General features: G+C 36.0%; 55 protein-coding genes, 4 pseudogenes and 1 other annotated feature (1 of these 60 running past the window's edge). Of the genes and pseudogenes, 15 read left to right on the plus strand and 44 right to left on the minus strand.

Annotated features, from left to right (window positions below; all coding sequences use genetic code 11):
* Nucleotides 1-226: 226 nt before the first annotated feature.
* The 4 genes and pseudogenes from ACIQ2D_RS07350 to ACIQ2D_RS07365 form a co-directional block, all read right to left on the minus strand.
* A pseudogene (locus ACIQ2D_RS07350) lies at nucleotides 227-988 on the minus strand (helix-turn-helix domain-containing protein).
* A gap of 23 nt (nucleotides 989-1,011) precedes the next feature.
* The gene (locus ACIQ2D_RS07355) at nucleotides 1,012-1,587 is read right to left on the minus strand and encodes a LysE family translocator (protein ID WP_402861695.1); all 576 of its coding nucleotides are present in this window, start codon (nucleotides 1,585-1,587) and stop codon (nucleotides 1,012-1,014) included.
* A 93-nt stretch (nucleotides 1,588-1,680) separates the two neighbouring features.
* A pseudogene (locus ACIQ2D_RS07360) lies at nucleotides 1,681-2,000 on the minus strand (hotdog family protein).
* A 21-nt stretch (nucleotides 2,001-2,021) separates the two neighbouring features.
* Nucleotides 2,022-3,005: an MBL fold metallo-hydrolase gene (locus tag ACIQ2D_RS07365; protein WP_402861698.1), complete on the minus strand. Its 984-nt coding sequence runs from the start codon at nucleotides 3,003-3,005 to the stop codon at nucleotides 2,022-2,024.
* A 500-nt stretch (nucleotides 3,006-3,505) separates the two neighbouring features.
* Between ACIQ2D_RS07365 and ACIQ2D_RS07370 the strand changes: the two genes are divergently transcribed.
* The gene (locus tag ACIQ2D_RS07370) at nucleotides 3,506-3,907 is read left to right on the plus strand and encodes a hypothetical protein (protein WP_402861701.1); all 402 of its coding nucleotides are present in this window, start codon (nucleotides 3,506-3,508) and stop codon (nucleotides 3,905-3,907) included.
* A 117-nt stretch (nucleotides 3,908-4,024) separates the two neighbouring features.
* Complete coding sequence (locus ACIQ2D_RS07375; RefSeq protein WP_402861704.1) at nucleotides 4,025-4,651, plus strand: hypothetical protein; 627 nt, start codon at nucleotides 4,025-4,027, stop codon at nucleotides 4,649-4,651.
* 66 nt (nucleotides 4,652-4,717) lie between these two features.
* On the opposite strand, the gene ACIQ2D_RS07380 is transcribed toward ACIQ2D_RS07375, so the two are convergent.
* The 3 genes from ACIQ2D_RS07380 to ACIQ2D_RS07390 form a co-directional block, all read right to left on the minus strand.
* On the minus strand, nucleotides 4,718-5,017 hold the full coding sequence (locus tag ACIQ2D_RS07380) for a hypothetical protein (RefSeq protein WP_402861707.1): 300 nt from the start codon (nucleotides 5,015-5,017) through the stop codon (nucleotides 4,718-4,720).
* A 157-nt stretch (nucleotides 5,018-5,174) separates the two neighbouring features.
* Nucleotides 5,175-6,122 carry a PD-(D/E)XK nuclease family protein gene (locus tag ACIQ2D_RS07385; protein ID WP_402861710.1) on the minus strand — a complete coding sequence of 316 codons (948 nt, stop codon included), beginning with the start codon at nucleotides 6,120-6,122 and terminating at the stop codon, nucleotides 5,175-5,177.
* A gap of 10 nt (nucleotides 6,123-6,132) precedes the next feature.
* A complete protein-coding gene (locus ACIQ2D_RS07390; RefSeq protein WP_402861713.1) occupies nucleotides 6,133-6,873 on the minus strand; it encodes a sulfite exporter TauE/SafE family protein in 741 nt (246 codons plus the stop codon).
* A 96-nt stretch (nucleotides 6,874-6,969) separates the two neighbouring features.
* Here ACIQ2D_RS07390 and ACIQ2D_RS07395 point away from each other — a divergent pair, with 96 nt between their 5' ends.
* Nucleotides 6,970-7,482: a DUF1648 domain-containing protein gene (locus tag ACIQ2D_RS07395; RefSeq protein WP_402861716.1), complete on the plus strand. Its 513-nt coding sequence runs from the start codon at nucleotides 6,970-6,972 to the stop codon at nucleotides 7,480-7,482.
* A 15-nt stretch (nucleotides 7,483-7,497) separates the two neighbouring features.
* Here the strand turns inward: ACIQ2D_RS07395 and ACIQ2D_RS07400 are convergent, their stop codons facing one another.
* The 4 genes from ACIQ2D_RS07400 to ACIQ2D_RS07415 are packed head-to-tail and all read right to left on the minus strand — an operon-like array spanning nucleotide 7,498 to nucleotide 8,694.
* On the minus strand, nucleotides 7,498-8,130 hold the full coding sequence (locus ACIQ2D_RS07400) for a hypothetical protein (RefSeq protein ID WP_402861719.1): 633 nt from the start codon (nucleotides 8,128-8,130) through the stop codon (nucleotides 7,498-7,500).
* Nucleotides 8,131-8,138: 8 nt separating this feature from the next.
* Nucleotides 8,139-8,306 (minus strand): hypothetical protein, encoded by a 168-nt coding sequence (locus ACIQ2D_RS07405; protein ID WP_402861722.1) that lies wholly within the window; start codon nucleotides 8,304-8,306, stop codon nucleotides 8,139-8,141.
* Complete coding sequence (locus ACIQ2D_RS07410; protein WP_402861725.1) at nucleotides 8,299-8,484, minus strand: helix-hairpin-helix domain-containing protein; 186 nt, start codon at nucleotides 8,482-8,484, stop codon at nucleotides 8,299-8,301. Before ACIQ2D_RS07410 ends, ACIQ2D_RS07405 begins: the two co-directional genes overlap by 8 nt.
* Nucleotides 8,485-8,694 carry a hypothetical protein gene (locus ACIQ2D_RS07415; protein ID WP_402861728.1) on the minus strand — a complete coding sequence of 70 codons (210 nt, stop codon included), beginning with the start codon at nucleotides 8,692-8,694 and terminating at the stop codon, nucleotides 8,485-8,487.
* 137 nt (nucleotides 8,695-8,831) lie between these two features.
* On the opposite strand from ACIQ2D_RS07415, the gene ACIQ2D_RS07420 reads away from it, so the two are divergent.
* A complete protein-coding gene (locus ACIQ2D_RS07420; RefSeq protein WP_402861731.1) occupies nucleotides 8,832-10,094 on the plus strand; it encodes a hypothetical protein in 1,263 nt (420 codons plus the stop codon).
* A gap of 295 nt (nucleotides 10,095-10,389) precedes the next feature.
* Here the strand turns inward: ACIQ2D_RS07420 and ACIQ2D_RS07425 are convergent, their stop codons facing one another.
* Both ACIQ2D_RS07425 and ACIQ2D_RS07430 read right to left on the minus strand, forming a co-directional pair.
* Entirely contained in the window at nucleotides 10,390-10,989 is a 600-nt protein-coding gene (locus tag ACIQ2D_RS07425) for a GNAT family N-acetyltransferase (RefSeq protein ID WP_402861734.1), read from the minus strand.
* Between the two features lie 38 nt (nucleotides 10,990-11,027).
* Entirely contained in the window at nucleotides 11,028-11,468 is a 441-nt protein-coding gene (locus tag ACIQ2D_RS07430) for a GNAT family N-acetyltransferase (protein ID WP_402861737.1), read from the minus strand.
* Nucleotides 11,469-11,576: 108 nt separating this feature from the next.
* On the opposite strand from ACIQ2D_RS07430, the gene pdxR reads away from it, so the two are divergent.
* A complete protein-coding gene (pdxR, locus tag ACIQ2D_RS07435) occupies nucleotides 11,577-12,953 on the plus strand; it encodes a MocR-like pyridoxine biosynthesis transcription factor PdxR (RefSeq protein ID WP_402861740.1) in 1,377 nt (458 codons plus the stop codon).
* Nucleotides 12,954-13,142: 189 nt separating this feature from the next.
* Entirely contained in the window at nucleotides 13,143-13,370 is a 228-nt protein-coding gene (locus ACIQ2D_RS07440) for a hypothetical protein (protein WP_402862603.1), read from the plus strand.
* Between the two features lie 77 nt (nucleotides 13,371-13,447).
* Here ACIQ2D_RS07440 and ACIQ2D_RS07445 read toward each other — a convergent pair whose 3' ends face one another.
* From ACIQ2D_RS07445 to ACIQ2D_RS07510, 14 genes are all read right to left on the minus strand, one after another.
* Nucleotides 13,448-13,762 (minus strand): TIGR04104 family putative zinc finger protein, encoded by a 315-nt coding sequence (locus tag ACIQ2D_RS07445; RefSeq protein ID WP_402861743.1) that lies wholly within the window; start codon nucleotides 13,760-13,762, stop codon nucleotides 13,448-13,450.
* A 60-nt stretch (nucleotides 13,763-13,822) separates the two neighbouring features.
* Nucleotides 13,823-15,046 (minus strand): GNAT family N-acetyltransferase, encoded by a 1,224-nt coding sequence (locus tag ACIQ2D_RS07450; RefSeq protein WP_402861746.1) that lies wholly within the window; start codon nucleotides 15,044-15,046, stop codon nucleotides 13,823-13,825.
* Entirely contained in the window at nucleotides 15,043-15,771 is a 729-nt protein-coding gene (locus ACIQ2D_RS07455; protein ID WP_402861748.1) for an AAA family ATPase, read from the minus strand. The genes ACIQ2D_RS07450 and ACIQ2D_RS07455 overlap by 4 nt, the downstream gene beginning before the upstream one ends.
* 44 nt (nucleotides 15,772-15,815) lie before the next feature.
* Nucleotides 15,816-16,730, minus strand: a complete 915-nt coding sequence (locus tag ACIQ2D_RS07460; RefSeq protein ID WP_402861750.1) for a DMT family transporter — start codon at nucleotides 16,728-16,730, stop codon at nucleotides 15,816-15,818.
* A gap of 469 nt (nucleotides 16,731-17,199) precedes the next feature.
* Nucleotides 17,200-17,402: a binding site (T-box leader), on the minus strand.
* 134 nt (nucleotides 17,403-17,536) lie between these two features.
* A complete protein-coding gene (locus ACIQ2D_RS07465) occupies nucleotides 17,537-18,430 on the minus strand; it encodes a M23 family metallopeptidase (RefSeq protein ID WP_402861753.1) in 894 nt (297 codons plus the stop codon).
* 316 nt (nucleotides 18,431-18,746) lie between these two features.
* A complete protein-coding gene (locus tag ACIQ2D_RS07470; protein ID WP_402861756.1) occupies nucleotides 18,747-19,541 on the minus strand; it encodes an enoyl-CoA hydratase-related protein in 795 nt (264 codons plus the stop codon).
* Nucleotides 19,542-19,753: 212 nt separating this feature from the next.
* Nucleotides 19,754-20,206, minus strand: coding sequence for a hypothetical protein (locus ACIQ2D_RS07475; protein WP_402861759.1), 453 nt, complete (start codon nucleotides 20,204-20,206; stop codon nucleotides 19,754-19,756).
* Between the two features lie 233 nt (nucleotides 20,207-20,439).
* Nucleotides 20,440-21,960, minus strand: a complete 1,521-nt coding sequence (locus tag ACIQ2D_RS07480; RefSeq protein WP_402861762.1) for an MFS transporter — start codon at nucleotides 21,958-21,960, stop codon at nucleotides 20,440-20,442.
* 392 nt (nucleotides 21,961-22,352) lie between these two features.
* Nucleotides 22,353-23,123, minus strand: coding sequence for an SDR family oxidoreductase (locus tag ACIQ2D_RS07485; protein WP_402861765.1), 771 nt, complete (start codon nucleotides 23,121-23,123; stop codon nucleotides 22,353-22,355).
* A 226-nt stretch (nucleotides 23,124-23,349) separates the two neighbouring features.
* A complete protein-coding gene (locus ACIQ2D_RS07490; RefSeq protein ID WP_402861768.1) occupies nucleotides 23,350-24,423 on the minus strand; it encodes a Gfo/Idh/MocA family protein in 1,074 nt (357 codons plus the stop codon).
* A gap of 32 nt (nucleotides 24,424-24,455) precedes the next feature.
* Nucleotides 24,456-25,316: a sugar phosphate isomerase/epimerase family protein gene (locus tag ACIQ2D_RS07495; RefSeq protein WP_402861771.1), complete on the minus strand. Its 861-nt coding sequence runs from the start codon at nucleotides 25,314-25,316 to the stop codon at nucleotides 24,456-24,458.
* A complete protein-coding gene (locus ACIQ2D_RS07500; protein ID WP_402861774.1) occupies nucleotides 25,303-26,322 on the minus strand; it encodes a Gfo/Idh/MocA family protein in 1,020 nt (339 codons plus the stop codon). The genes ACIQ2D_RS07495 and ACIQ2D_RS07500 overlap by 14 nt, the downstream gene beginning before the upstream one ends.
* A gap of 61 nt (nucleotides 26,323-26,383) precedes the next feature.
* Nucleotides 26,384-27,547, minus strand: coding sequence for a Gfo/Idh/MocA family protein (locus ACIQ2D_RS07505; protein WP_402861777.1), 1,164 nt, complete (start codon nucleotides 27,545-27,547; stop codon nucleotides 26,384-26,386).
* On the minus strand, nucleotides 27,547-28,407 hold the full coding sequence (locus tag ACIQ2D_RS07510; RefSeq protein ID WP_402861780.1) for an AraC family transcriptional regulator: 861 nt from the start codon (nucleotides 28,405-28,407) through the stop codon (nucleotides 27,547-27,549). Before ACIQ2D_RS07510 ends, ACIQ2D_RS07505 begins: the two co-directional genes overlap by 1 nt.
* A gap of 344 nt (nucleotides 28,408-28,751) precedes the next feature.
* On the opposite strand from ACIQ2D_RS07510, the gene ACIQ2D_RS07515 reads away from it, so the two are divergent.
* Entirely contained in the window at nucleotides 28,752-29,912 is a 1,161-nt protein-coding gene (locus ACIQ2D_RS07515) for an ROK family transcriptional regulator (protein WP_402861783.1), read from the plus strand.
* A gap of 125 nt (nucleotides 29,913-30,037) precedes the next feature.
* On the opposite strand, the gene uxaC is transcribed toward ACIQ2D_RS07515, so the two are convergent.
* The 5 genes from uxaC to ACIQ2D_RS07540 form a co-directional block, all read right to left on the minus strand.
* Nucleotides 30,038-31,435 carry a glucuronate isomerase gene (uxaC, locus tag ACIQ2D_RS07520; RefSeq protein ID WP_402861786.1) on the minus strand — a complete coding sequence of 466 codons (1,398 nt, stop codon included), beginning with the start codon at nucleotides 31,433-31,435 and terminating at the stop codon, nucleotides 30,038-30,040.
* A 150-nt stretch (nucleotides 31,436-31,585) separates the two neighbouring features.
* Nucleotides 31,586-32,647 (minus strand): mannonate dehydratase, encoded by a 1,062-nt coding sequence (gene uxuA / locus ACIQ2D_RS07525; protein WP_402861789.1) that lies wholly within the window; start codon nucleotides 32,645-32,647, stop codon nucleotides 31,586-31,588.
* A gap of 2 nt (nucleotides 32,648-32,649) precedes the next feature.
* A complete protein-coding gene (locus ACIQ2D_RS07530; RefSeq protein ID WP_402861792.1) occupies nucleotides 32,650-33,282 on the minus strand; it encodes a bifunctional 2-keto-4-hydroxyglutarate aldolase/2-keto-3-deoxy-6-phosphogluconate aldolase in 633 nt (210 codons plus the stop codon).
* Nucleotides 33,283-33,315: 33 nt separating this feature from the next.
* Nucleotides 33,316-34,263, minus strand: a complete 948-nt coding sequence (locus ACIQ2D_RS07535) for a sugar kinase (protein ID WP_402861795.1) — start codon at nucleotides 34,261-34,263, stop codon at nucleotides 33,316-33,318.
* A gap of 31 nt (nucleotides 34,264-34,294) precedes the next feature.
* The gene (locus tag ACIQ2D_RS07540) at nucleotides 34,295-35,296 is read right to left on the minus strand and encodes a LacI family DNA-binding transcriptional regulator (protein WP_402861797.1); all 1,002 of its coding nucleotides are present in this window, start codon (nucleotides 35,294-35,296) and stop codon (nucleotides 34,295-34,297) included.
* A 366-nt stretch (nucleotides 35,297-35,662) separates the two neighbouring features.
* On the opposite strand from ACIQ2D_RS07540, the pseudogene ACIQ2D_RS07545 reads away from it, so the two are divergent.
* The 3 genes and pseudogenes from ACIQ2D_RS07545 to ACIQ2D_RS07555 all read left to right on the plus strand — a co-directional run.
* A pseudogene (locus ACIQ2D_RS07545) lies at nucleotides 35,663-35,731 on the plus strand (hypothetical protein); the annotation flags it as partial.
* A 412-nt stretch (nucleotides 35,732-36,143) separates the two neighbouring features.
* Nucleotides 36,144-37,127, plus strand: coding sequence for a C40 family peptidase (locus tag ACIQ2D_RS07550; protein WP_402861800.1), 984 nt, complete (start codon nucleotides 36,144-36,146; stop codon nucleotides 37,125-37,127).
* A gap of 273 nt (nucleotides 37,128-37,400) precedes the next feature.
* Nucleotides 37,401-38,393, plus strand: a complete 993-nt coding sequence (locus ACIQ2D_RS07555; RefSeq protein WP_402861803.1) for an LLM class flavin-dependent oxidoreductase — start codon at nucleotides 37,401-37,403, stop codon at nucleotides 38,391-38,393.
* Nucleotides 38,394-38,712: 319 nt separating this feature from the next.
* Here the strand turns inward: ACIQ2D_RS07555 and ACIQ2D_RS07560 are convergent, their stop codons facing one another.
* From ACIQ2D_RS07560 to ACIQ2D_RS07605, 10 genes are all read right to left on the minus strand, one after another.
* The gene (locus ACIQ2D_RS07560; protein ID WP_402861806.1) at nucleotides 38,713-40,176 is read right to left on the minus strand and encodes an aldehyde dehydrogenase family protein; all 1,464 of its coding nucleotides are present in this window, start codon (nucleotides 40,174-40,176) and stop codon (nucleotides 38,713-38,715) included.
* Nucleotides 40,173-40,745, minus strand: a complete 573-nt coding sequence (locus ACIQ2D_RS07565) for a DUF3156 family protein (protein WP_402861809.1) — start codon at nucleotides 40,743-40,745, stop codon at nucleotides 40,173-40,175. The genes ACIQ2D_RS07560 and ACIQ2D_RS07565 overlap by 4 nt, the downstream gene beginning before the upstream one ends.
* Nucleotides 40,746-40,747: 2 nt before the next feature.
* Nucleotides 40,748-42,181 carry an APC family permease gene (locus tag ACIQ2D_RS07570; protein ID WP_402861812.1) on the minus strand — a complete coding sequence of 478 codons (1,434 nt, stop codon included), beginning with the start codon at nucleotides 42,179-42,181 and terminating at the stop codon, nucleotides 40,748-40,750.
* Nucleotides 42,182-42,193: 12 nt separating this feature from the next.
* On the minus strand, nucleotides 42,194-43,357 hold the full coding sequence (locus tag ACIQ2D_RS07575; protein WP_402861815.1) for an iron-containing alcohol dehydrogenase: 1,164 nt from the start codon (nucleotides 43,355-43,357) through the stop codon (nucleotides 42,194-42,196).
* 474 nt (nucleotides 43,358-43,831) lie between these two features.
* A complete protein-coding gene (locus tag ACIQ2D_RS07580; protein ID WP_402861818.1) occupies nucleotides 43,832-44,113 on the minus strand; it encodes a YkgJ family cysteine cluster protein in 282 nt (93 codons plus the stop codon).
* On the minus strand, nucleotides 44,110-45,468 hold the full coding sequence (locus ACIQ2D_RS07585; RefSeq protein WP_402861821.1) for a hypothetical protein: 1,359 nt from the start codon (nucleotides 45,466-45,468) through the stop codon (nucleotides 44,110-44,112). The genes ACIQ2D_RS07580 and ACIQ2D_RS07585 overlap by 4 nt, the downstream gene beginning before the upstream one ends.
* Before the next feature lies 1 nt (nucleotide 45,469).
* A complete protein-coding gene (locus ACIQ2D_RS07590) occupies nucleotides 45,470-46,489 on the minus strand; it encodes a hypothetical protein (protein ID WP_402861824.1) in 1,020 nt (339 codons plus the stop codon).
* 434 nt (nucleotides 46,490-46,923) lie between these two features.
* The gene (locus ACIQ2D_RS07595) at nucleotides 46,924-47,940 is read right to left on the minus strand and encodes a zinc-dependent alcohol dehydrogenase (protein WP_402861827.1); all 1,017 of its coding nucleotides are present in this window, start codon (nucleotides 47,938-47,940) and stop codon (nucleotides 46,924-46,926) included.
* A gap of 126 nt (nucleotides 47,941-48,066) precedes the next feature.
* Nucleotides 48,067-48,672, minus strand: coding sequence for a TetR/AcrR family transcriptional regulator (locus tag ACIQ2D_RS07600; RefSeq protein WP_402861829.1), 606 nt, complete (start codon nucleotides 48,670-48,672; stop codon nucleotides 48,067-48,069).
* Between the two features lie 297 nt (nucleotides 48,673-48,969).
* Entirely contained in the window at nucleotides 48,970-50,127 is a 1,158-nt protein-coding gene (locus ACIQ2D_RS07605; protein WP_402861832.1) for an iron-containing alcohol dehydrogenase, read from the minus strand.
* A gap of 981 nt (nucleotides 50,128-51,108) precedes the next feature.
* Between ACIQ2D_RS07605 and ACIQ2D_RS07610 the strand changes: the two genes are divergently transcribed.
* A complete protein-coding gene (locus ACIQ2D_RS07610) occupies nucleotides 51,109-52,734 on the plus strand; it encodes an ABC1 kinase family protein (RefSeq protein WP_402861835.1) in 1,626 nt (541 codons plus the stop codon).
* Nucleotides 52,735-52,744: 10 nt separating this feature from the next.
* Here ACIQ2D_RS07610 and ACIQ2D_RS07615 read toward each other — a convergent pair whose 3' ends face one another.
* Nucleotides 52,745-53,299, minus strand: coding sequence for a TVP38/TMEM64 family protein (locus tag ACIQ2D_RS07615; RefSeq protein ID WP_402861838.1), 555 nt, complete (start codon nucleotides 53,297-53,299; stop codon nucleotides 52,745-52,747).
* Between the two features lie 530 nt (nucleotides 53,300-53,829).
* Between ACIQ2D_RS07615 and ACIQ2D_RS07620 the strand changes: the two genes are divergently transcribed.
* A complete protein-coding gene (locus tag ACIQ2D_RS07620) occupies nucleotides 53,830-54,948 on the plus strand; it encodes a PD-(D/E)XK nuclease family protein (RefSeq protein ID WP_402861841.1) in 1,119 nt (372 codons plus the stop codon).
* A 281-nt stretch (nucleotides 54,949-55,229) separates the two neighbouring features.
* Complete coding sequence (locus ACIQ2D_RS07625) at nucleotides 55,230-55,448, plus strand: hypothetical protein (RefSeq protein WP_402861844.1); 219 nt, start codon at nucleotides 55,230-55,232, stop codon at nucleotides 55,446-55,448.
* Between the two features lie 96 nt (nucleotides 55,449-55,544).
* On the opposite strand, the gene ACIQ2D_RS07630 is transcribed toward ACIQ2D_RS07625, so the two are convergent.
* Complete coding sequence (locus ACIQ2D_RS07630) at nucleotides 55,545-56,255, minus strand: cytochrome c biogenesis CcdA family protein (RefSeq protein WP_402861847.1); 711 nt, start codon at nucleotides 56,253-56,255, stop codon at nucleotides 55,545-55,547.
* A 414-nt stretch (nucleotides 56,256-56,669) separates the two neighbouring features.
* On the opposite strand from ACIQ2D_RS07630, the pseudogene ACIQ2D_RS07635 reads away from it, so the two are divergent.
* Nucleotides 56,670-56,828: pseudogene (locus ACIQ2D_RS07635) on the plus strand (class II fumarate hydratase); the annotation flags it as partial.
* Between the two features lie 83 nt (nucleotides 56,829-56,911).
* A protein-coding gene (gene fumC, locus ACIQ2D_RS07640; RefSeq protein WP_402861850.1) for a class II fumarate hydratase crosses the window boundary here: on the plus strand, nucleotides 56,912-57,671 show its 5' portion. It continues 632 nt past the right edge of the window; the window shows 760 of its 1,392 coding nt (coding positions 1-760); the start codon lies at nucleotides 56,912-56,914; the stop codon falls past the right edge of the window.

The following is a 57,671-nucleotide window of genomic DNA, read 5'->3' on the forward strand; positions in this document are numbered from 1 at the left end:
ATAGAAAAACACCTCCACATTGATTATTTCAGGTTTAAATACCCGTTATTCAATGAAAGGTGTTTTTATTTGTCTCATGTTATTAGGTCAGTCCCTAAATTAAACTTTGTCAGTGAGATGATGTTTTTTTGCTTAAAGCGTGCCTCTCAATAATTGCTATACTTTTCAAAAGGATACTTTTTGGAGTATAGGCTAACTTATATATCAACTAATTTTATAATGTTCCTTATTTTAAATGTGACATATATTCAAATGCTGTTGTTCCATATACGCCTTTAAAGTGTTTATTTAAATGGATTAAATCAACAAAACCACATTCGGCTACCGCTGAATAAATATCTCCATTGGTTTCTATTAACTGCTTTGCTCGTTCAATCTTACAGTTAAGAAAATATTGATTTGGTGTAATTCCAGTATGCGCTTTGAACTATCTAATAAATTGAAATTTTGATAAATTAAGCTCTTTACATATCTCTTCAAGTTTAAGTACACTTTGTAAGTTTGAATGGAGCATAGCCTTTGCTTTTCTAATTGAAGCATTATCTTTCTTATAGTCTATAGAAAGGTTATTTTGAATTAGGCTGTCTGTAAGGGATAAGAGTAATTCACTGCACAAAGCCACATCTTTTTCACTTAATATTGCAGTAGTAAGTCTTAATATTCTTTGTTCAAGTTGATGATCATACACAATAGGAGAAGAAAAACGTACTATATCCTTTTTCTCACTAACCTCTAAAAGTAATTGTGGCTCAATATATAGCATTACATAATCAAGACCAGCCTCATCATGTGCCTGTTCTGGATTAAATAACATTACTCCATTTTTATATGATAATTGTAAACTGCCATCCAAATTGTAATGTTGAATACCACGCAATGTTACTCCTATTGCATACTCCTCGTAACAGTGCTTTTTATACTTAAAATCTGTAATACTTGCTGATAACGCAGTAATACCTGCCGATTTTTTATAAATAAATTTGTCCATCTAATTCACCTCTATTCAGCCTATTACATCCAAATCATGATAGCAGCATACACTAAAAATAGTGCCATTATGACATTAACAATCTTTTCATGTTTCTGCAAAAAACTTTTAAAGATCGCACCGAAAAGAACCCATGTAGTAAATGCTAAAAATCCAATAATAGTTATTACTAGAGTACTTATTGTCAACGCAATCACTGTGGTATAGTAGGGCAAAATAAAATTAGGAATAACAGTCATTGTAAATAGGACTACTTTAGGATTTAAAAACTGCATAAGAAAACCTGAAATAAAGCTACCCGCTTTATTTCCAGTTGAATCTGATGAATCCATTTTATAAATTTGATAAGCAAGATAGAGCATATAAATACTTCCGATAATCTGCATAACCATTAAAGTTTTCGGTATAACCGTTATCAGCGCTGTATTCAACATAGCAGAAATAGTAAGTAAAGCACCAAAAGCAACAGTCGCACCATATGTATAATCCATCGCTTTCTTTACACCGAAATTATGTACGGTGGATAGTATAACAATATTAGTAGGTCCTGGTGTAAAAGTAACAATAAAACAGTAAATGATAAAAGATGCTAAATTCATACTAAAAACTCCTTTGAAGGTATTATCATGTAATTATTACACCTTCAAATTAATTACATATAGTATATTATTGCAGGACCTTATAAAGATTTTCTAAAAATTAACATAAAAAAACACATTGGTTAAATGCGATCCAATGTATTTTTCAATTTTAACTTCACAAAGTATGCTATCACCTGTAAACACAGGTCTTAAAAAAACTCAAAATGCGTACTACGAGCCAGTACATTATTATCTCCAGCTATTTTTGTTGGCAGAGTTGCCGTAAATCACCCTTGAATTACAAGTCTCCCTTGTTCATCTGGAGTTATATGATGAATCCCTTCATCACCTTAAATCTCAATAAATAATTCAACATCCCTGACTGTAAAAGTCCGTTCATACGTAATGATATCTCCTACTTTTAAATGCATATAAATTTTCACCCCTTTCAATCATTTTACAAAATCTTGAATCTTCCATTCTTTCGGCTTTATATTCATATTCATCCATTTCTTTTGAGGTGCTTTATATGGAGTGGTAGCGATTAATTGATTATTGTGCCAGGTTGCTGCTCCGGAACGAATCATTTCATCGAGCAAGATTTGAATAAATTCTTCTGGCTGAAATTGAAAAGAATGGCGTGCAAAATCTTGGAACCAACTACACTTTAGTAGGTAGTTATCGATTTCTTCTTTTGCCAATCCGTTTTTAATAATTAATGTGAATGAAAAAATCCTCTTGCAAGCATGCCATGCAACTTTTTCTGGTGTCTTAAGCCACTTTTCAAAGCGCTCCCTTGCAGCATCAATGGCAGCCAGTGGATTGTCTATTTGAGGTCCATGCCCTGAATATGCATGCCCGATCTTGAGCAAGGACAAGTGATCCAAACTTTCCAGTGATCGTTGGACAGATGAGACTCCCTCTCGAAAAATATTTATCCAACCGATATCATTTTTGTGAAAGAGGTCTCCGCAAATTAATATCTCTTCTTCAGGTTCATATAAAGAAATATGCCCTAACGTATGGCCCGGTGTATGCAGGACTTTCAAGGTTCTACTTCCTGTATAAATCTCATCGTTATCCGACAGCTTAGTGTCAACACGATAAGGTTCTACAGGCTGATCTAACCATTCTGCACTACAAGTTTCAGGGTCACTAGAATTAATTAAATCGGCGTCCCATTTATGAGCAGCAATCTTAACACCATAATTTTTTTGGAGATGAAAATTACCTCCTACATGGTCACTATGATAGTGCGTGTTCACAATAAGGTGTAATTCTTCTGGTGTAACTCCTACATCTTTAATTAAATCCTCTGTCTCATGCACATCACTCCCAAAACCAGTATCAATTAGAATGGGTAGTTGATCTTTAATAAGAATCATGTTTGCACTTGGAAATTTTCTTTCAAAGAAAATAATACTAGATTTCTTCATAAGCTATTCCTCCTTAATTTAATGTACTAAACAATAATTATTGAGCGTTTGATCAATTAAACTTTTTGCATGTACAGAATAATTTAACTTTGGTTAAGGGTTATTGGTAATAACTTCTACATCTTTAGAGATTCACCTTCTAATTCAACTAACCTCCGTTAGCTGAAAAGCAACAATCTTTTAGAAAACATTCGTATATTTTATCTTCCCTCCCTCAGCTCAATAATACCTTATATTTCCATAACCTAAAACAGACAAAAATTAATGTTATCTTTTTTCACCATGTACTTTCCTGCTTTTTTCCAATAAAATGTTAGTACGTTGGAATATAATCACTAAACATGGTTTTGACAAATAATCTATACTGCTGCGTCATTTTACATTGTATATTAAGGTGAAATAATCAGAATCACTTTGAATTTGTATCATAGCTTTTGCAGCAAGTTTGTGGAAGTAAGGTATTAAAGATAATTACGCTGAAACCAATTAATTATGAGGGTGTGAGTTCTATCAAAAAACTATCTCTACCAATTATATTTTTTGTAATCCTATTATTGGTCGCTTGCCAAGCAGATGAGAACGACTTAATGTTTGTTGGCGAGGGAGAAAATTGGTCCGCCAAAGTAATTGCTATACAGATGAACGGTGAAGAAAAATATCAAATCCAGCTTAATTACAAAGGACATAACATACAGGAGATTGAAAATTTTAGTTACTTTGTTGAAACAAAAAATATTGGCGTAATAAATTTCGAAGTGAAAAATGCTTCGTTCAATCAAGAAGGCATACATCAAAAAGATTTATTGATCTCTAATAGCCCCTCTTCAAGTGTAGAAGATGAGTTAGTGATAAAAGTAGAATGGAATGGCAATAGCGAAAGTTTTAATTTAATAAACAAATGATTATATATTAACGGTACAGACACTAATTTATTTAGAAAGACATCGAAATGGTAAATATAAGTGGCGTTATATACGTAACGATGCCAAATAATCTATTTTAATTTTGGGGGATGTTCTTTGAAAAAAACTAATTTCATTTTTAGTGCGATGCTCATTTTCATCCTTTTAGTAAGTTCTGGTTGTACCAAGCCAGCTAAACAAACTAAACTTGATGATACAATTGCTACTATTTCACCTAATCAAGATTCTGAATATGCGAAAACCTTCGAAGATTTACATTTGGGAATATTGTTTAATTTTGATTTCAGATTGCCTGAAGCAGATCAACGTTGGGTTACAATTTGGGTTGAAAGTTATAAAGACGGAGAAAAACAGCCTCAACCTCTAGCTGAGCTATCCTATGGAAGAAGCCCTAAACAAGTTGAAGAAGGTAAATTAGGATTTGGAATCATCAATCCAAATACAGATGCCCCACTGCTTTTTCTATATGCACCAGGTATAACTCAAGCACCGAAAATAATCGAAAATAATAATTCGACTTATGTAACTAGTGGATGGCATTACGCCATAGGGGATGAAAAAGTAGAGTTAAAATTAGGGGAAACTAAAATATTAGCAGCATTTAGACAATCATCTAAAAGTTCGATGAGGACATATGGTTTCCTAGAGGAAGCCACAGTGGAAAAAATGGTAAAAGAAGACAACAGTGTACTTTTACTTAAGATTAAAATTGATGAAAGTTAATTAAATTTAATAAATTCCTCACAAAAACAGCCTTCCACACTTAAATATGGAAGACTTAAAACACTCTTATTTTACTTGAGTCGAATTCACTTTAAATTCAAAGTTATATTTTTTGTTAATTTTCGTTGCAATTGCCTCCAAAAAAGATGCAACAGTCATCTTTTCAACTTCTTGTGTATACCAAGCAAGTTTTGCACCATAATTCTTTTTATTATAATTGACTTCTAGCGGCCAAAAATTGCCAGTGGCATAGGTATAGTCAAACTTAACATACAATTCTTTTCCATCTGGACATTCCATAACAACATTATACAAAGGATTTTTTCTTTCCTTCTCAAACTTTACTTTTCTAATTTTGGTTAGCACGAATACTCATCCCCTTTATCTACAATATTCGACAAAAGATAGGGTTTCCCTTTAATTATTTAAAAATATACAGAACTAAAGTAATGACGCATCCCTAAAATACACAAATTTTTAAAGTAGTTTAGTTTATTTTCGTATAATGAATCGCGTTAATTAGTTATTCTTTACCTTTCCCACGAACACACAATTCTTTATAATTACATCTCAAACATTGCCATTCCTCGGAGGTTTGTTCAAAATCCTCAAAGTCAACAGGCTCATTCGAAAAAATGTCTGCTTGGTATTTCTTCATTTCTAGTACACTACGTTTAAATGTATGCATGATGTTTTCAATATCAAACTGGGTAAGTACATATGTTTTCCGCTGCCCGGTTTTCAAATATTCATTGTAAACTTCAATGTTCTCAAGTGGGACACGATATTTTTGTTGCACATAATACGCATACAGAGCTAATTGCTGACGGTCATCGTCAGACTCTCCGCCCGTTTTCCAGTCTATAATGATCCACTTGTCAGCAACTTCATCGAAATAATGAAAATCCATCACGACAAATACTTGCGTCTCGTCTATTTTCATAGTGCGAAATTGCTCTGGTTCGCCAATTTGTAGTGACCCTTTACTAGCAGTAATTTGCTGAAAGGTTTCACTATGTAGGAAGTTTTCAAAGATTGTATGCATTCTTTCCTTGTAGTCTGCCACTATTATTGGATCAAGTTTACCGTCATAGTAAATCTCCTGCATCATATAATATTTATTTGGCTTTTGCATCCATGAATCTCGATGTCGTGTGGAATCTATAAATGCTGCATTGAGCTGTCCACGAGCCCTATTCACCATCTCTGCCACAGTAGGTACTTCCCTTGTTTGCAAATAATGGACAATCGATTGCTCAATAATATTATGGACAATTTGCCCGAACAAAATGGGCATTGATTGGAGCTTTTTTAAACGATAGACATGTTGATGAAAAGGTTCCACATTATAACTAAGCCAGCCATTATGTGAAAAATAATAGTCATAGCCGTATTTCCTTGCACAGCTAGCTAATGTTTTTTGACGCGAAAAAGACCAAGAAAACGCTGGATATGGTGTTATTTCAAACATAAAACCCCTCCTAAAGTTGCGAGATGAAATCATAGATTAATTGTAGCATTAGCACAATCGTAACAATACGTAATAGGATCTTCACCTGGGTTGCATTTACTTTTCGAGCGAGTACTATGCCAATTTGTGCTCCAATAATTGAGCCTGCCATTAATGCAAGCGTCATTGGCCACTGAATTTTCCCCGTCGCAATATACGTCACAGCAGCCCCGGAGCACATAGCAAATACGCCTACTCGTGATAAGCCAACTGCCTTGATGTACGATATTTTCTCATATGCATACATATAAAGTGCAAGCGTACTACTGCCTGGACCAAACATACCATCATAAATACCAACACCCAGCAAAATCGAGCCGTTTTTTTTGTTGATCATAAACGATTGCTGATCACCAAAATCAGCCCCACCTATATAGGACATGACGAGTGCAAAACCAAGTAGGAGTATCGCAAGCAATGTTAAAGTTTGACTGCTCATAAACGAGGCAAGTAAGCCGCCAAGTGTTCCCCCTATAAGGGAAACGAAAAACACCGACCGTAACTCAATCCAAGAGATTTCCTTACGTCTAAAAATCGAGTAAAAACTTGAAAATGCACTCACCATATTGGAAACTTTATTGGCACCAATCGCGGAATGCACAGGTACTCCCATGAGCATCATTGTTGGTAGCGTAATCAGTCCTCCACCTCCAACTAATGTGCCTATCAGGTTTCCAACTACCCCTATGAATAAAAAAAGTAATAATTCCATCGAATCCTTCTTCCTATAAAACACATTCTCTATATCTTATGGTACAGTATAACAGAATACGATATATGAAAGTCTTCTAAGTTATGAGGTGATTCTATGAATAAACTACAAAAAACACCAACGCCACTTTTTTGCAAGCGACTGACAATGATTGTCGCTACTATTTTTGTAGCAGCAATTTCAGCGACTGTGATCCAGTATAGTAAGCTTCCCACTTCCATCCCTGTACTGCAAAGTTTTAATAGCGAAAACGCACAGTTTGGACCCAAAATCGCGATATTCTATCTACCATTTGTCGCACTCATGATTTTTTTAATGTTGCACTATTTGGAGATAAAAGCAGGTTATCCGATTCCACGAAAAAATAAAGAAACGCAATCAAATGCACAACGCCAAAATGCGATTATGACATTTTGTTTCATCAAGAATGCAATCTTGCTTTATTTTACATATTCATTATGGAACGACCTTGCTGTGGCTTTAGGACGTGAGCGTATATTACAGCAATGGCATGCATACCTTTTTCTGTTTGTTTTATTCCTCATTTTTGTACAAGGTGTACTCCGTGGTGTTTTACTTGCCAGGAATGAAAAACTCAAAAAAAGCTAGTAGCACAATTGTGCTCTAGCTTTTTTCCATTTCATTTTTCATTTGTTCAAAGCTATGTATTAGTTGGTACTTTTGTACACCGCGAGCAGCATCAATGCTTTCTTTTGTAAAACGATCGAATGCTATTTTGTCCTTCATGCTGTGCGCGTATACGGCTTCAATTGCGGGCTGCATCCACGGTTGTTTTAGCTTGTCGCTACGCATGTCAGCTGTTCGCCCTTCAAGTGCCGCAATATAGCAAAACGCATAGCTTGTAAGTGGTTCCTTCTGTATCTTTTCAGCCGCTTCCTTAGCCGCCATTAAATTTTGCTCAAGAATTGCTTTATAGAACACATAATTATTCTTAATCGCAGGTTGCTTGTACTTTACGATAAGATCGTCAAGCACTTGGAGCTGTTCTTCTTTCGTCCCGTATGTATTTGCATAAAGAAAAGCAAAGAAAGGTTGCTTTTTTTCCTTTTTCACAAGTCGATCAACCTGCTGCATGTTATTTGTTCGATATAGTATATGTATATGACGATAGATTACTACTATCACAATGAGCGCAAAAACACCAAGAGCCACAGACATGCGCACGCCTGCAAGTGATAATGCCAAAGCCAAAATCATTATCATCAAATAAAAAAATGTAAGCTTAAGTATTTTCATAAATCCTCCTACTGCAATTTCTTAGTCATTCTTCTTGAGTAAATAAAGCCCGCCCCAATAAAGAAAAGCAGTGCCATAAATTTCATAAAAGGAATGACAAATAGTTTACTAATAACCACAACGACAATGATATAATACACCATCATCGCAAGTAAAAATAATTTGTACTTATTCAACTGATTTCTTTCCCTCTTTCAACGCCGCTTCGATGGCAGCAAGCGCTTTTGGCCCCATGCCATGCAAATCTTTTAGAGTTGTTAAATCCACCTGCTCTAATTGCTTCAATTCTGTGTAACCAGCAGCATTTAAAGCACGAACAGCTGGTTTCGCCACACCTTTCGGCCACTCTGTCATTTACCTTCTCCCCTTCTTTTTTTGATAATTTCTACTCTCGGTTCCAATAATGCCAATTATTAAAATTAGTAGTGATACCAAATGATAATCTGTAAAAAACGTAGTAAAGGCAAAATCGTAATGGCGACAAATCGCCGTAATAATGCGTCCTACTAGCATCACTAAACCTATAATTAGGAAACCTCTAAAAGCCTTATCAATACTGCTCAAACATAAACACCTCTGCACTTATTATGCAAGCGAATTAAATGAAATGCAAATTCCGCCTAGTGCACTTGAATATTTGTGATATTTTGGTATACATATCTTACAAAACACTATGTTACTATTAATTGGGAGGGATTTTTATGAAAACGAAGAGATTTTGGCAATGTATTATCTGTATGACCACTCTTTTTTTAATTAGCACGACTGCCCAAGCAGCTGTTATTTGGGACGGAGCAGAAGTTGTCAAAGGACAAGTCGGTAAAATGACATTCACCAAAGATGTGAAAGTCTACAAAAAGAACGCAAATGGTAGCTTTACATCACTTGTTGTGAAAAAAGGTGAGTTTTATCGTGTTTACAGTGTGGAAAATTCCTCTGTTGGCAAAGTCTATAATATGAGTGGAAACTATCGTGTGCAGGCCACACCTCTTGTTGTTTATCGAGAAGTACCACTTTCTATTCAACAGCAAGTTTCAGGTGAAGCTACTGCTCTAACACCAGGTACAAAACTATACACAAGCTCTGCGGGTGGCGTATCCGTGAAGGTAAAACCAGATGTCGCTAGTACAACCATTGAGAGGCTTCCAAACGGTATTGTGCTCGAATATATCCAACAGGTAAATGGCTATTACGAGGTGCTTTTTGAATATGAAAAAAGAAAAGTACAAGGTTATGTCCCAGTAGATTATGTTTCACCATTGCAAGCAAAGAAAAAAATGGTCTTGCGTTACAATACAGAGTTGCTCCCAAACTATTGGAACTACTTTACTGACCCTGCGCATTTTCCAAATGACGAAAAACACGGCTCATATGCTCAAGGTACAGTAGTAGATGTTTATTTTTTTGCTAAAAATGGCAGTGCCTATGTCTCAAAAGACGAGTATTTTGGCTATGTAGAAGCAGGTGCTTTAGCGGATAAGCTCATCGCTGAACCTATTGTTAAAGGCGGTTTCACACCAACAGCCAATCAAGATTTACAGTTTGAATATGGAGTCAATGACACATCTGCTTCTGGTAAACTAAAACCACAAAACGGTTTGCTTTGGACGGGAACATTGCACTATTCTGTTGTAGAGGATGTTGTCACGGTGAACTCAACGTATCAATTTAAAGAAAGTTCTTCACACTTTTCTTTAACACATACACAAGTTAACACAGGTTCTAAATCATTTTTTACACTTAAAGAGTCACTATCGTTTGATTTACCTGTTACCGTTAATGACATAGTCACATACACATATGGTGACGAGACAACATTTTTCCGTGTTAAAAAGATTCATCCGACTTATACGTATAAGGGACAAACCTTTTATAATGTCATCGAAACCAGTAAGGGACTCATCGGACACAACTTATATGTATTCGACTTCCATTCTAGCGATTTATATAACCCGAAAAAATAACCCACACACCGACCTGAAAGTATAAGGTCGGTGTTTTCTATTTTATATTCATTCTAGCTTGTCTCCCATTTCAAAATAGAAAATCCATTGTTCCAGTTTTGATCAAAGACATGACGATTAATCCCCAACATCTGACTTATCCCATTGTAATCGTATTCGATATGACCTGTCCTTCCTCATCCCTAACCTGCTCCTGAACAATTTTATTGGCGTAAGCAATAGGTAAAAATACAAACTGAATATGCACAAGAGAAACAATTTTTTTAATCCCAATTCCACATCAGGTGGGGTTATGTTAATTGTTTTGACATTCACTAAATAGTTTACTTTTAATATCCGGCCAATCCTCTGCAATAATACTTAAATATACGTCGTCTCTTTTATTCCCATCCTGATCTAAATAATTATGACGGAAAATCCCCTCCTGTTTCGCCCCCAGCTTTATAATGGCTTTTTGGGATCTACTATTATCGATATCCGCACTAAATTGCACACGATTAAATTGCATCTCCTCGAAAATATACTTTAACAATTCATATTTACAAGCTTTATTGATGCCAGTTCCTTGATATTTTGTTCCATACCAAGTCCAACCTATTTCCAATCTCTTATTTTGAAAATTAATGTTCCCTAGCCTGGTACTGCCAACAACACGCTTACTTTCCTTGTCTAGAATAATAAATGGATAAGACTTACCTTCTATCTTTTCAAGAACCGTTGATTGTATATATTCTTCTAAATCTGCATCTGTTCGAATAGTAAAACCCTTGTATGTCCAAATGGATTCATCAAATGCAATTTCTCGTATAGCTTCTTGATACATTGATGAAAAGGACACTAATGCTATTCTCGCGTTTTCCAGATAGATCTCTTGCTGAAAAAATGAATGCAACACTCTATACCTCCTCTACAAATTTTGCACTAGCAAAAAAATTACCAATACTTACTGTAATGAAGCACTTCATCTTCCACATTCATGCCAACCTTTTCATATAGTCTCTGTGCCTGAATATTATTTATCGAAGTTTCTAAAGTAATGTAACGCGCATCAAACTGTTTGCAGTATTCATAGCAATGTTCAATTAACCCCTGCGCCACCCCTTGCTTTCGCGCTTGTTCCACCACATATAAGTCGTTTAAAATGAATGCTTTTTTCATCGCAACAGATGAGAACATAGGATACAGTTGCACGAATCCAACTGGCACTGTTTCGTGATACGCTAAAAATACGATGGATTCCTTTTTGGTTAAACGGTCTGTTAAAAAGCGTTCAGCTTCCTTTAAATTTGTTTGTTGACCATAAAATTGACGGTATGCATTAAATAATGTCGTTGCGTCAATTATCGTTTCTTTTGTTAATGTACAAATCTTCATTGTAAACTCTCCCTTTCTTTATATGTTCTTCCAGTACTATAATAAAAAAGAAACTGACATATAAAAAGAAACAATTTTAAACTTTTCAACATGTCAAAGGGGTGTATTATGAACAATCTTATTTTTCCATTGTCTAACGATGAACCAAAGTACAAACAAATCTACCAGCAAATCAAGATGTTTATTGAGCAAGGAAACTTACAATTTAATGATCCCCTCCCCTCAATTCGAAGGTTGGCTGATACATTACATGTGAGTCGGAATACCACTTTGACTGCTTATGAACAGCTAGTGGCTGAGGGTTATATTCGCGGAGAAAGACGGAAAGGTTTTTATGTTAATGCCTTAGAACAGGTCTTTTTACAAGCAGAAGTCATCACCTCTCAACAAATAAAAAAACGAAATGAATCCATAAGAGTTGATTTTCGATCAGGAACGGTCAACCAGCAGCATTTCCCCCTCAAAATTTGGCGACAGTTTGCCAATCAAACATTACAGATGAAAAGTAGTTTTGTTTACGGGGATCCTTTTGGCGAACCTCTATTACAAGAACAGATTGCGCAATACCTATTCCAAGCACGCGGAGTAAAAGTAAACGAAGAAAACATTATTATCGGAAGTAGCACGCAGCAAATGTTGGTATATCTAGGGTTCTTATTAAAACAGGATTTTAACAGCATCATTGTGGAAGAGCCAGGCTACAACGGCGCGAGGGAAGCTTTTCATCTACACCATTTCCAACAGGAGACACTCCCCGTTTCTGAAAACGGAGCACAGCTTGACCTATTAGCTCACTTACAATCACGGTTAATATATGTCACGCCTTCTCATCATTTCCCTTATGGGGTCTCTATGTCGATCCAACAGCGTCAGACTTTAATCCATTGGGCTAAACAAGTTGATGGATTTGTAATTGAAGATGATTACGATAGCGAGTTCCGCTACTCGCAGCAACCGTTTCCTGCCCTTGCTTCTCTTGACCAAACAAGGGTCATTTATGTAGGGACATTTTCAAAATCATTTTTGCCGGGAATTCGATTAAGCTACATGGTGCTACCAAAAGCACTCATTTATCGATACAAACAGCACTTTGCTCATTTTGAACAAAATGCCTCATCCCTTCATCAGTTAACAATGGCAAAATTCATGGAGAAAGGTGAATGCACCCGCCACATTAAAAGAATGAGGATTATCTATAAACAAAAAATGCAGTATCTCGTTGCGGAGCTTAACAAGCAATTCCATGAAAAAATAACAATTATAGGCGAACAATCTGGCCTTTATGTATTGGTAAAATTCCATACACATCATTCAGAAGAATGGCTCATACAAGCAGCTGAAGCATATGGCGTAAAAGTTTATCCTACAAGCCCATACTTTATAAACGAGTCACGTAGTGAAGCTATTTTGCAGTTTGGGTTTAGTAACTTAAACAAGCATGAAATTCAACTTGGCTTGCAGCTTTTACAAAAGGCTTGGTTTTAACAAAGCCCATAAAGCCTGTATACAGAAATCAGATTATTAGGCATTATTTAAAACTAATAGTGTACACCTTTATTCTTTCAAAAATAAATTCTTCTGAACAAGGATATTTCTCTTATCAGTTTGCTATAAAACAAATATGCCAGTATATCTAATCAAGACAGCTCATATCCTCTAAATGAGAGGGTGATTATTTTGAAAAGCTTGCTAGCAAATATAAACCTGTTAGAAAACATATTTGAGATTTCTATTGCCGTCCTACTCTTATGTTCAGCTTTTACTATTAGACTTCTAAAGAAATTAAAGCGCGAAAGAAAACTTTCTTCCTTTGAATTTGCAATGTATATAATAATTAGAATTGCATTTTTCTTATGGTTAGCTAGTTTCCTCCTAATTCAATATGGAAAATATCTAGTTTGATTCCTATTATCTTACTAAAAGAGAAAGCCATAAATAAAAAGCTTCCACCAATAAATCAGTGGAAGCTTTCGTATGTATTACTTCTGTGCGTATTTTTGCATATGCTTTGGTATTACCCGCAAATTCATTAAATACGGCATCATCATGAGTAGCGCAAATAAATAAATCGCCACACCAATCGCTACCGCCGAATTTTTCACATCCTCATCTACTAGATAGCCCATAGCGACGTATGGCACAAACACCAGTAGTAAGATCGAAATACGTGTCATTGAAGTTAACATTTGTTTTTGCTCACAGTGTGGACATTCGTGAAAACGCGAAAATGATACGATTGTTCGCATCGACTGTTTCCACGTCCATTTTTCCTTGCATTCAATACATTTTGGCATAAAATTCCCCTCCGCTATAAAGTATGCCATACTTTACAGCGAAGGGTCACCGCCTTTTTCTTAAAAATAGTCAATAAACGTAGGAATACCTACTGGAAGTATCTCTTCTAACAGTACAATCGCTAATGGATCTCCTTGCAATCGTTCAATCTTCTCTAAATAATTTGGTCGTTTATAACCTAAAAGCATCGTAGCAAGTGTCTGTACCGTTAACTGCACGGCATTTTCTTCTAACTCCTCGCTCACTTTTTCAACGACAACTTGTCCGTCTAACACTGAAATATCAAATGTGCCATGATTCCATTTTACAATGCGATCAGTAACTGCTATGCGAATATTAAAGGTATTTCGTGCAAATGGATAACGTAGTAAAAATTCCTTTACATCCACGATACGCGCCATGAAATACGGTGACACCTTTTGAATAATTTCACTATCTTCAAGTAAAAATGCTACAGCTTCATTCCCCGTTGTTTTTCCGTACACATTGTATACCATTGAACTATGAGCAGAAACGAAATTCCATAAACCTTTACGTGCCTCTTCTTGCATATAAACAATTTCATCAATATAATAATTTTCTTCCATTATGCGATAGAACAAATAGCCTTGTGGGACATCTTCTTCATCATAATACACAGCAGCCTGTAGCTTAACATCGCTATCAATGAATTTTTCTTCCCAGAAGTCCTCTTGGAATTTTTCATTCCATGCAATACTATTTCGCACCATCACACCATGTGTTTTTTTTGCATAACGCGCATAAATATCCATTACATCATGATGTTTCGGATTGACACGACGTATTTTCCCATTCAAGCCAGCATGGTGTGGTAACTGCGTATCCTTCACTTGGAACTCCACAATGTCGCTCATGATTTCCCATCCCTTTTTACGATAATACGGAATTGAATATGGGAATAAATACGAAATAAAACGCTTCTCAGCGCGCATACGCTGTAAACACTCCAAAATAAGGCTTTCCATTAAGCCATGCCTTGAATACTCTGGGTAAGTACCGACTGCTGTAATTCCACCCATTTCATATACTTTGCCATGGACATTAACTTGGAATGGTAAGTTCAAAATTTGAGACACAAGCTGATTGCCATCAAACCAACCTATTGCATGTCCCTCATCAAACTGCCTACTTTTGGAATTAACAAAGTGCCTATCTTTATTCATAGACAAAGATATTTGAAAAACATAATTAAGTAAATCAATCGATTGCGCCATTTCTTCTTGCTTAATATCACGCATGACTAATCCTTTTCGTTGATTCATCGTTCTCTCTCCTCGTCAAATAACTCTGTAAAAATTGTTTCTGGTGCATTTAAAAACCTTTTCGTTACTATATAATGAATCGTGTCCTCATATCGAATTGATTCAATATTACCCTCATCAAAATTATAAATCGTAGCATTCGGATAACCAAGCAATATGGGTGAATGCGTGGCAATAATAAACTGAGCCTCATGTTCTAGATCCTTCATGATTTTCAGTAAACTCAGCTGCCTTGTAGGTGATAATGCGGCCTCAGGCTCATCCAGTAAGTAAATTGCTTTGTCTTTGAATCGATTCATAAACAATGATAAAAAGGATTCACCATGTGACTGCTGGTGTAAAGACTTACCACCATATGCCGCATACTTATTAGGATGTTCTAACAAGTCAATATGGCTGGCAAACTGATAAAACGTCTCTGCACGTAGGAAAAAGCCACTTGATATTTTTGGTAACCAAGATAATCGAATATATTCTCCTAGCGCTGATTCTGCTTTATGTACATCATACGTATTTTGTCTGCCACCACCTGCTGTATTAAAATCACAGCGATCTGCAATAGCCTCTAGCAAAGTAGATTTTCCAGAGCCATTTTCACCCACGAAGAACGTAACATTCGTTGGAAACTCTATTTCTTCTAAATCCCGCAAGCTTGGAATATCAAATGGATATTCGAGCTTATCTACGATCTCTTCTTGTAACACCTTACATGATTTCAAATACACCCTGTGCATCTCCTTCACCAACAGCATTCTCTTTTACAACTATATCATTCCACGTGAACGGCCCTTTTTTCAACTAATAAACTCCAAACACCCAAAATAAATAAGAGCAGAATACCGATAAACGAAATGGGCGACCAAGATAGCCTTGGATCGAATAGTTGAAAGAAGAATGTAAAAACTGGCACAAAGCATAAACTCATCATTACCATTAAGGTTGAGCAATGCTGAATACCTAGTTGTAATAAGTACATCGGAAGCATGACACCCCCCACCGTTACTGCGATTATCCACATAATATTTCCTGAGAAATAATTGAAGAAAATTTCAAAAGTTGCCATAAAAGATAATAAAATTATGCCATAATAACGATGCGTTAAAATCATAGATGACGTCCATCCTGCCTCACTTAATTTCTTTGAATATCTCGTACAAAGTACTGCCCCAATACCGCATCCGACACTTGCTACTAAGCTAATAATGACTGGCAATGTCACATCCATTTGTACGGCAGAATTCCCACTCAAAACAGCCAATATTAAAATTATACATGCAAATAATGTACCAATTGCAATCACCCACTGCACTTTTGGAATATATTCTTTCGCAAAAACAGCGAGCAATAAAACGAAAAGTGGCCCAATTCCCATTTCAAGTGCACTAACTATTGCTGATTCTACATATTTTAAAGCGAAATAAAAGCCCATAAACGCCAATACCGATGCAATATTCAATTTCACGATATGTCCGATATTTCCCTGCCACTGGTTTTCTCGCTTATGTTTTCGTGCAAAAAACGAGAAATAAAAAGCCGTTAGGAAAAAACTAATGCCCGTAAATAAAAACGTCGGCACCTGTTGCACTGGCTTCGCGTAAAACACCTGACTCATTGCAGTTAGAAGTGCTGATAACACGAGTGCTATCAACCCTATTGTCCCTGCTCGTTTTTTCGTGATTTCCATTATAGTCTCCCCCTTCTCCATAAAAACTCTCTCACTCGTACCAGGCGAACGTTGCTATTGCTTACCTGAGCGATAGGACAGCCGATCCGAGCGGTGATATCACCTACCTGAGCGTTTTCACTCTGTGCCCGAGCGGTGCTATCACCCACCTGAGCGTTTTCACTCTGTACACGAGCGGTGCTGCCACCCGCCTGAGCGTTTTCACTTTGTACCCGAGCGGTACTACCACTCACCTGAGCGTTTTCACTCTGTACACGAGCGGTGCTGCCACCTACCTGAGCGTTTTCACACAGAACCTGAGCGAAACTACCACCCACCTGAGCGTTTTCACTCTGTGCACGAGCGTTGCTACCGCCTACCTGAGCGTTTTCACACAGAACCTGAGCGAAACTACCACCCACCTGAGCGTTTTCACCACCCACCTGAGCGATACATATTTCCCCAACAAAAAAACTCCGTCTCTAAAAAATATAGAGACGAAGTTATCCGCGGTACCACTCTGTTTAGCATGTGAGCTCACTTAGACTATAACGGTAGCTGCCGTTCATGCTTACTATTTTCAGCACAAAAACTCCTGGACGAGTTCACGAATCGTTTGCGATGATTTTCACCAACCATCATCTCTCTGCAAGACAAACGTTATTCATTACTACTCCCAATCATTGTTAAATATTTCTATATACACTAAATCAATTCGCCCTTCACGTCAAGACCTTTTTAGAAGTACAATACGGTATTTTAGTTGTACAGTAGAAAAATACATAAAGTTAGGATACGAGGCAGTATTAGCCCTTTAAAGTAGTATTTTAACTAGATGCTATTTTTGTTGGACTTACTAAATCTCCTTGAATAGGTTCAAGATCATTCGAAAAACGGATTCGAATAGATTGACCATTCAAGTAGTCAGAGGTATTCATTACTTGAAAATGTAAATGTGGTTCTGATGAATTCCCTGAATTTCCACATAAGCCAATCAATTGTCCTTGTTTTACAACTTGTCCTACATTCACAACAATGGAATTTTGTTTTAAATGAGCAAGCAAGCTATATTCATTATTTTCGTGCTCAATAATGACGCAATTGCCCTCAGGTTGACTTGGATTCATTTCGCCAGGTACGTTATCTTCAATTCCCTCTAATACTTTCATGACCTTACCATCGGCTGGTGCTACAATATCTCGATTAAAAGCATAATAATTTTCATTTTTGTTTGTCGAGTCCTTGTAAAATTGACCTTCTTTTATCATGACTAAATCATACGCATATCTTTGACTTTCATGTACATAATGATAATTTAAAAATTCATTTATTCCTCCCCATACCACAATCCATTCGTCTTTTATTGGCATAGTATAAGTATTTTTTGTATAATTCCGATCACTTTCTGGATATGAAACAAACATGCCAAGGAATAAACTCAAGATTGTATCATTCGCATCAAAAGAAACCCGAATTTCTTTTTCTCGTCTATCATCCAACCATAAATACTGTGTTACATAATCAGTTAGCGAGGTACGACTTTCTAGTTGATAGCACTCAACCCCACTATTAAAGGACGTGGCCATCTCAGTGAATTGTTCAAGCGTTACTAGCTTTTGAAAGTCTTTTGTTGTTTGTCCATAAATCACCGTGAACGCACGATTTTTAAACTCGCATCCAAAATTGTCAGGTTTGATATAATTCTTCTTTCTTGCCTCCATTTTATACACCTCAACATTAATAATTTGTAATAATAACTATATTTACGATTTTTATGTAAAAAAGTTTCATTTCGGCAGATTTTTTATCCGGAAATCTTACTAATCGGAGTCTCTCCCATTTTCGTTACACTTGGCTCGGCACTCTCCTATGCCAGCGTGCTAAACTTACTTTTTCTAACAGCAAAAAATCCGAGAAACATGAAGATTCTCGGATTTTATCGTTATTCAATTCCAACCTCACTATCACATAACAAATGAGTTTAGTATATTTGATAACCTATTGGATTCTAGTGGAATTTCACATTATTATCTACGATTATGATTCATTTACAAACTGCTTGTCTTTATCATTCCATACAGGTGGTCTTTTTTCAAAAAAGGCTTTAATCCCTTCTTGAGCATCAGGATGTTTACTGTTAAGCGCGATTACTTCTGTAGCATAATTGAGTGCTTGGAAATCTTCCATATTGAGTTGTTGATAAAATTGTCGTTTCCCTAATTCAATAATAGCTAAACTTTGCTTTGCTACATCTTTCGCTAAGTTTTCAACTGCTTCATCTAAAAGTTCAGAAGATACCACTTTATTAACTAATCCATGGTGTAATGCTTCCTCTGCAGACATAAAGTTCCCCGTGAATAATAATTCTACCGCCTTTTTGCGCCCAATATTTCTACTTAAAAAAACGGCTGGTGTGCTACAAAATAAACCACTATTAATGCCCGGCGTAGCAAATCTCGCATCTTCACTTGCAATAGCCATATCACTAGCTGCAACTAATTGGCATCCTGCCGCAACAGCAGCTTTTCGTACTTTTGAAATAACAAGCTGCGGAATGTCTCTCATTGTACGCATTAAAACCTGACAAGTTTGAAATAGTTGTAACACTTCATTTTCCGTTTTAGAATCTATTTCTCTTAGACTATGCCCCGCACAAAATACTTTATCTGATCCTTCAATTACCACTACCTTTACCTCTCTGTTGGCACCAATTTGTTTTAAGAGTACATCTAATTCCTGAAGTAGTGTCATTGTTAAAGTATTATATTCAATTGGATTTTCTAAGGTAACAAAAGCAATATCCTCTGTTTGTCTAAAAGATAAAAATTCCATATTCTCACTCCTCACTAATTTTATTATCAACAATTATAGTTTGAATGTTCTGTCTATTTTGGTCAAGTGTAAAATATCCATTTCGTGAATAATGTACCTAAAATAATTAAGCAATCTACTCTATTTCTCTTTATCTCTGCCATTGGGATAAACAGATTCATGTCCGTTTTTCACATACAATTCTAACACCACTCCATCATTCAGTCCTTTTGTTATTTTACTTTTACTGAGAAAACATAATTTCCGTCCCCTTGTTTCCAATTAGCTCTTACAAAATAAATGTACTTACCTTTTTCATCTGGAGCTATAATTTTGTCATTCTTAACGTCAATGTTCTTACTATTACTTTCATCACTTAATAGCTCTACTTCGAACGTTCCTTGTAGAGGTACTTTCTTAAAAGCAATTTTTATTTCCTGCAACGGAGAGACTACTGTTGGTGTGTGTTCCTTTGCCATCTCTAATGGAGAGCTATAAATTTTATCCACACATTGCGCAGATATTAGACCTTTCCAACAATATGACCCTTGTGTAGTGGGGATGACAGCTTCTCCATTTGTTATTTTAGGTGTATACGGTTCTATACGTAACGGTTCGAAAACATATATCGCAATAACAATCAATCCAATAATAATTAAAGCGGCAATCTTTATAATTTTAATCACCCTTTAGTAACAACAGACGGTCTTACTAGAAAAAAGTTACAATTTATTATTGACCTATGCTATTCAATAAGTCTGTTTTAAGGGGAGATGTTTATCAATAATCGCCTACTTTCTTATGGACGGCATTTACATGTATATAATTTCTGCTTATCATTTTTTTAACGAATAATATAAAATGCTGCCTCAAATTTAATGAGGCAGCATTCAACTTCTAAAACTACTACTATTGAATTTTATAGTGCTGGCATTTCTTTTCTAGTTTCTTCATTGAATACTGGAACAGGTTCTTGAGATTGTTCATTTCCAGCTTGTTCTTTGATCGCTGCAATAGCTGTCTGAATTTCTTCCATCTTTTTACCATCCAATGCATAGAATTTCATCGCTATCAGTGAAGCTATAAATCCAATAATAGGAGCTCCGAATTTCAGTCCTAATGTTAACAAAAGTAAAGTAGTTGTCAATGTTTCATCCATTTGCGGGAGTGAATCTTTAAATCCAATTATTGCTAAACAAAAACCAACTATTGCTGGTGCTAATGATGAAATTAATTTATCTACAAATGAGAAAATCGTTCCTATCATCCCCGGAACATAACGTCCTGTTGTATATGTCTCATAATCAGAAACATCAGCGATCATTGGGATGACAATGCCACTTGTTAAGCTTTGGAAGCCCATGGCAAGTGAGTATACAACTAAGAAAATAATCGTAGTTACCCCTATGTTTTGTAACGATATTTTTGTAGGATCGATTATTAAGAAAAAGACCAATAAAAAAGCAAATAAACCGAGCACCGACCAAGTTCCCATTACAAAAGCTCTTTTCAAACCAATTTTTCTTGCTTTGTGGATACCGTAGTATGTTATTAACAAACCAGGTATTAAAGTAATAAATCCAATGGTACCACTTAGCGCATAGTTCCCTAGAATAATTCCAAAGAACAAAACTACTATTGCAGGCTGTCTAACAAGTTGTCCAGCCAGTTTATCAGTAGATGCAGCAATTATAAGCATTTGTAACGGTCTATTTTTCTTTAAAATTGGCCAGTAGTCACGGAACTTCGTTTCTACCGTTCCTTCAGCTAGACCAAAGTATTCTTTACGATCTTTCTCCTTGATTCCGATTACGGCTAATACAGTACAAATTCCCGAAAGAATTAATGCATACGCATTTAGTTCCGTGAATAATGGCAATGTAAAACCACCGTGTTTAGCTACAAGATATGATGCGACAAATATTTGCCCACCAGTAAAGATTATGATTGTGAATGTTGAGTCAAAGACCGAAAATAATGGTCGTTGCTTTGGATTATTCGTCAATACAGTTTGAGCAGCTTTTGTAACTGCAGTCTGAAACGTATAACCAATGACGTACACTGCGTAAACAATAACAAAGAAAATGAATTGGAATGACTTTGGCAATTGGTGTGTAAAACTGTACATAGCTAGGATCGAAATCGCCATAATAACATTCCCCAATATCATTGATGGCCGAAATTTCCCGAATTTAGTTTCTGTTTTGTCAATCACAAACCCAATGATTGGATCAGTAATGCCATCAAATACGCGCATTGCTGTTAAAATCGTACTGATTACGACAACCGATAACCCACCAATGCCTGTTGCATAGTAAGAAACAAACCCTAAAGCAAACATATACAAATTTGTTGCAGTGTTATTTAGAGCAAAAAAACCTATTTGCCATAACTTAGCCGAATTATATTGATTATTAGTCCCCATTGTTGTACTCGACATGATTCTCCCCCAATTTGTATAACCTTTTATTTATACAGGCTTTTGCAAATACCCCCTAAAAAAACTTAAAAACTTATCACTCCTCATTTCATTTTTTTGTAAAATCCCCGAAATATAAATGCATTATCAGTTTGTTTGACTCCCATACAAACTAAGTACTTTTATAATAAATGTAAGCGCTTTATAAATCAAGAGAATTTTCTGAATTTTCAACGAAAAATTTCGGTAAGTTGATTACATGAATACTTTTCCATTTATATATCCATTACACGCTTTCAAAAAAGACTTTAGAAGCTTTAATATGCCCTAAAGTCTCTATACTTTTTTTATAAGTATTTCGAAAATTCCTTCAGCGTTTACGGCTTTTCCGTTCTTATTTGACTTTTTGCATTTTAAATTGTCATACTTCCAAACCCACCGTCAACACGTAGTAACGAACCAGTCACAAATCCTGATGCTTTATTTGATGCAAGATAGATAGCTGCACCTTGTAATTCTTCAGGTTCACCAAAGCGATTCATTGGTGTATGTTTCATAATCGAATCAATTCGATCTTCACTAAGAATTTTACGATTTTGCTCTGCCGGGAAAAAACCTGGAATAATAGCATTCACTCTAATTCCATGTGGAGCAAATTCTTTTGCCAAAAACTGTGTAACGCTATTAACGCCTGCTTTTGAAGCAGAATACGTAAACACTTTTGATAATGGTGTTGTCGATGAAACAGAAGAAATATTTATAATACTGCCTTTTCTCTTTTGTTCTATCATGCGTTTAGCAAGTATTTGTGTTGAAAAGACAAGACCTTTTAGATTTACATCCATAATATCATCCCATTCTGCAGGATCTAATTCTAAAAATGGAGTTGAACTATTTTTACCAGGTGCATTTAGGACGATATCCCATCCCCCTGACCAAGCTTCAATTTCCCTTGCCACTCTCTCAATTGATTGAAGGTCGCTCACGTCACCTTGAAATGACTTCGCCACACCACCATTTGCTTCAATTTCTTTCGTTACTTCTTCCGCCTTGTCCATGTTGCGTCCAACAATTGCAAGTCTTGCTCCCTGTGCAGCAAGCCCTTTTGCAATCGCTCCCCCTAATACACTGTTACCACCAATCGCTACTGCTGTTTTTCCCGTTAAATCAAATAAGTTACTCACTAATATCCCCCCTGATTTTTATTAAAAATGCTGTTGCCCAAATTATGTATCCTTCGAATTTGTTATTCCGAAAAAGGTTTCAAGGGGCACTAAAAGATCTTTAATGGACCAAGAACTACACTAATTTATGGAGAATACAGATCAAGTGCTTGTCCATTGCGAACACTATAATAAATGCTGTCCCAAAATCTACCTTTAACTACGTTTCGAGACAGCAATTCTACTATTATCTGGACACTACAATCGATTGTTCTTGTGCTTGTAAGCACAATTCTGCAGCTTTAAATACATGAGCTTGCGTCATTGCATTTTCAGTGCGATTAATACAGTCCTTAATGAGTTCTCCAAAGAATGGAAACCCTACTTTCCCTGACAGCTCGAAATGTTTTTCTCCATCTTTATTAACTAGGAACAAGTGATTGCCTGTTTCTTCACGCGCCACATCAACGTATTTACGAATCTCTATCGTACCTTCTGTTCCTGTGATGAAGGTACGGCCATCTCCCCATGTACTTAGCCCTTCCGGTGTAAACCAATCCACCTTAAAGATTTGCGTTGCGCCATTATCTCCAAGTATTGTAGCGTCCCCATAATCTTCTAATTCCGGATAATCAGGATTGTTATAATTACCTACTTTACTATGCAGAATTTTCGCATCTTCGCAACCTGCGTAATACAAAAATTGTTCAATTTGGTGGCTACCAATATCGCATAAAATACCACCATACTGTTCTTTGTTGAAGAACCAATTAGGACGACTTGAAGCATTTAATCGGTGGGGGCCAAAGCCGGTTACCTGTATTACCCTTCCAATAGCACCGTCATTAATTAAATCCCCTGCGAATACAGCTCCTTCTACATGGAGGCGTTCACTGAAATACACCATATACTTCTGTCCTGTCTGTTCCACAACATGTTTTGTTTCCTCTAATTGAGCAATCGTTGTAAAAGGCGTTTTATCTGTGAAATAGTCCTTACCTGCTCTCATTACTTTATTGCCAAGTTTACTTCGTTCTGACGGAATAGCAGCTCCCGCTACTAGTTTAATCGCTTTATCATCCAAAATTTCCTGTAAATTATCAGCTACTTGCACATTTGGAAACGTTTCCAAAAATTCGTCTACCTTTTTAGAATCTGGATCATAGACCCATTTAATTGTTGCACCAGCTTCCACTAATCCATTGCACATGCCATAAATATGACCATGATCTAGTGCCGCTACACCAATTTGAAATTCACCTTCTTTGACAACCGGATTGGGCTTACCTTTTGGTGCGTATGTCATTCCATCCTTACTCAAAATTACCAACTCCTATAGGCCACTTTTAAAATTTAGAACCAGTCTGAATATCCTAGTTTTCGTAGGTTATCTGCAGATGTTTTCAAGCAATCAAAAGGATCACGTCCATACGTATCGTCTTGCTCGATTAAAAAGTACTGTGCACCACTCTCTAAACCAGCGTCAATAACACCCTTCATATCCAGATTACCTTCTCCGACTTCAGCAAATTCAATAATATTAGCGAACTTTTCAAAGAATTTACTTATATCTTTCAAATCCGATTGGTCTACAATAAATTGCCCTATACGATAATCCTTTAAATGTAATAGTGATATACGACCTGTATATTGTTTAATAAACTCCACAGGGTTTACTCCTGCTCTTTGAATCCAATGCACATCTAATTCAAAACCAAGTTTGGAAGTATTATTTTTAATCATATCTAATAAAAATTCTCCATCATACTTTTGAAATTCAATATGGTGCGTATGATAGTATAGTTCTATATCATGTTCAGCAAGACGTTCTGCCATTGCTTCTGCTCTTGTAGTAAAATCTAGAATTCTATCTTTATCGCCTATTACTGTAAATGGAAGCATTCCAATACGTATAAATTTACAATTCAGTGTCTTACAATCACTTACAATTTTATCAAAATCATTGCTTAACGTTTCACCAGGTGCACCTGGTAACATTGGTTCTAAACCAGCAGAAATTGCAGCAATTTCTATTTCAAAATCTTCACTTGCCCGCTTTAATTCAGATACGTTTTCTTCTGTCATTGGAATTTGTGATACTTCGACAGCACCAAATCCTAGTTCACGTAGCTGTCTCATCGTTTCGTATGCACCAAGTTCTTCTACCTTATTTTTAAGCATCATCATCTGTACGCCAATTTTACCTTTGTTCATTGCTATACCCCCATATAACCTCTTTTTTTGTTTCTGAAGATCTGCATATTGCATGTATCATTTCCATCGATACTTGTGCATCTTTTACATGGATATAATCCTGTAAATCTTTTTCGATGCATGTATAAAATTGATTGATCAACTTTGCGTGGCTTGCCCCGTAGTAGAACTTCGATCCAGGTAGTTTCATATCTTCCATTAACTCTACCTTTTTTCCACTTTCATCAGCAGACGTTAAAATACTATCTTTAATCGTAAATTTACCTTTTTCTAAAACAACTTGGAATTCTACACTTGAATTTATTGCATTTGCATTCGTTGCAAAGAACAAGCCTGTAGCACCATTGGCAAATTGAATACTTGCTGAAGCTGTATCTTCTACCTCATAACCATGATCAACTAAGTTATCTATAGAACCCCTAATTGTACTAATTTCTCCACCAATAAGCTGCATTAAATCCAAGGTGTGTATGGATTGATTGATCATTACACCACCACCAGCGTATTCCATTTTACCTCTCCATGGTTTCACATCATAATAAGCTTTTGGTCTATGCCAAGTGACAAGCCCTTTAATGCCTGTTACTTTCCCATAATCTCCGCTATCAATGATTTCACGAAGTCTTTCCACTGTCTCATTCACTCGATTCTGGAAAGAAACCCCTATTTTAATCTTTTTGTTTTCTTCCTCCAATTTAACTAAAGCTAGACCCTCTTCTGCATTTCGTGCTAATGGCTTTTCTTGAAATACATGGACACCCTTTTCTACACAAGCCTTAGTAGCAGGATAATGAAGATGATGAGGTAAACAAATATGAACACAATCCAATGTTTCTTTTTCTAACATCTCTAGATAATTAGTATAAAAGTTAACATTTGCTACACTATCTTTTAATGACTCTTCAATGTCACATACAGCTACCAACTCTGCACCCTCGTTAGCTTGTATAGCAGGTATATGAATCTTCGAAATATCCCCAAGTCCAATTACGGCAATCTTAAGCATAAGCCTACTCCTTTTATAAAACTAACTCACTATCAAATTGGAAGTGAGTTAGTTTTATTTATTATTTGATTAGAATTGCACTACTTTTTTCTTCTTCTATTTTTTTATTTAACTCGGCAAAATAAAGATCTTCGTCTATAGGAAGCTCCACTTCTTTGCCTAACCAGCTTGATAGATGAATCGCGTTAGCCAATGCAACACCATGAATACCATCACTTCCTGGAGCCAATAAAGGTGTTCCGTCTAAAATGTTCGCTGCAAAGTTTTCTAGCACTGCAGAATGCTGCCCGCCCCAAACACTTTCAAATTCAATTACTTCTTCACTTAAAATGTCAGCTGCACCGCCACCCATGAAAATACGCATAACATCTTGCATACTCATTGAATCGCTCATCTCAGATTCCGCTTTGTGTAATCGCTTAATCGTTACCTTCTTGCTATCATCCACAACAATTTTCCCTTTGTCGCCTAAAATTTCGAAGCGGTCTGTTCCAATAATGTCGTGTGTACATGTAATGAAAACACCTGTTGCTCCGTTTCCATAATCAAGCAATGTAGTAACTTCATCCTCTACAGCGATATTTCTTTGATAGCCATATTTCACATTTGAATAAACTTTTTTAGGCATTCCACAAATCCATTGCAACAGATCTAGTTGATGTGGTGCTTGGTTTACAAGGACTCCACCACCTTCACCCTCCCAAGTTGCTCTCCATGCACTTTGATCATAGTATCCTTGAGGTCTCCACCAAGTAGTAATAATCCAGTTTGTACGGCGAATAGCTCCAATTTCACCATTATCAATAATTTCCTTCACTTTTCGGTAAAGTTCGTTCGTTCGTTGATTGAACATGATCCCAAAAGTTAGTTCTGGTTTAGTTGCCGCAAAATCATTTAGTTCTTTCACCTGTTTTGTATAAACACCTGCAGGTTTTTCTAATAAAGCATGAACGTCTCGTTTTAATGCCTCAATACCCATTTCCGGGTGCAAATAGTGAGGTACACAAGTAACTATGCCATCCACATCTCCACTTTCTAGCATATCGATATAATCATCATAGAAAGGAACATCAGGATATTTTTCTTGAGCCATTGCTTTTTTTGCTGGATCAATGTCACAAATTGCTCCAATCACCATGTTATTTACTTTTCCTTCTGTGATAAAGCTTGCATATGCTCCACCTTGTGCACCTAAACCAATAATCCCTAATCTTACTTTTTTCATCATCCATTCTCCTCGCTATATAATTTTAGGCGCTTTTGACGAAACTCCTTCGCTGTAACACCTACTTTTTCTTTAAAATATCTACTAAAATGGGAAACGCTTTCAAAACCACATTCAAAAGCAATATCTTTTAATGATTTATCCGGCTCCATTTCAAGTAAATATTTTACTTGCGTTAAGCGACAACCCATTACATACTCCATTACAGTAAATCCAGTCATTTCTTTAAATACATGAGAAACGTAGGATTTACTTAAACTAAGCGTTTTAGCTATCGAATCTATTGTCAATTTAGACATATAGTTCTTCTGGATATAAGTTGCTATTTTTTCAGCATGGTACGTTTTTTCAACCTTATTACTGGGTGGTTGAATCGAATCTAGTTGACCAAGTCGATTTACGATAACAAGTATTTGAAGTAGTAATATTTTCTGTTCTGTTTCTGCATGCTTGTTTCCTAAATACTGCGAACGACTAACCTCTTCCAATTGAAGAAATAATTTTTCTAATCCCTTAGATTCATCGTTTTCTTTTGTTCGAATTAGACAATGATGCAATGTATCAAAAACATTTAATAGATACATTCCTCCCAATTCATTCAATACACCTTTAATCCAATGTGGTGAAAAATGTAGGACACTGCGAACATATTCACAATTATTAGGAATATTAGCTTTATGAAGAGCCATACCATCCATCAATAAAATATCACCAGGCTCTAAATCGTAAATTTGATTGTGAATCAAGTACCTACAAGATCCTGAGTGAAAAAAATAAATTTCATATTCTTGATGTGAATGATAGTCCATCTGTGGCCATCTTTCCGATACGCGATAAAATACACTTAAATACTCATTCAAATTGATCTTTCCTTCCAGAGGAATTGTAATTATCATATAATACTGAATAATTAAAATCATTATCTTAAAATGTTTGTTTTTTCTAAAAACTTATCTGGAAGTGCTTTAATAAAAACACTCTTAGATAATTTTTACATTTTAAAAGTACCACAGTTCTTAATTCCGGAAAATAATTAAATAATTTACATCTACTCTCTAATTATTACTTATTTTGTTATAATGTAGTTACATCGCGGTATTGACAGATATTTCTGGATAATTAAAATTATTTTTTCTTGCACTTCTTCGTTTGATTGATTAATCAACAAATAAAATACTCGTATAACGCTCCAGGAGGAAAATAGATGAACATACATACAGGTGATGCTAGTTATATTAGAAAGTTAAATAGAGGTTTAATCTTAAAACACATCATAGAACATGGCATGATTTCACGAGCGGATTTATCTAAAGCAATTGGCTTAAACAAAGCAACTATTTCTGTTCAAGTAGCAGATTTGTTGGAAGAGAATTTAATTTATGAAACACAGCAAGAGCATTTTTCTATCGGCAGAAGGCCTATAATGCTTGCCATTAATGGAAAAGCTGGTTATGTATTAGGTATTGATGTTGACCATCAACAAATTCAATTTACTATATGTGATTTGACTGGTAGAAAAGTTCAAAGTGATACTCTACATCCTCAAACCGATGATTATGATGAAATTGTTCAGTTACTGATTGATCACATAAAAGAATACGATAAAAAGTATTCAAATTGCCATTTTGGCATGATTAGTGCGGTAGTTGGTATACATGGAACTGTCAATAAAGACGAAAGCATTCTTTTTGTCCCTAAATACAATTGGCATCGTAAAAACTTGAAATTAGATTTGGAAAAAGAACTTGAAAACATCGATATATACATTGAAAACAATGCAAACCTTTCATCCTACGCTGAACGAGTCTATCACTATCATCACAGTGATAATTTATTGACTATTCTTTTAACATCAGGTATTGGTGCTGGTATCATGATTGAAGGTGAACTCCACAAAGGTTACCACGGCTATGCAGGAGAGATGGGACATATGATAATTGTTCCTGATGGAGAGCGTTGTAGATGTGGTAATCTTGGTTGCTGGGAGCTTTACGCTTCTGAGCCAACACTCGTTTCTCAACTATCAAAGCAATTAAATAATCCAAATTTAACGCATAAGGACGTTCAAACAATTATAGTAGAACAAAATCCAATTATTGATGAGCATATGGATCAATTTATAAAATATCTCTCTATTGGTTTGAATAATATTATTAACTTATACAACCCTGAATCCTTAGTTTTAAACAGTGAACTGTTACGTCTGTATCCAAATGCCATAAAAAAAATACAAAGCAATCTAACATCTTCTATGAGTAATTATCACGAATTAACTATATCTGAGCTTGGTTCTAGAGCATGTGTCATGGGCGCATGTGCATTAGCAATTCAGCGCTTTTTAGAAGTACCCGAGCTAATATATTGATTTTTTATTGAAAGTTGAATTTTAGAAAATAAGATGATTTACCTTTCACATCTACTTAAACACCCCCTTGTTCTGAATTTCAAAGGGGGCGTTTTGTTTTGGAGATTTTTTAAACCTTTAAGTTGTTATAACGCAAAATAAGACTTCGCATTTTCATAGCAAATATTGCGCACGTATTTCTCTAGTAACGCCATATCCTTTGGAACTTTCCCTTGTTGAACCCATGTTCCAAGCAAGTTACATAAGATTCTTCTAAAATATTCATGTCGTGCGATTGAAAGGAAGCTTCTCGAGTCCGTTAGCATTCCTATAAAATTGCTAATCAATCCTGTATTAGCTAGAATTTTCATTTGATCTTCCATGCCATCTATTGTGTCATTAAACCACCATGCAGTTCCAAACTGGACCTTACCAGGGATTCCAGATGATTGGTAATTCCCTGCCATTGCTGCGAGCACATGATAATCTTTACTATTCAAGCTGTACAACACAGTTTTAGGAAGATGATTTCTTTCTTCTAAAGAATCCAATAATCTCGCCAACTTGTCAGCGATTAAGTGATCCCCAATAGAGTCAAAACCGCTATCTGGACCTAATAATTTAAACATTCTTGTATTGTTATTGCGTTGTGCACCTAAATGCAGTTGCATAACCCAACCTTTAATGGAATATAGTTCACCTAAAGTAAGTAATGTATATGTTTTAAATTGATCGATTTCTTTTAACGACAGCTCTTCACCTTGGAATCTCTTCTTGAAAATTGCTGCTACTTCCGCCTGTGTTCCTTTTTCAAAGAACATTACACTAATACCATGGTCAGAACTTCGGCAGCCATTTTCATCAAAATAATCAACTCGGTTAGCTAGTGCTGATAAGAAAGATTCATAGTCCTCAATTGTATAATTTGTCGCCTGTTCCAACTTCTTGACCCATGGCAGAAATTCATCCATCTCAATACTTAATGCTTTATCTGGGCGGAAAGATGGAGACACAGTTGTTCCAAAAGAATCGTTCTTCAAAGCAATATGGCTTCCCAAATCATCTGTTGGGTCATCTGTTGTCCCTACAAATTCAACCTTCTCTTTTTTTAAGAGAGATCTAACTGAAAGTTGAGGTGTAGCTAACTTTTTCTTCGCTTCTTCCCAAATAGCTGGTGCCGAATTTTCATTTAATATTTCATCAATATCAAAATATCGTACTAGCTCCAGATGTGTCCAATGGTATAAAGGGTTTCCAAATGTATTTGGCACGGTTCTAGCCCACGCCAAAAACTTTTCATAATCGTCTTTCTCACCTGTCACATATGCTTCATCAATTCCATTTGCTCGCATTGCTCTCCATTTATAATGGTCTCCTGCAAGCCATATCTCGGACAAATTATGATACTGTTTGTCCTGTAAAATTTCTACTTGGTTCAAATGATTATGATAATCGATTATCGGTAAATGCTTGGCAGTATTATGATAAAGTTCCTTTGCCGTATCGTTATATAATAAGAAATCATCTGTAATAAAAGTTTTCATCTGAAAACAACATTCCTTCCTTTTTATGCACCGCGCTTTTAGTTTGTTTGGACGTCAAACAAACTACTTATTACTGTATGTAATCTCTTAGCATTTCATATGATTGGCTTTTTAAGAGATTTCCATAAAACAGCAACAATGATGCTCCTATTATTTTTGTGCCTGGAATGCATCCCAAGAACCTAGTAAATACATGATACCTAGTGCTCGATCGTACAAGCCATAACCAGGACGGCACACTTCATTCCATAAATGGCGACCATGATCCGGTCTTACATAGCCTGTGTAATTAATTTCTGATAGCTTTCTCACAACATTCGTCACATCGATTGAGCCATCAGATGTGTAATGTGATGTCTCGATGAAATCTCCATTTTCAAATATCTTTACATTGCGAATATGCGCAAACGGTGAATACTGTGCATACTTTCCAGCCAAGTAAACCATGTCATTCGATGGGCTTGCACCTAATGAACCCGTGCAAAATGTAAGTCTATTTGATGGGGAAGAAGATATTTCTAACAGTCGTTTTAAACTTTCTTCACCTGTCATAATTCGTGGTAAGCCAAAAATAGAATAAGGTGGATCATCCGGATGTATAGCCATAGCCACTCCACACTCTTCTGCGATCGGCAATATAGCATTTAAGAAATAAGATAGATTTTCCCATAGATCTTCCTCATCAATATCTTTATACGCCTCAAATAATTCTTCGATTCTAGCCATCTTTTCCGGTTCCCAGCCAGGTAACGTCAAATCTGACGCTTCAGCGACTGTTTTCACTAGCTCTGCAGGATCTAATGACTCTACCTTTGCTTTTTCAAAAAATAAGGCTGTCGAACCATCAGGTAACGGATGATATAAGTCCGTGCGAGTCCAGTCAAAAATCGGCATAAAATTATAGCATATTACTTTAACGCCTGATTTCGCCAGGTTACGAATTGTTTGTTTATAGTTTTCAATTAACTGTTCTCGTTCAGGCAATCCAAGCTTGATAGATTCATGAACATTGACACTTTCTACAACCTCAGCATGAAATCCATATGACTGGATGTAGCTTACCTCTGATTCAATTTCTTCTGTGCTCCATACTTCTCCAACTGGTTTGTCGTGCAAAGCCCAGACAATCCCCTTCGTACCTGGAATTTGTTTTATTTGTTCTAAAGTGACCGTGTCATTTTCTCTTCCATACCATCGAAAAGTTATATTCATCGTCAATTATCTTCCTTTTTTATAATCGTGACATATTCGGCTGCCAGTTGTTTAACCGCTAGCTCTCCACCTGCTCGATAAGCTTTCGTTAAATCACTTCCAATTCCTACAGCTACTGCGCCTGCATCAAGCCACTCATTAATATTTTTTAAACTAATACCGCCTGTAGGCATAATACGAACATACGGAAGCGGTCCTTGAACCGAGGAAATAAAGCTTGGTTCAAATTGATTTGCTGGGAATAGCTTAATGATGTCACAACCAGATTCCATTGCTTTCACCATCTCAGATATTGTCATGCAGCCCGGCAAATATGGAACTGCGTATCTATTACATAAAGCTGCAATAGACTTTTGAAAGTTAGGACTTACGATAAACTTTGCTCCATGTAAAATGGCATGACGAGCTGTTTCTGAATCCAATACAGTACCTGCTCCTACAATTACCTCTTCATCAGCCAATTGGTTTAACACTTGACCGACTTCTGGTGTTGTATAAGTAAGTTCTATCGCCCGGATTCCGCCTCGAATTGCAGACTTTGCAACTTGCACTGCTTCCTCAGCAGTGCCACCTCTAATAACCGCAACGATTTTCTCATCTATCAGTTGTTGTAAAACATCATGTTTTGGAAGCATACTTTTCCTCCTTTATCTAATACGAAACCACGATTACCGTGATATTTGTTCTTTTTCTCCTAAAATTACTTCCATATCTTCTAAAAAAGGTAATCCCTCATTATCTCCAGGAACTCCAATTACATAACAAGCGACTGCGTTTGCAAAGCGCAATGATTTTTCAAGTGACCAATCATTTATCAAACTATATATATAGCCGGCTGCGAAACCATCTCCAGCTCCAATCGTATCAACTATCTTTGTAGAAATAACTGGAGATGCGTCAATTATTTCACCCCCTTTATAACCGATTGCACCTTTTTCACCACGTTTTAGAACAATATGCGTTATGCCGTAATGCTTTCCAAGTTTTATAAGTTCCTCCATATTCGCAGACCCTAAAAGTAGGTCAGCTTCCTCTTCTCCTGTTATTAAAACATCTACAAATGGTAGAAATGATTGGAGAACTGCCTTTGCTGTTTCTGCGGACCAAAGTTTCAACCGAATATTCGGATCAAACGTTACTACGACATTATTCTTTTTAGCTAATTTCACCAGTTGAAGAACTATATCCTTATTCGTGTCATTTATAGCAGGGAATACGCCACTTATATGTACCACTTTTGAATTTCTAACATATTCCTCATCAATATCCTCTACTTTAAATACATTTGTAGGAGAGTTGTGACGATAATAGTAGGAATTAATTCTTTCCTCGTTTAATATTTCCTTAAAATATACAGATGTCGGAAAACCTTTCACAAGCTCCACTTGGGATATATCAATTCCTTCACCACTTGCATAACTCGTAATATACCTCCCGAATTCATCTTTTCCCAATCGACTAATCCACCCAGTCTTGAGCCCAAGCCTTGAACAACCTATCGCTACATTCAACTCGGCTCCCCCGACTTTTCGTTCAAATGTATTGACAAAACGAAGTGGGCCATTTGTTTGGGGATTCATTGTAATTAGTGCATCTCCAATTGTTATAACATCCAAAATATTACCTCCGTTCTGCTTTTTAGATTTCTCATGTCGATTTCCGCACGATTAATTCGGGCGAATATAGCATGATTTCTTTAAGAGATTCACCAACTCCATCTATCTTTTCTAGTAGCAAATTCGCTGCATTTGTCCCTATTGCAAAAGCCGGTTGTGCAACGATTGTTAGTGGCGGCTGAAAAATCTCAGAATATGGAACCTCATCAATACTAGCAAGTGCAATATCAGTTGGAATACTCCACCCTTTTTTATTGATAAATTTCAATGTTTCCAATAAAGTTAAATCATTTCCACAAATCAGTGCATCAGGTCGTTCTGGTTGCGAAAACATTACTTCGAGTACTTCCTGTACATCCCCCATCCTGACTCCAGCGTAAAAACCATCAATTAAGGGCAATGAATATTTTTCTAACCCTTTAATAAAACCGTTAAGCCGCTCAATACGTGGTGTAATTTGTATTTCTAAAGAAGAAGTAATAAATGCTAACCTTGTGTAGTTTTTCTTGTATAGATGCTCAACTAACATTTCAGATGCTTTTTCATTGTCTAACAAAATTGTACTAACACCTGAATCCTGTATGATTCGGTCAACGAAAACTAGCGGATAGTTTTCGTTGACCATCTCTTTGTAAAGCTCTGCATTTCCAGCAGTCGGAAAAATGATTAAACCATCTACCTGTTTTGCTCTAAGCATCTCAATGTAATTACGTTCTTTTTTCGGATCATCGTCCGCATTACAGACAATGACACTTAAATCCGATTTGTTACAGATATCTTCTATTGCTCTAATAACCTGAGTTGAAAAGGAATGTAAAATATTCGCAACTATCACACCAACAGTTGATGTCTTTTTTTGCTTTAAACTTCTTGCTACGACATTTGGCTTATAATTCAATTCTTCTATTGCTTCTCTAATTCTATCTTTTGTGTCGGCACCCATAAATTCGTAGCGTTTATTGATATACTGAGAAACTGTACTCTTTGAAACATTCGCTTTTTTAGCAACATCTGACATAGTAACCGCTTTCAAATATTAACACTCCTATTATAAAAACTTATTACTAAACCGGTTTAGCGCAATTATATAGCACAGTTTTAAGAACATCAAGGAGTTTTTAGAAAATTTTAAATAAAAAATAAATAACACAATATAAGTTTAATCGTTTAAAATGACACTTTTCTGCTGGGAAGAGCATCCTAACTGCTTTAGAAATATAGGTTCAAGCTAACTAAATAAAATGTGCCTGTTGAAATTCATTTACTTTTTTAATAAAACGTGAATCCTGTACTTATCGTAGCGAAATGTCGCGATGTCTGCAAAAGTGATCTTTAACCAGGCATATCTGTTAAGGATTCCTTGAGTTTCTCTTTTACTGGATTATCTTGAGTAAGTGGCAAACGAATAAGCGTCAAATCTAAACTACTTCTTGCACGAAATTCGCATCATCATACTTGTCCTGCATGAACTTTAAAGAGAATAGTTTGCATGTTTTAGAGATCATTTGATTGAGTCATTTCTTTTTATCTCCATGCATGTCAATTATGCCGAGTGTGATCCCTATATAACGCTTTAGGCTATGTTCCTTCATTTTTATTAATGATGTAAAATATCTATTAGAGCATAGTGAAACTCCAGAAAAAAGAAGCCTCGTGAATCAAAAAAATAATAAAAAAATTTATTATTTATCATTTTTAAAATCATCAACAATTGTTTTTTATCATTTTACTTCTATTTTTATCAATTCTAGCTACTTATCGAACTAAATCTTTAAATATTACAAAATTATCATTTTTGTTATATTTATGATACAAAATTGTTATATTAAAATGATATTATATTACCTGCAAGTAACAGTCATTAAGGAGAATATAATATTATGAATAAATGGTCATCAAAGCTAGCAGCGTTAACAGTAGGTACAACTGTCTTATTAACATCTGTTGGACAAGCTTCAGCAGCTACATATACAGTAAAATCAGGCGATTCATTATCTAAAATAGGAAAAGAATTCAACATTTCATCTAAAACAATTATGGATTCAAACAATTTAACTTCTACTTTAATTTTCCCTGGACAACAATTAATAATTGGTGAAAATCAAACATCTACTACTAAAACTACAAGTTCTACGACGTCATATACAGTAAAATCTGGGGATTCATTATCAAAAATTGGTAGTCAATATGGTGTTTCATATAAAACTTTAATGGAGTGGAATAATTTATCTTCAACTCTAATCCATGTTGGACAGAAACTAGTAGTTAAAGGTTCTACAACAAATCCACCATCAAATTCAGCTGTATCAAGTAATACATCTACTTATATAGTCAAATCAGGCGATACATTATCTAAAATTGGTAGTAAATACGGCATTTCGTATCAAAACATCATGAAATTAAATAATTTATCTTCTACAAAAATCTCAGTTGGTCAAAAATTAATTATTAGTGGCTCATCAAATTCTCCATCAGTATCAAAGCCAACTTCCCCTACTTCATCGGTAGGGAACACTATTGCTTCAATTGCAAAACAATTAAAAGGCGTAAAATATGTTTTCGGTGGGGCATCACCAAGTGGCTTTGACTGCTCAGGTTTTATTACTTATGTTTACAATAAAGCTGGTATTTCAACGCCTCGTTTATCATCAGCAGGCTTCTACAATGCATCTACACCTGTTTCTACACCACAAATTGGAGACTTAGTATTCTTTAGTAATACATATAAATCTGGCATTTCACATGTCGGTATATATATTGGCAATAATCAAATGATTTCTGCAAGTGGTTATTACGTACAAATTAGTAAAATTGACGGAGCCTATTGGGAAGATCACTTCACAGGTTATGGTCGTTTAAACTAATTACTATCACAAAAAGGGGCTGTCCCAAAAGTCATAATGAATGACTTTTGATGACAGCCCCGTTTTTAATTTAATAAAGCGCAGGAATGATATATTTAATGTAAATTTTTGATGAATATATCTTTTATAATCTTCTTCCCTCTGAATTTCTCTAGAATTCATTACTTTTAAGACATCCTTCTTTATCGAAACTATTAATAATAAGTTCAATATTTTTACTTTCGCCCGCAATTTCGTTACGCTTATTTAGATTACACTTCCGGAGGGATATTCATGAAATTAAGTATATTAGATCAAGTACCTGTTTCCAAGGGCAGTACGTCCACGGAAGCGTTACATAAAAGTGTTCGACTGGCACAGTTAGGAGACAAACTAGGCTATGAACGATTGTGGTTAGCCGAGCATCACAATACCACTTCCCTTGCCAGTTCTGCACCAGAAGTAACGGCGGCCTATTTAGCCGCCAAAACAGATAGAATCCGCGTTGGCACAGGTGGTATCATGATGATGCATTACTCACCTTACAAAATTGCAGAAGTGTTTAAAACATTGGCTGCTCTTGCCCCTGGTCGGATTGATTTTGGCGCAGGTCGAGCGCCTGGTGGAGACGGGCCTGCCATGAATGCGCTCGCTAGTGGTCGTCGCCCGGAAGTAACGGAGCAGTACGATAAATTAGAAATTATTTTGCGTTTAATGAATGAACAACAAACAGGTGAACCCGTTTATGATGCGGTTATTGCATCACCTACCAAAGTACAGCTACCTGAGGCTTGGTTGCTCGGTTCAAGTGGTCAAAGTGCGCGTCAGGCAGGTCAGGCAGGTGTCGGTTACTCGTTTGCGCAGTTCTTTAACGGACAGGCATCAAAGGAAATTTTCGATGCCTATAAAGCGGCATTCCAGCCTTCTTATTTTATGGAAAAGCCAAAAATTATCGTCACGTACGCAGCGACTATTGCAGACACGCGTGAGGAAGCTGAATATTTAGCACTTCCAATTCAAATCTCCCGTCTAAATTTAATGCGCGGGCGTATTATGCAAGGCATTTCACCAGAAGAAGCAAAAGACTATCCGTTGTCGGAAATGGATAAAATCTTTTTACAAAATAACCGTCACCTGATGCTCATTGGGACAGCAAAAGATGTCTCAGAACAACTTTACCTTGAGAAGGAGCAGTTTGGATTTGATGAAGCTATGCTCAATTGCAATCAATTTTCAATCGAAGACCGCCTGAACAGTTATCGCCTTCTTGCAAATGAGATGCTTTAAGCTATAATACCCTCTCCAAGCAAAACGGGGATGTCCTTTAAGCAGAACAACTAGCTTTCTATATGGCAAAAATCCGCTTCGCTTTCCGCGGGCACAGCGTAAGTCGCAACCCTCGCTACGCGCGGTTTGTTGCGTCTTACGTCTCGTGCGTGCTCCTGCCGCTACGTTTCACTCACGCTTTCGTCGCAAATGATGTTCCCGCAGGAGTCTACGCGGATTTTTACCTGTATATCAGAAAAACAGCTACACTCTGCATACTTTTTTCTTTTAGGACAGCCCCGTTTTGTTTTTCCGTTCTCTAATCAAACTACTATAAAATCTATTTATTCTTAAACCATCCACTAGGCTGAACATCTAGATTAATATTTACCTGTTTTACCTCCTGGAAGGCTTCTAATCCGAATGTGCCTAGTTCTCTACCGATGCCGCTTTGTTTGTAGCCTCCCCATGGTGCTTCGTTAAACGTTGGATGATAGGTGTTCACCCAGGTAATTCCTGCTCTTAATTTACGAATCACTCTTTGGGCTTTCGCTCCATCAGATGTAAATACAGCTCCTGCAAGTCCGAAGTCCGAAGCATTTGCTAATTTAATTGCTTCTTCCTCATTCTCAAAAGTTTGAACGACCAATACAGGTCCAAAAATTTCTTCTTTCACAATGGTCATATCAGTATGCGTATTGATGAAAATTGTAGGGGCAACAAAGTAGCCTTTGTTAAATAATTGATGACCACCGCAAACTAGTTCTGCGCCTTCTTCTTTTCCTTTTTCAATATAATCTAAAACCTTTTCCATATGTTGTTTTGAAATGAGTGGACCCATTTCCGTTTCCGGATCAGTCCCCACCCCTACTTGTATTGCGTTCGCTCTTCTAACTAATTCAGGAATGAATTTTTCGTATAGTGATTGTTGAATTAATAATCTCGAACCAGCTGAACATACTTGACCTTGGTTCGCAAAAATCGCATATAGTGCATAGTCAACTGCTGTTTCAAAATCGGCATCTTCAAAAACAATATTTGGTGATTTCCCACCTAGTTCTAGCGAGATATTTTTTAGTGTATCTGCAGCACTTTTCATGATTTTTTTACCCGTTACTGTGCCTCCAGTAAATGCAATTTTGTCCACTAGTGGGTTTCTAGCTAACTCCGCACCTACTGTTCCGCCTGCACCAAGGACTAAATTCACTACACCTGGTGGGAACCCCACTTCATTGACCAATTCAAATAACTTAATTAAACTAAGTGGCGTCTGTTCTGCTGGTTTGATCACAACTGTACAGCCAGCAGCGAGAGCAGGAGCCAATTTTTGAACAGCCATGACTAAAGGGTAGTTCCATGGAACAATGAGACTTGCCACACCAACAGGTTCTTTGACAACAAAAGCTTGAATATTATCGGGCACATCATATACTTGTCCAGTAGGTTTCGTTGCTAAACCTGCATAATAACGAAATTGATCGACAGCATCTTCAACATCATAACTTGATTCTCTTAATGGTTTTCCATTATTTAAAGTTTCTAGCTGTCCAAACGATTCAATTTCTCTTTCAAGTTTGTCTGCCAGTTTAAATAATAATGCTGCCCGTTCTCTTGCGTGTGACTCTCCCCACCCATTAGTGTAAAAAGCTTCATGAGCCGCTTCGATGGCATTTTTTGTATCGCTAATTGTCCCTTCAGTAACTATAGCAATTACTTCCTCAGTAGCTGGATTAATAATTTCTCTTGTTTCACCACTATGACTCAAAAGCCATTGATTATTGATATACATTTTTTTCACATTCATTGAGCAATGTCCCCTTTATTTAAAACCTCTCGGATTCTTTGAATTAATTGAATTGTTTGACCGATTTCTTCAACATTCGGTTTTCTGAAGTAGCGTACAGGAGGAATTAGCATCCATATAAAATCACCATAATTCGGCCAAATTTCGATGTTCCAAGCATTATCTTTTTTAGAATAGACTAGTTCTAGTTTTTCAAAATCAATAGCTCTACAGATTTCAATTAGCTCTTGATCTTGATTTAATAGCGTAACTAAAGGATTACTTGATGAAGAAGAAAATTTCGGTTCTTTAGTACTCGAGAATTTTCCGGTATACTGCAATTTAATTGTAACATTACTAGCCGTTTCGTAATCTTCAATCATACAACTCCATTTAAAAAGATAAATTCTTCCCATCCATTTATTCATTACTTTGTAAGAAGAATACATACTTTTAATGCCCAAATTCTCTACATCTAGTTCAATCCGATTAATCTCTTTTCGCGTCACTGCAGTGTATGTTTTAAATTCATCGGTAACAATCCCTAATGAATTCCAAGCCCTATTGTCGATAATAGAATAGATCCCCATGTTTAACCTCCTGCTTCATTGTCCAATGATTGCTCAAGATCAGCTGTATAGGCAGTATCTAATTCACTTCGTTTCTGAATTCCTTCAAATACTTTTTCAAGTGGGACCGGTTGGAATAGTTTTTGACCCGTTCCTTTTAGATACGCAATACTTAAAATGAGGATAATTGCAATTACAATCACTGAGATTTTTAATACAGCTAAATCTACGTACAACGTATAAATCATATAGACACATGCCGTAATCCCAATAATTTGCGGAAGTGGATATAATGGCGTTTTAAAAGGACGGTGTGCATTTGGATATTTCTTACGTAAAACTAGAACATCTACTTGTGTAATAATGTAAGACATTAACCAGGTACTACAAGCGACTGAAATCATTGTTGTCACAAAATCAATATTAGCATTATTCATAAATGCATAAATTAACACGATTAGCGTTAAGCCAATTACTGCAAAAATCCCAACCCAAGTCGTTCTTGTTTTTGGATGAAGGTAAGAAAAAGCCTTTGGTAACAGTCCCTCTTTAGAAAGTCCATATAGCATTCGAGGAACAGCAGCAAGATAAGTATCACATGTCGTGATTGCAGCAACAATCGATACAATGCCCATTAAAATTAATCCCGTTTCCCCCAACATTGCTGCTGCACCATCAACATGTGGAATTGTCGATTGAGCTAATTCATCTAAGCCGATATACTTCGTTACGCCTAAACCGAAAAGTAAGTCAACTAACCAAATTGTAAAACACCCAAATAGCATAGCCAGAGGAATATTTCTACCAGGATTCTTTATTTCTTCTGCAAGTGGCGCAACAAATTCCATCCCGATATATAGCCAAATTGCTATCCCTAACGTTCCCAACTGTTCTTGCCATGAAATAGGCGAAAATGGTGGGGCTACTGATAATTGTTCCTGCGTCCCGATTCCTGATAAGCCCAATAGCCCAACTACTCCAAGTAGAATCATCATACTAATTGCCAGAACGGACTGGACTTTACCAAAGACAGAAACACCTAATAAATTGATTACTGTTAAAAATATTAAAATAACAATGACAGCAATATACCACGGTACTCCAGTAAGCGTTTCGAATGATTGGCCTCCAACGATCATGTTCGTTCCACCATCTGTTCCCACAAGAACAATATAACCTGCTAACACCGCAAAAATTGCAGGCAGTTTTCCTAAAGCGGGTAGCGTATATTCTCCCACCATTCCAGCCCCTGGAATCATAGCTGCCATTTCTGAGTAGGATAACGCAACACTCAATATGATAAACAATGAAATTAATGCGATGATACTAAATGCAGGTCCACCGATTCCATAGCCATTTCCAAGAACAACCATAGCAGTTCCGGAAACAACTAGTCCAACGGAAGCTGAGTAAGCTGCCCAAAATCCGAGTGATCTTTTTAACTTTAAATCTTCCATATATTCACCCCTTTAGTTTTCATAATAAGCTCTCATAAACAAATTATAATAATCTTCTTTCGTTGCTTTTCTTGGATTACTAGATGCAGAAACATTTTGAGTAGCCCCTTCTGCTAAATACTCAAAATCTTTTACATGTATATTCTCTAAATCTCTCATTTTAGGAATGTCTAATTCGTTTGCAAGTTCTTTTAATTTCAATACGCCTTCATAAGCAATTTCTTCATTTGTTTTTCCTTCAGCAAGTACCCCTAATAATTTCGCTACATTTGCATGTTTTTCAATATCGGAAGGAATATTATATTCAAATACATAAGGTAAAAGCATCGAATTAGCAACGCCATGTGGGGTATCATACAATCCACCCAAAGCTTCTGCCATGCAGTGTACTCCACCTACATCTGAATTTCCAAAAGCAATCCCAGCTATCAGACTTCCAACAAGCATGTTTCGTCTTGCCTCGATATTACTTCCATTTCTTACTGCTTCAGATAAGTTTTTAACAATAAGATCAATTGCATAAAGCGCTAAAGCATCCGTAATCGGTTCAGAAAGGTTACAAGTATAAGCTTCGATAGCATGTGTGAGTGCATCCATTCCTGTAGAAGCCGTGATGGACGGAGGTAATGTTAACGTAAGTTCTGGATCAAGAATAGCAATTTCCGGCGCAACTTTATTATCAAGGATGTTCATTTTCAATTTAGTAGATGTATCAGTGATGACTGAAAAGAAAGTGATTTCACTTCCAGTACCCGCAGTAGTAGGAATACAAATTAATGGAGTAATTTTATGTTTTAACGCATTCAGTCCGTACCATTCTTTGATTTCGCCCCCATGAGTCAGTAGGACACCAACAGCTTTTGCAGTATCCATTGAACTACCTCCTCCAAGACCAATCAGTAGATCAACATTCTCTTTTTTTGCTAGAAGATAGGCTTCATTACAGTCTTTGTCTCTTGGATTAGGTTTAATATGATCATAAATAATATATTGAATATCATTTTGTTCTAAAAGATCAGTAACTTTGTCGACAATACCTGTTGATTTGATCCCTTTATCCGTTAATAGCATCACTTTACTTCCATTCAGTTCTCTGACATAAGTTCCTAATTTATTTACTTGACCGTTTCCAAATTCAATTCTAGTTGACAAATTAAACTGAAATGTTTCTAACATCCTTTGATCCCTCCTCAAACTTCTACTTTTGCTATTAATTTATAATATTCGTAAAAGGAATCATATATTTTGGACAAACAGTAAAATATATAATTCGAAATTTTAACTGTTTGTAAAAAAATGAGATTAGTAATCGTTCGTAATGGTTAGTTGTGACATTAAAGATATCTCTTTAGCGCTGATAAGAATAGTTTAAACAATTTATTCATCTACTTCCTACCTCCTTTCATAGTTGCGCTTATATCGCTTAAAAGCAATAAAACCGCCATCTATCCAAATGGATAAATAACGGTTTATATAGGAGAAGGCTACTCCTCTAAAATATTTCACATAGTGAAGAGAGCATATATAGTTTTTAATAAATGATATTTTTAGAGTGTCGTAATTAGACGAGCAAATTTAATAGTACTTCGTAAAAACTATTTAATATAAGCAAATAAAAGTGTAATCCGTGCACTTCGCTGCTTCAAAACATTAAAGATGCACCCTATACTTTTCATCAATATTTAATTTTTCTTGCAGCTGATTACAGGCTCTTGCATTCTCAAAATAAAACTCTTCTTTAGTCATGAAATCTGAAAATAATTGATCGTAGGCTTCATCGATTCTACACAGCAATGGTCTAGATTCATAGATTGTACATCGATCATTTTTCAACATATCACATTTTCCGTTGTTATTATAATCCGCTAAGAAGTCTATTCCTTCAATAGATGAACAACAAGCTCCACAAGATGTGCATGGAAAGACACTCATAATTCTAACACTTCATCACTTAACATAAATGATTCAAATTCACCCAGTGTCTCATACTTAAATTTCACCTTTAAACCATCTGCTAGAGAAAGGATAGCTTTCTCAATTAAACTGTCATCTAATATTGCTAAATCAACTAGTTTTTTTAATTCAACGAAAGTTGCCTCATATTCTTTATAATAGGCAATTAGCAAAGCTTCTTCTTCTTTAACTTGTTGAATAATCATTTCAGATAAAGCCTCGGCTTGCATACGTGCCTCTTTGGCTAATTTTAGATCCTCACGAGCAGTGATGAATACTTTATATAGTTGCTTCATGCCAATTAATGCCGCTGTACCTGCTACAGCAGCCCCAATTGGTCCAAATAAGGCGGCTCCGGCAGCAGTCATAATAATACCTGAAAAACAACTTACAGCATTGCTTCCAAGACCTTCAACATATTCTTCAGTCGTAATTTTTTTTGTTAAAAATTTATAAGTAAGTTCAGTCATATTCACTGCCGAACTAGCAAGAGAAGTGACTACATTTCCCGACATTAAAACATTATTTTTACCTAAATACTTTAAACCATAGGATACACCACTTACAACAGCTCCACGTGCTGCACTATTTGCTGCAACTTTTCCAGTTTCTTTAACACAAAATTCACCTTTATATAGACCTTGAGCTGTATTGATAGCGCCACCTACGAAAGCTCCCGCTAATGCTCCACCTAACATTGCATTTTTAGCTCCAGAAATGAACTCAGCACGGTTCATTTGAGAAGCAAAGGCTTCTGGATTTTCAGCAGCCCGTTTAGCTTCATCGTAATCTGTGCCGCCACTTTTAATTCCATCATGCTCTAATTGACCTTTCAAATGCTTTTGTGCATCACGGTAATCCTCAGCATAAACACCTTGTTTGTCAATACGGCTATCCATCAATTCACTAACACGGTCCTTATGTTCTGTGTTTACTAAGCGATCCATACCTTCATATTTCTTATCCTTAATATAGCTAGCTAAAGCTGCTGGGCTATTACCAGACTTAGCCTGAACTTCTCGTAACACATCGCCACTTCTATTACGTATGAAGATGTCTGCCTCGTGATGCGGCATGCCCAGTTGATCAGTCGTCACAGCCCGTAACATACTCCCCGCTTTGGCAGCATTCGCATTAAATTTAGTAGATTCAATAATTTCAAACATGCGGCCTTGCGTCTTATCACTCGCACAGTTTATATATTGTTTAGCTACTTTAACCAATTGTTCACTGCCCGCAACTGTTTCTATTAATGCGTTTCCTTGTCTTTCAACGGTTTCGCTAGCAACTTGTCCTGCAATAAAATCAATATCAGATTGACGTAACGCAACCATATTAGTAGCCTTTAATAGCTGAAATTTTTCGTTTTTCAGCTGTGATTACTGATTGAAGGTTTGGCATTAATTTACCTTTTTCATCTAAAATTGTGGTATTTAAAATATCACGCATAATAATCGCTAATTTATAGTTGTTGTGAATAATTGTCTGTGCTTCAGTAGAATAAAAACTGAAATCTTTTCCGCTTTGTTGAATTACAGCTTTCATCTTTTCAATATTTCCTAGGAATAATTTATTAGTGCTATCTGCTAAGCTATGCATATTCCTTGTTGTAGTTTTAATTTGTGCCATTACATTTGCTGCAGAGTATAATTTTTCCACCTCAGCATTTACCTCGGCTTTTTTTGCATACATTTCTTCTAACTTTTTCTCTGTTGAGGATGCAAAAATTAAACTTCCTATAGCTAATGCAGGAGCTAATGCAATTCCCCCTAAAACCAATGTTCCACCCGCAATACCAAGCCCACCAGCACTTAATGCTCCCCCGCCTAAAAACGCTAAAGTAGCATTTTGAGCAGCAATACCACTCAACGAAGCGATTGCAGTACCAGTCGATGCAGCCGCAAATGTAGTCGTAGCACCAACCGCACCCATAGCTGCTAATCCACCACCCGCTAATGAGGCAACCCCGGCTGTCATTACTTGTCCTGCTTTAAGAACTTGCTTTTCAATGTTAAGTACAAATTCATTAATGTCACTGCTTGAAACAAAATTATCAGTAACTGCTTCACCTTTGAAATTCACATTTTTAATTTGCTTAAAAGTATCTACAAAATCCTTCATTGAACCATCAAGAATATCTAATTTCAAAATACCATACTTTTCAAAAGCTTCATTAGTTTCATCACGGCCTGCTTCAAAATTTCTGTAGGCTTTTTTATATTTTGATTCTAATGATTGAGCTAACTCTTTTGTTTCTTGCATATTTTGATAAGAATCATATCCTTTTTTACCTGCTACTGCTGCTGATGCTGCCGCTGCTCCTGCAACGATTAACGGAATTAATGGTAATGGCATGTAAATTTCCCACTTTCTAATATTTTATAATTCATTTATACCATAATAGGTTGGACATATAATGACCTTTTCATCATTTAAATTATTTTTTTACTTTTTCACCTATTTTTCGATATTAATGGCTAATTAATAATTAAAAATATCAATTTAGATATGGTAACTGAAGAAACTGATGACGATAAATTCCGACAATTTATTGGGTGCAAATTCCTCATGATGGGGTTGTTTGATAAAAACCACAATAACAAGCAGTTAGCAAGACATTACTGTAATAAAATTATCGACTACACAAAAAGAGCCAAATCTTTGATTGGATTTGACTCTTTTTTAGTGTTTGATAGACACCCTTTATAATTCTATTTTTCTTAAAAAGCCCACATTAAGAAACATCTCCATGTAAACTCTCCTCTAAAACAACTAAATATCGACTTTTATTACTCAGTCAAATCCACAATCACTTTAATCGTTTCTTTAGCTGCAATAGCTGTATCAAATGCTTTTTGAATATCGTCTAATTTATATGTGTGCGTCACCATTGTAGAGACATTTGTTTTCTTTTGATTGATATGGTCAATAACTTTTAGAATATCTTCATTTGTATAGCCACTTGCCCCAATGATTTTCACTTCTTTACTCATCACTTGGCTTAGGCTAACGGGTACCTCATTTTTATAAACAGCAATGATGGCAATACGTGCATTCGGCTTTACAATTTTCATCACCTGCTCAAATAATACAGGTGCGCCAGCTGCATCTACAAACGCATCGACATCTGGGACGTTGATTCCGTAGACATTGACTTCACCAAAATGTTTCGCTAACCCTTCTACTAATGTTTCTTTCATCGTATTGACCGTTAATGCGCCGAGCTCTTGTGCTTTCGCTAAACGCCAGTCGTCAATATCTACAACACATACGTCTTTTATACCTTCCCCAATTAAACCTGCAGCAGCTGATAAACCAATTGGCCCCGCACCAAGCACGACGATTTTTTCACCATGCTTTGGCCCTACACTGAAAGCACCATGGAAGCCCACGCTCATTGGTTCCATTAATACCGCTTCTTGTGCTGAAACAGAATCATCAAATGCAAATAAATTAGTATTTAATGTAGCGTCTTCAATTAAGACATACTGTGAAAAAGCTCCAACCTCTAAAGAATAACGACGCCCAGCACGTTTTGCGGTAATTGGATTTACCCCTACTCTCATGCCAACTGTTAGATTTTCCTTTACATCAGAGCCAACTTCGACGATTTCACCAAACATCTCATGTCCAAACTCTGAGCCAAAGCGAATTCCCATTTCAGATCCAGCTTTCACAATATTGATATCTGTTCCACAAATACCACCTGTTAAAATGCGAATCAATGCATCTGTTGGCCCTACTTTCGGCATAGGACGCTCTTCTACCCCAACTTGATTTTGACCATGATAAATACCAACCTTCATATTCAACACTCCTCACTTCATTAAGTAATCATCCTAATGGTAGTAGCTTCTATTCTACTAAGCAATCTACAATAATCTACAAATTGTTAATTAAACTACAGATACGCATGAAGTGTAGTTTAAAATTCATGAATGATTACTAGTTACCAGTTTAAAAGGATTCAATTGTATAATTTGTTGTGCTAAAAATTCTGGCGTATATGGCATATCATTTCCTAACCACATAGAAATTGTACCAATCATCGCGGATGTCCCATACCAAGCGGCAATATCTGAGGGAGTGCCTGTTCCTAGGTAATCTTCTGCGCTTTGGATAGCCTGCTTTTCTGAGTTATTTACTATTAAAGCGTATAGTAAATCCATTAATTTAGGTGTGAAAAACGGGATATGTTTTGTCACAAGCAATGCTTTATAAATTCGGGCATTTTCTGCGATATGCTCTAATAACAAAGTTAAAGATAATAGCTCATCACCAGGTTTATATGTTTTATCAAATTTATCGGACAATATTTTTTCTATATCCGCTAGAAATTCGTTTAACAAACTATCAACTAGATCATTGCTATCTTTGTAATGCAAATAAAATGTCACACGATTTATTCCAGCTCTTTGTGTAATCGCATGAACCGTAATTTTGTGAAACTCTTTTTCTTCTAGTAGTTCTATAAATGCATTTCGTATTAATTTTCGCGTTCTTTGTATACGTAAATCTAAGTGTAATTCATTTGACAAATGATCACCCCGTACAGTTAATAAACATATTGAAGATTATACTACATGCGTGAGCTTAGAAAACTCCTTGCATTCACCGTAGACATTACCAACTTAGTTAAAAAATAAGGCTGTCCCAAAAGAAGATAAAATCTAGTCTTGGAACAGCCTCTTGTTTCTTATATCATAACGTAGGTTGAATTATTAACGTATTTTATTTAATGCTGTCACCCTAGCAATTACTTAAACTAACACTTTGTTTACTAAATATGCATGTATTAAGAGCAACGAATAGTCTCTTAGATAATTATAAATAAATTACATAGCGTTTTTGATAATTTCCATAACCTCTTGTAATTTAGGTTTACGTGGGTTCGTTGCTGCAGTAGCATCTTTTATCGCATTTGTAGCTAAAGTTTCGATATCTTCTTCTTTAGCGCCTAGCTCTGCGAAACCACTTGGAATGCCTAGATCTTTAGCCATTTGTTCGATTTTCGCAATACCCTTTTCAGCCGCTTCACGAGTGCTTAATCCGTCTACGTTTTCACCTAATGCCACTGCGATGTCAGCAAAACGTTCTTCTCTTGAGATCAAGTTGAACTTACATACGTGCGGAAGTAAAATTGCGTTACATACGCCATGTGGGTAGTTATAGAATCCACCGAATTGGTGTGCAATCGCATGAACATACCCTAGTGAAGCATTATTGAATGCCATACCGGCTAATGATTGTGCGTATACCATTTGTTCACGAGCTTCGATATCTTGTCCATTCGCTACTGCTTTTGGTAAATATTTTGGAATGATTTTAATAGCTTGGATTGCAAGCGCATCTGTAATTGGTGTTGCTGCTGTTGAAACATATGCTTCAATCGCATGAGTCAGTGCATCTAAACCTGTTGCAGCCGTTAGAGCAGGTGGCATACCTACCATTAAATCTGGGTCATTGATTGATAATGCTGGTGTTACATGTTTATCAACAATTGCCATTTTCACTTTACGTGATGTATCTGTAATGATTGTGAATTTTGTTACTTCACTACCTGTACCAGCCGTTGTATTGATTGCGATTAGAGGCACCATTGGTTTTTCAGATACATCTACACCCTCATAATCATGGATTCTTCCACCATTCGCTGCGACAATACCTATACCTTTACCAGCATCATGTGAGCTACCGCCACCAAGAGTAACGATACTATCGCAATTCTCAGCTTTGTAAGCTTCAAGTCCTTCTTCAACATTTTTATCCGTAGGGTTCGGTTCTGCTTTTGGGAAAATCGAAACTTCTACGCCAGCTTCACGAATAATGCTCGCAATTTTTTCTGAAATCCCTAAACCGTGTAAGCCCGCATCTGTTACTAATAATGTTTTCTTAGCACCCAGACCCGCAAGTCTAGTTCCAACCTCATTAACCGATCCTTGTCCAAATAAATTCACTGATGGCATATAAAATGCACTTTGTTTGTTTGTCATAAAAATACACTCCATTCAGTTTTTTGTTGAAAAAGAATTAGTTACATAGGAGATATAGTACTGAAACTAATATATGTATATCTTTTATGTAAGTGCTTTCATTTTTCAATATCATTATATAATAATAGTTTTTAGAATTCAATGATTTGAGTTTATAATTCGAATTTTATAAATAATTGGGTTTTAATTTAATTAAAGTATGTAGAAACAAGAAAAGTGTTAAATTTACAGACATTCCACAACAAGTACAATTCTAATAACATTATCTCAATATAAAAAATAATCCTTACAAAAATCATTTTTAATATAAATCACAATACTAAGGATGATTTACTACTTGTATTCTTTTCTCGTACAACAAGTAGACTTTCTATTTTCGAACAAAATAAAAAAACACCTCTCAAAAGAGATGCCCTTTCTCAATCATTCATCAAACACCTAGATACATATATTGGTGCTAAGCCGCGGTAATCCAAAAAATACTAAATCCATAAACCACTACTATGCCAGCGGTAAGCCAAGCTAATACATATTTCTTGTCTTTAAAATGACTAAGACTCATCAACAAAAAACAAGATCCCATAAGGACCTGATTTCCAATAGAACCATACATACTTTCCTTAAGCCAGATAGAAGTATAAAGAAGATAGATTATCATAATAGAAAAAAATACATACATTAATCTTTTTAGTACACTAGTTATTCGCAAAATCTACTGATTCCCCCTTCACCTAGGCTTTAAAATACAAACATTAATAGATCTTATCTATTAGAAGTCGTTATCCCCCATGTCACCATTTACTGTAGCTGTGGCTGCACCTTCACCAATCTTTTTTTCTGTATCTATAATGAAAAGGTTCACCTTAGTTTAATATAACTGTAAAAATTTTCAATGCGGTCGCTTCGTTATTACCTCGCATTACCTTTTATTGTATATAATTAAAGGGAAATATTCTACTATGTGGAGCTGGTGGTAACGATATGAAAAATCGGAAAAGTTGGTTTAGAATGTGGAAGATACTGTCCTTTGCGTTTTCTATGTTTCTTCAAGTCTATTGGTATCGTATTCGAAAAAAATCTGCTGTGGAATGGGATGTATTATGGGAAAAGCTTGGACGCCAATTCCGTCAGACCCTTTTCGAGTTAGAAGGAGTGTTAATTAAGGTTGGGCAATTCATAAGCATTCGCAAAGATTTGCTTCCTAGCAGTTTTGTCGATCAAATACAAGATTTAGTGGATCAAGTCCCACCCTCCCCCTGGGAAGAAATTAAATATGTACTGGAAAATGAATGGGGAAATTCAATTGAAAACGTCCTTCTTTCAATTGAAACAAAAGCTGTGGCTTCAGCATCCATTGGGGAAGTTTATCGGGGGCGATTAAAGGATGGAACAAATGTTGCCATTAAAGTTCAACGCCCTTCAATCCCTTCGCTTATGCGCACTGATTTTCGTTCATTAGCTATTATTATTTGGTTTGCCCATCACTTTGCACCTGTACCTAAAGGATTTATCAACTTTAAAATGCTATTCAAAGAATTAAAATACGTAATTGAAAAGGAATTAGATTTCAAAAAAGAATTGGAAACCATTCATCATTTTCGTGACCGTTTTGAATCCTATCAGCAGCTAACTATACCCAATATTTATCCCGACATTAGCACCTCTCAAGTATTGGTGATGGAATGGATCGATGGCGTTAGGATTACGGATATAGATTTTTTAGAAACATCTCAAATCAATCGAGAGGAATTGGCGCAGCGTTTAATCCGCATTTTTCTTCCGCAATGGTTAGAAGCTGGCATTTTTCATGCTGATCCTCATGCCAGAAATGTATTGGTGAAATCAGACGGCACGATTGTTCTCCTTGATTTTGGCATGGTCGGGGAAATTTCAAGAAAAGATGCTAACAACTTCCAACATTTGATTCAAGCCATCTTATTGAAAAATTTTGCCCAAGCCGCAGAGGCATTAAAAGACTTAGGCTTCTTACTGCCAGGAGCCAATCTCAAAATCATTGAAAATCTACTTAAAGAGATATTAACGCTAGATCTTAATCAGGTGAAAGAGATGGATTTATTTGCAGTTAAAAAAGAAATGAATGACATGCTCAAATTACTGCCCATCCAAGTGCCTACTCGATTTATATTTTTAGGGCGCTCCTTCATTACAATTGAAGGTATGCTACTAACCATTAACCCAAATAATGAGATTCTAGACATCATCAAACCAGCATTTGCAGACTGGCTCAAACAAGGAAACTCAAATAATTGGAAGTTTATTTTACAGTGGATGAATGCTCTACCCATCTTTAAAATTTTCCACTCTGTTCAAGATTTAATAGAAACACCCCAACGATTATTAGCTCAAAAAGAAACGCTACAACAAAGAGAGTTTTACTTCTCAATTTATGAAAATCAGAAGAAGCACACCTTACTGTTAAGCGTCCTAGGATTTATCGGTATTTTTTCCGGCATGTATTTGCAGTATCATGTTCTATCAAAGGTTTCAGGTGGACTAATTGTGATTTCTTCTATTGTTTATATCGTGAGTAGTTGGCGACAAAGAAAATGGTTGAAATTCATGGATAGAAATATTAAAAGAGGATGATCACGATTGATCATCCTCTTGCCCATTTATTTCTTATCTTCAAACCAATAAGAAATATCACTAAAACATATAGCCCTATCATGGTGCCAGTTAATAGCTGGTTCTTTCCAAATTGAGCGCCAGCTAGCGTAAAAGCCAGCATTGTGGGAAACTTTCCGAGTGCTGTTGCAAGAAGAAAAGAACTAAAGCGGACCTTTGTTACGCCCGCAATGGCATTGATTGCCGCAGAAGGCATAATGGGAACCAATCTACCAATTAGGACGGCCAAAAAGCCATTACGTTCAAGTAATTGAAAAAATCCATCTAGCCTTTGCCATTTCTGTACTTGTTTTAGCGCCACCATTTGAAATCCATATCGACAAAGATAAAACATGCAGATCGAGCCAAAGATAGTACCGCCTAAGCTGATGAATAGCGCTACCGGTACTGAATAGGTGGCTGCAATAATCCCGGCTACTAAGGGGATCGGAATTGCAGGTAAAAATGCTAACATTGCCATGAGCAAAAAGCTACTGATTCTCGTCATCCAAGAATCATGTTGCAACCAATTTAATAATTCATCCATTTTCTAAGTTGTCCTTTTCGGCGTTTTATACCTCTTTTTTTTTACATATCTAGATAATTCATCTTAAGGAATACTTATTATAACTTGCATTAAACTGCATCTAATCAACTTGCCAAATGATAAATGGCATCGTATAACAAAAAATATCTCAAAGAATTGAACAATAATAAATCTGTAATGTACTTCGTAAGCCCATTGTAACAGATTACTCGCTAACCTTAATGCCCACAGGCTTATTTTTCGAGTTAATCCAAGCGTATGCAAAATTTCATGAAATCGCATGTCAGATTCTCAATCCCCAGTAATCCTTTTAATTCATCTTGGCGTCGTTTTGAACCCTTCGTTTTTATAGAGATTTCGCTATCAATCTCCGTATAGGAATCAATATTTTATCTACACTTCAGAAAAAAATAGTAAAGACATTTATTATTAATACAACACCACATTTTTATCATTTCCGACTATCTTTATCTAAAAAATATTACAATTTTTACAATAAATTTTACTAAATCTAGAATGAGAGCTTAATAATGATTACAAACACAAAAGAATTGAAATCCCAACTAAATCATTTAATTAGTGATCCCGGTTTTTTACTATTACAGGAATCCTTTGAAAAAGAAAGTTTATTTCAATTATTAGGTTTTGGACACCGTGAAACAATGCATAGTGCATTTATTAGCTGGCTGATTTCCCCTACTTCGTCTTTAAATTTAGGATCTTTCCCACTAAAGCGTTTTATCTACTACATTTGTGAAGAGAACGTTTCAAATACGAAAACAACACTTGGTTTTGATTTAATTGAGTCTGATGCGCTTGAGTTAGAAAAAATGGAGGTCTCTACAGAAGTATCAGCTTCTGCCGTTGATGCTGAAACAAACTCTAAGTTAAAAGCTAGATTTGATTTATATTTAACCAACGACATAGTACGAATTATTGTAGAAAATAAAGTACTCTCACGTGAGAATAAAGATCAAACAGAGACCTATACGAAAATTTTAAATAACTCAGATGATACTTACACGTATGATTTAAAGGTGTTTTTGTCTCCAGGTGCTATGGTAAAGCCAAAATGTCCTAAGTTTATTCAGGTCGATTATCAAGGTTTATATAATTTCGTCATTGAACCTTGCTTAAACCATCCTAAAATTTCAATAGAGAATAAAAACATTTTAGATCAATATATACATAACTTACGAATGGTATATAGAGGAGTGAACAAACCAATGGCTAAAGTAAACGATGAATTATGTATCACCATTTATAATAAATATAAAGATGTTTTGTATGAAATCTTTGATGCGGTGAAAAATGAGACGCCTGAAAAACGAATTGTCAAAACATCTTCTAGTGTTCGAACATCTAAGCTACCTTGGGATGAAATTTACAGTCGTCTAAATGAGGACGAGAAATATTTAGAGTCTACTTACGGAAGCACAATAACAAAAGCAGAAATTGATCTAACTAGTGGTCATATTATATTCCAAGGCCAAGAGTTTAGTAGTCTTTCAAGTGCTGCCATTGCTGCAGTTAATTCCATCAAAGGTGAAAACTATACAGAACGTTATAATGGATTTGAGTTCTGGAGTATTATCTATCCAAATGCGAAAAGAAAAAACTTAGCGAAGTGCGTGCTGACATCGCATTAGCCATCTCACAAGATGTAGAAGATTAATAAAAGAATTCAAAAAGAGGATTTCGCTAAAATTGCTGAAGTCCTCTTTTAATATCACAAATTAATACCTGTTGGGAATAATTGATTCTTTAAAACATAGTGTAATTAATTCATTACATAAATTTTCCGTTAATCGTTGTATTTTATGTCTGTGAATCATTTATTTCAAATGTTCTATATTTTAGGTGCTCAACATAAATTGACTCATGCTAGTTGTTACTTTATTAAAATTCATTAATAAGGAGACCGTAAAATATGATGGTTATTCATTTTTATGAAAATAAAACTGAGGTATTAAATCAATTTGTCGTACGCATACCCGCTGTCGATGAGTTGATCAAAATCAAAGGCCGTAAAGCAAAAGTAGAACAAGTAATTCAGATGGATGAAAACAAATACCATGTACATGTAATTTATGAAAAAGAGCCGAAGAAGAAATTAGTAACAAAAGAGATTGGTAAGAAAAGAAGATAATTCTTCTGTTCTATACTATCCTATTCATTCATAAGATAAAGGCGTCCCATGAACTATTGAGACGTCTTTTTTACATTACCAGTTCTGTTGCACAAATCAAAAACCAATAAAGTCACCAAAAATCGGCGCTAGTAAGCGATTAAAAATAGTCATTTGATCGAAGAATAGCAGCAGCCCGACCACAATCATAATAACCCCACCAACTTTCATGAAGGCTTGACTATATTTTTTAACAATTGCCAGTTTTGACACGAAAAAGGATAACGTGAAAAACGGAATACTAAAGCCTAAAATATAAGCAGCCATATACCCCATACCATTTCCTGAATTTTGCGACACCATAAGTAAAATTGCACCCAAAATCGGACCAGCACAAGGTGTCCAACCTGCTGCAAATGCAAAGCCTATAACAACTGAACCAACGTAACCAGCAGGTCGATTTTGAATATTGACTCTATGTTCCTTCATTAAAAATTCTGGTTTCCAAATTCCTAGCGTCATAAACCCAAATAGCACCATGAAGATTGCACCAAATTGTCTAAATAACTCACCATAATTCAGGAAAAACTCCCCTAGCACTGTGGCACTGAAGCCTAAAAATATGTAAATAAGCGAGAACCCTAATAGGAAACTTAACGTATGGAACACCGCTGTTTTGCGTTTTGCCATGTGCTCCTCTTGTATTTCGCCTATCGTCAAACCTGTTATGTAAGAAAGAAATGCTGGATACAAAGGTAACACACATGGTGAAATAAAGCTCAGCAGCCCCGCTCCAAATGCGAAAAATAAATTAACATCAGTTTGCATAAAAAACCTCCCATTTTGTTATCATGTATACAAACGCAACATCCTGGAAATTGTTCCTAACTATTACTCGATAACTATTCTCAATTATTTAAATTTTACCACTAGATATCCATTGACTTTTTAATTGATAACAATTATCATTATCAATAGATTATTTCTTTTCTCCAAACGCTTATACAAAATACCCCCTCTTTTTTGAATAAGCATGCATCAAACGGATATTCTTACATCAGACTAAGAATATCCGTTTATTTATTTTATTCAGTACGCGTTTAAACGCCCACTGAATAAAATTAAAGCCTCGGCGGATGTCACGGATTTTGAAAGTGGTTATTTGTGCTAGCACAATTCAAAATTCGGACTTCAATTACGCCAAGGCAAAATTGATTTACATACACAAAGGAGTTGTTTGGAATGGATTATCGTATTGAAAAAGACACTATGGGTGAAATCAAAGTACCTGCAGACAAAATTTGGGGTGCTCAAACACAGCGCAGTAAAGAAAACTTCCGTATCGGTACTGAACAAATGCCAATCGAATTGATTCAGGCGATTGCGATTTTAAAGAAAAGTGAATTGTGCTAGCACAATTCAAAATTCGGACTTCAATTACGCCAAGGCAAAATTGATTTACATACACAAAGGAGTTGTTTGGAATGGATTATCGTATTGAAAAAGACACTATGGGTGAAATCAAAGTACCTGCAGACAAAATTTGGGGTGCTCAAACACAGCGCAGTAAAGAAAACTTCCGTATCGGTACTGAACAAATGCCAATCGAATTGATTCAGGCGATTGCGATTTTAAAGAAAAGTGCAGCAATCGCAAACAATAAGCTTGGCAAATTATCAGATTTGAAAACCAATGCGATTGTTCAAGCAGCAGATGAAATTTTAAATGGACAATGGGACGATCAATTCCCGCTTGTCGTTTGGCAAACTGGTAGTGGTACTCAGACTAATATGAATGTGAACGAAGTGATTGCGCATCGTGCCAACCAAATTTTAACGGATGCTGGCGAGGCTGATCGCATCCATCCCAATGATGATGTCAACAAATCGCAAAGCTCGAACGATACTTTCCCGACAGCTCTACATATTGCTGCAGTCCTAAAAGTAGAAGATTACCTACTTCCTCGTCTTCGTCTACTAAAAACAACATTAGACGACAAGGCTGAGAACTTTAAAGATATTATCAAAATTGGACGTACGCATTTACAAGATGCTACGCCTCTGACATTAGGGCAAGAAATTAGCGGCTGGTCAGCAATGCTAGCAAAATCTGAACGAATGATTCAACTGAACATAGAATTCATGAAGGAACTCGCAATCGGTGGAACAGCTGTCGGCACAGGCATTAACGCTCACCCTGAATTTGGTGACCGCGTAGCAGCTGAAATTAGCAAAATCACTGACA

The organism is Lysinibacillus sp. NPDC097287, assembly GCF_044761695.1.
Lineage (GTDB): Bacteria > Bacillota > Bacilli > Bacillales_A > Planococcaceae > Lysinibacillus.

Excerpts from the sequence above, each read along its gene's own strand:
- ACIQ2D_RS07355 (WP_402861695.1), bottom strand. The coding sequence starts at position 1,587 with ATGAATTTAGCATCTTTTATCATTTACTGTTTTATTGTTACTTTTACA.
- ACIQ2D_RS07365 (WP_402861698.1), bottom strand. The coding sequence starts at position 3,005 with ATGAAGAAATCTAGTATTATTTTCTTTGAAAGAAAATTTCCAAGTGCA.
- ACIQ2D_RS07385 (WP_402861710.1), bottom strand. The coding sequence starts at position 6,122 with ATGTTTGAAATAACACCATATCCAGCGTTTTCTTGGTCTTTTTCGCGT.
- ACIQ2D_RS07390 (WP_402861713.1), bottom strand. The coding sequence starts at position 6,873 with ATGGAATTATTACTTTTTTTATTCATAGGGGTAGTTGGAAACCTGATA.
- ACIQ2D_RS07395 (WP_402861716.1), top strand. The coding sequence starts at position 6,970 with ATGAATAAACTACAAAAAACACCAACGCCACTTTTTTGCAAGCGACTG.
- ACIQ2D_RS07400 (WP_402861719.1), bottom strand. The coding sequence starts at position 8,130 with ATGAAAATACTTAAGCTTACATTTTTTTATTTGATGATAATGATTTTG.
- ACIQ2D_RS07410 (WP_402861725.1), bottom strand. The coding sequence starts at position 8,484 with ATGACAGAGTGGCCGAAAGGTGTGGCGAAACCAGCTGTTCGTGCTTTA.
- ACIQ2D_RS07420 (WP_402861731.1), top strand. The coding sequence starts at position 8,832 with ATGAAAACGAAGAGATTTTGGCAATGTATTATCTGTATGACCACTCTT.
- ACIQ2D_RS07430 (WP_402861737.1), bottom strand. The coding sequence starts at position 11,468 with ATGAAGATTTGTACATTAACAAAAGAAACGATAATTGACGCAACGACA.
- pdxR (WP_402861740.1), top strand. The coding sequence starts at position 11,577 with ATGAACAATCTTATTTTTCCATTGTCTAACGATGAACCAAAGTACAAA.
- ACIQ2D_RS07445 (WP_402861743.1), bottom strand. The coding sequence starts at position 13,762 with ATGCCAAAATGTATTGAATGCAAGGAAAAATGGACGTGGAAACAGTCG.
- ACIQ2D_RS07450 (WP_402861746.1), bottom strand. The coding sequence starts at position 15,046 with ATGAATCAACGAAAAGGATTAGTCATGCGTGATATTAAGCAAGAAGAA.
- ACIQ2D_RS07460 (WP_402861750.1), bottom strand. The coding sequence starts at position 16,730 with ATGGAAATCACGAAAAAACGAGCAGGGACAATAGGGTTGATAGCACTC.
- ACIQ2D_RS07465 (WP_402861753.1), bottom strand. The coding sequence starts at position 18,430 with ATGGAGGCAAGAAAGAAGAATTATATCAAACCTGACAATTTTGGATGC.
- ACIQ2D_RS07470 (WP_402861756.1), bottom strand. The coding sequence starts at position 19,541 with ATGGAATTTTTATCTTTTAGACAAACAGAGGATATTGCTTTTGTTACC.
- ACIQ2D_RS07480 (WP_402861762.1), bottom strand. The coding sequence starts at position 21,960 with ATGTCGAGTACAACAATGGGGACTAATAATCAATATAATTCGGCTAAG.
- ACIQ2D_RS07495 (WP_402861771.1), bottom strand. The coding sequence starts at position 25,316 with ATGAACAAAGGTAAAATTGGCGTACAGATGATGATGCTTAAAAATAAG.
- ACIQ2D_RS07500 (WP_402861774.1), bottom strand. The coding sequence starts at position 26,322 with ATGCTTAAGATTGCCGTAATTGGACTTGGGGATATTTCGAAGATTCAT.
- ACIQ2D_RS07505 (WP_402861777.1), bottom strand. The coding sequence starts at position 27,547 with ATGAAAAAAGTAAGATTAGGGATTATTGGTTTAGGTGCACAAGGTGGA.
- ACIQ2D_RS07515 (WP_402861783.1), top strand. The coding sequence starts at position 28,752 with ATGAACATACATACAGGTGATGCTAGTTATATTAGAAAGTTAAATAGA.
- uxaC (WP_402861786.1), bottom strand. The coding sequence starts at position 31,435 with ATGAAAACTTTTATTACAGATGATTTCTTATTATATAACGATACGGCA.
- uxuA (WP_402861789.1), bottom strand. The coding sequence starts at position 32,647 with ATGAATATAACTTTTCGATGGTATGGAAGAGAAAATGACACGGTCACT.
- ACIQ2D_RS07530 (WP_402861792.1), bottom strand. The coding sequence starts at position 33,282 with ATGCTTCCAAAACATGATGTTTTACAACAACTGATAGATGAGAAAATC.
- ACIQ2D_RS07550 (WP_402861800.1), top strand. The coding sequence starts at position 36,144 with ATGAATAAATGGTCATCAAAGCTAGCAGCGTTAACAGTAGGTACAACT.
- ACIQ2D_RS07555 (WP_402861803.1), top strand. The coding sequence starts at position 37,401 with ATGAAATTAAGTATATTAGATCAAGTACCTGTTTCCAAGGGCAGTACG.
- ACIQ2D_RS07560 (WP_402861806.1), bottom strand. The coding sequence starts at position 40,176 with ATGAATGTGAAAAAAATGTATATCAATAATCAATGGCTTTTGAGTCAT.
- ACIQ2D_RS07565 (WP_402861809.1), bottom strand. The coding sequence starts at position 40,745 with ATGGGGATCTATTCTATTATCGACAATAGGGCTTGGAATTCATTAGGG.
- ACIQ2D_RS07570 (WP_402861812.1), bottom strand. The coding sequence starts at position 42,181 with ATGGAAGATTTAAAGTTAAAAAGATCACTCGGATTTTGGGCAGCTTAC.
- ACIQ2D_RS07575 (WP_402861815.1), bottom strand. The coding sequence starts at position 43,357 with ATGTTAGAAACATTTCAGTTTAATTTGTCAACTAGAATTGAATTTGGA.
- ACIQ2D_RS07580 (WP_402861818.1), bottom strand. The coding sequence starts at position 44,113 with ATGAGTGTCTTTCCATGCACATCTTGTGGAGCTTGTTGTTCATCTATT.
- ACIQ2D_RS07585 (WP_402861821.1), bottom strand. The coding sequence starts at position 45,468 with ATGGTTGCGTTACGTCAATCTGATATTGATTTTATTGCAGGACAAGTT.
- ACIQ2D_RS07590 (WP_402861824.1), bottom strand. The coding sequence starts at position 46,489 with ATGCCATTACCATTAATTCCGTTAATCGTTGCAGGAGCAGCGGCAGCA.
- ACIQ2D_RS07595 (WP_402861827.1), bottom strand. The coding sequence starts at position 47,940 with ATGAAGGTTGGTATTTATCATGGTCAAAATCAAGTTGGGGTAGAAGAG.
- ACIQ2D_RS07605 (WP_402861832.1), bottom strand. The coding sequence starts at position 50,127 with ATGACAAACAAACAAAGTGCATTTTATATGCCATCAGTGAATTTATTT.
- ACIQ2D_RS07610 (WP_402861835.1), top strand. The coding sequence starts at position 51,109 with ATGAAAAATCGGAAAAGTTGGTTTAGAATGTGGAAGATACTGTCCTTT.
- ACIQ2D_RS07615 (WP_402861838.1), bottom strand. The coding sequence starts at position 53,299 with ATGGATGAATTATTAAATTGGTTGCAACATGATTCTTGGATGACGAGA.
- ACIQ2D_RS07620 (WP_402861841.1), top strand. The coding sequence starts at position 53,830 with ATGATTACAAACACAAAAGAATTGAAATCCCAACTAAATCATTTAATT.
- ACIQ2D_RS07625 (WP_402861844.1), top strand. The coding sequence starts at position 55,230 with ATGATGGTTATTCATTTTTATGAAAATAAAACTGAGGTATTAAATCAA.
- ACIQ2D_RS07630 (WP_402861847.1), bottom strand. The coding sequence starts at position 56,255 with ATGCAAACTGATGTTAATTTATTTTTCGCATTTGGAGCGGGGCTGCTG.